The organism is Pseudomonas asturiensis, assembly GCF_900143095.1.
GTDB lineage: Bacteria > Pseudomonadota > Gammaproteobacteria > Pseudomonadales > Pseudomonadaceae > Aquipseudomonas > Aquipseudomonas asturiensis.
Map to the genome: position 1 here is coordinate 402,234 of NZ_FRDA01000002.1, position 56,460 is coordinate 458,693.

Here is a 56,460-nt window from a genome sequence, read left to right on the forward strand (position 1 = left end):
CAGAATCACCACATTGCCCTTGTAATCGGCACGGCGCGCCAGCTCCTCCATCTGCAAGGTGCCGGATTCCAGCTCGTCGGAGCCGACGAATGCCGTTTGTGCTGGCCACTTGGCGGGGTCCGGGTTGCGGTTGACGAACACCAGTGGAATCTTCGCTTCATTGGCCAGACGCATCATTTCCGGCGCACTCTTGCCGTTGACCATGGCGATGACGATGGCATCCACCTTCGAACTCACCAGATTGCGAAACTGACGCATCTGCAAGTCCACGTTGTCCTGGCCGTTCTCCATGAAGATATCGGCATCAAGCACCGCAATCTGCGTCTCCACGCCATGGCGCAGAATGGTCTGGAAGTTATCGTTGTACTTGGCCATGCCGACGCCGACCAGGGGTGTGCTGGCGTGAGCCAGACTGGCGGCCAGGAGGCTGGCACCCAGGGAAATCGCTAACCATTGCTTCATGTTCTGACTCCCGGGCATCAAACGCTGAAATGATGGAGCAGCTCGCGCTGATCCCTGGCCATTTTCGACAGGTCCTGGCTGCTGCTGGCCGACTGTTCGGCACCGTCTGCAGCCTGTTGGGCAGCGTCATTGATGTGCGTGACCATGCGGCTGGTCTCCTGCACCGTCGCGCTCTGCTGCTCGGTGGCGGCCGCGATCTGGATGTTCATGTCGCGAATGGTGCCGACCGCCTCGCCCATTTCCAGCAACAGCTCATCAGCGCCCGACGCCAGCGTCACGCAGTGATTGGACTGGATCTGGCTTTCGTTCATGACCTGCACCGCAGAATGAATCTTGCTCTGCATCTGGCCGATCATTTCCTGGATCTCGCTGGTCGATGTCTGGGTGCGACTGGCCAGCGACCTGACCTCGTCGGCAACCACCGCAAAGCCCCGGCCCTGCTCGCCCGCCCGTGCAGCCTCAATGGCGGCGTTGAGCGCCAGCAGGTTGGTCTGTTCGGCAATGGTGCGAATCGCATCGACAATGCCGTCGATGTTCTGGCCGTATTTCTGCAGCTCATCGGTCACGGCAGAAGCCTTGTTGACCTGTTCGGCCTGCTGGCGAATGTTAACGATGGTTTCCGCCACACGCTTCTGCACCTTGTCGGTCAGCTCGCTGGTGTTGTCCACGGCGCTGCGCGTGTCCTGAGCACGCCGGGCCACTTCCTCGACCGTGCTTTCCATCTCGTTCATGGCCGAGGCAGCCGAATGCAGACGGTCCTTCTGCTCGTCGACGACCCGCGTGGTCTGCTCGCTGATCTGGGCATTGTTGCTGGCGGTCTGGGCCAGGGCGTCCGCCGAGCCGATCAGCTCGCGAAAGGTCTGCTGCAGGGACTGGGTGAATTCGTTCAGGTACCCACCCAGTTCGCCGAACTCATCCTTGCGGCTGACATCGAAGCGCACGCGCATATCGCCCGTGGTCAAGGTCTTGAGCACTTCGCGGAAAGCCGCCAGCGGGCGACGCAGACTGAAGGCAACCCAGGTACCGATGACCACAGCCGCCAACACCGCCAGTAGGCAGGCAACCAGCAACAGGCTAAGGCTGGTGGCGATCGTCGAGTCCGCCCCTTCCTTGGCTTCGTTGGCAACCGCCAGTGACTGATTGCCGAACTCGCCGATCTTGTCCAGCGTGGACTGCAGACGCGTTTCAGCAGCCTGCCGCTGCTTGCTGACCTGCTCGGCCAGCGCAGCTTCCTGACGATACGCCTGATAAACGCCGTCAGCACCGGTCAGGTCATTGAGCAGGCGATTGACCATGACGGCGGCCACACGGCCAACGCGAGGATCCGCGGCGGTCAGCTCACGAGTACGGGTGCTGATCACCTCGTCCTGAAGGTTGAGCACGCGCTGCAGCATTTGCATGTCGGGGGTCGCAGCATGTGCGGCCAGGCCTTCATAGGACTTGCCGACCTCCAGCAACAGCTTCTCGGCTGCAGCGACATGGTCGGCAGCGCCCGCATTGCGCTCGCGGGCGATGTAGTCGCGAAGGTAGCTGGTCAGTTGCACGCTCTGGCTGTTGCTGTAGCCCTGAAGAATGCGGGTCTGCTGCAGTTGCAGGACGTGCTGGCGGTGGCTGGCGATCAGGGTTTGCGCCTGTTCGGCGTAGGCGGCACTGAGCTGACGTTGCTGGGTCAGGTTATCGCGCAGATCAGCGCGGTCACCGATATAGGCTGGCGTGCTGTCGAGCAGTTGATTAAATCGCGCCATGCTGTCGTTGAACGGCTGCTTGCCGTCGTCGATCTGTTTCGGGTCGTTGCTGACCAGAACACCCAGCAATGCCTGGTTGGCGCGCAAAACATGCACGTACAGTTCGCTCGCCGCACGGCTCAGGGGCGCCGACTGACCGGTAATGATGCTCAAGCGCTCGCTTATCGAGTGGGTGCTCTGATAGCTGATACTCACCATGGCGAGTAACAACACAACCAGCACGGCAAACCCACCAATCACTCGCTGAAGAATGGTCATGGCTGTCCTCTTTTGTTTTTATGGCGCGCCGTATGCCGTGCACAACGACGTCCAGAACGTCAGTGCACAAACAGGTCGGAGCTCAAAATAGGATGTCGGCTGCGCCAGAGGCGACTTGAGGCGTGGTTCGCATAATTAATGTGTTTCAGGGCGCACCTGACAAAGCATCAGGCGCTGCCCTGGTGAACATCAGCGAAAGTGGCGCGCAACGGCCTCAGGTGCATCAGGAACGTCCATGTTGATACGACGCCAGGCCGCCTGGGCAAAGCTGTACACCGAAAACGCAATCAGCCCGAGCGCTACGACCAGCAGCACCAGCCCGCCTGCGGGAAGATCCAGCAGCCCGTTCAGCGCATCCTTCATGCCCGGTGGGTGCATCGCCTGATAGCTGGAGCCGCTCACCACGAGCAATACGGCGATCTCGATGAAGGCTATGCCTCGGGCAATCAGGCCGAAGCGCGACACAGGGCGCACGTAGCGCATAACGTCTTCATCGGCCTCGAAGTACTTTTCGAACGATGCCTTGTAGCCCTTGATGATATGTACGATGCCCAGACCCAGCGGCACCAGGGCCACGACGTAGACCAGCAGGTTGGAGTGGTCCCAGGACAGAATCCACTTCAACAGGTCTTCGGTCTGGCCATCGCCCGACCCGCCCGAGCTTTTAAGCCCGCTGACCAGCAGACCCAGTGCAAAGAACGCCAGTGCGCCGTAAGTAAATCCGCCCACCAACAGGCCACCGCGAATCACCAGGCCTTTGAACTCCCGGCCGTGGTGATCGACATCACGGGTCGCCTGCAGCACACGCCAGGCGGCAAACGCCAGCAGGCCGACGACGACAATCCCGACCAGCACGCTACCGAACGGCTGGCTCAACAAGGCTTCAAGGCTGCTGTGACTGTCTGCGGGTCTTGAGGACCCCAGCGCCGCGAGTACGGCAAACAGACCGATGATCAGATAGACAACACCACGGGCGGCGTAACCGCCTCGTGCCAACATGACGAGGCTGCGTTGCGCAGACATAAGGACCTTCCCTGAATAGAGTGATACACGAACAGACCCGTGGCGACGCCAGGGGTTCGAAGCGATTGAGGCGCAGCGCGGGATTGGCCGTTCTGCACCTCGACACGGCATCAGGCGAAGGTCGCGCCTCGGGCATTCACGAACACCGAATACAGCGAATGGCTGCTGGCCATGAACAGCCGATTGCCCTCAGGCCCGCCGAAGCAAAGGTTGGCGCAGCGTTCAGGCAGCGTGATATGGCCGATCGCCTTGCCTTGCGGATTGAACACCCGCACGCCATCGAGCTTTGCCAGATCGGCCTGGGGATTGCCATTGCCACCCCAGCCGCACCACAGGTTGCCGCTTTCGTCGCATTTGATGCCGTCGATGGCGGCGTAATCCACCCCTTCTATGTGGTTGCGCCGCGCGCCCAGTGTGCCGTCATCATTAACGGCGATGGCCCAGATGATGCCGTTGGGCCTGGCGCGGCCCTCGACCACATAAAGCGTTTTCTCGTCCGGCGAGAAACACAGGCCGTTCGGCCCGGCCAGGTCGTCGATCACCCGGCTGACCTTGCCGTCGCCCGGATCGATGCGATACACCCCGAAGGGTTGTGACTGCGGCACCTTGTGGCCTTCATAGTCGCTGTTGGCCTGGAACATGGGGTCGGTGAACCAGATCGAGCCGTCACGTTTGCAAACGATGTCGTTCGGCGAGTTGAAGGGCTTGCCGTCGAAACGGTCGGCGAGCACGGTGATGCGCCCGTTGTATTCGGTGCGCGTGACCCGCCGCCCCTCGTTGGTGGTCGATGAGCCTTCGCAAACCAGCAAGCGGCCTTGACGATCACGGCACATGCCGTTGGAGAAATTCGAATGCTCGCGGTACACCGACAGGCTGCCGGTGACTTCGTCCCAGCGCATGATGCGGTTGTTGGGAATGTCGCTGACCAGCAGGTAACGACCATCGCCCATCCACACCGGCCCTTCGGCCCAGCGCATGCCGGAGGCCAGCTTTTCAACGCTGGCATTGAAGATGCGCAGGTCCATGAAGCTGTCGTCCAGCACATTGACCAGCGGATCGGGGTAGCGCTGGGTCAGCGGCTCGGCCAGAGAAAAGCGCGGCAACGCGCCAATGGCTGCGACCGTCGCGGAAACTGCCAACGACTTTTTCAGAAATCCCCTGCGGCCCTGATCGGCCGCGTTACCTGCCTGGAAGCGATCCATGGTGTGTGTCCTTGTTTTGTTTTTAGTCAGGTGATGCAGCGCCGTGTCAGCGATGCCCAGGCATTGGGACAGCGTGGACGCCATTCTGATTCACACCGATCAGGCTGGGGCTTAAAACCACAATCAGGTATTGTGCTGCGCCTTTACCCATCACACTTCTTCGAGGGACTCAGGCATGCCGTCGAGCAAACGTGAGCAGGCACAGACAGAACGACGCTTGATCGCGGCGCTGACGCAGTCCTGCGAAACGGCGAAATCCGAGATTGCAGGTTTTTGCTGGCTGACCCACGAAGTCGACTACACCGAATTTCCCCTGAGCCTTCAGGTGATCTGGGTGTTCGACACCGTAGCGGCAAAGGACCAGGCGCTGAGTCAGGGCCTGGATAAGCGCATGATCCAGTTGACTGCCGAGGCGCTGGACGAGCTAGAGATCCGGCTGACACCGTTGCCAAAGCACGTGCACGTCGACAGCGAAGAGCAATGTCAGCGCGAGAACGGCGGCGATTGGGCGCGGCGGCTTTCACGCAAGTATGCGAGACGAGGTTGAGCCATGGCCAAGGACATTGAAAACCCGTGCATTTCCGTGTGCCAGCTCAGTGGCGACCTGTGCGTCAGTTGCGGCCGGACCAAGGATGACATTCGCAAATGGAAGCGCATGAAACGTCCGGAAAAAATGGCCGCCGTGAAACGGGCCACCTTGCGCATGAAAGACTTGCAGAAAAAGGGTGGCTGACTCGGTTTATTCATGAAACATGCTGAAACTTCTTTAAAACGGCTCAGGTCTGTATTTTCCGTGGCTCGGTGGGTTTGAGTCTGACGAATTTCGAGAGTAACCGCCTTGGCCAGTCATGCAGATCGCCGCAATACCCTGTCCCTGGACAGCCTGAACTTCTTCCTCGCCGATGTGCGCGATGGACTGGGTCCCTACCTGGCTATTTATCTGCTCGCGGTCCATCACTGGGACCCGGCCAGTATCGGCGTGGTCATGACCATTGCCGGTATCGCAGGGCTGGTCACACAAACACCCGCCGGAGCGCTGATTGACCGGACCAAATCCAAGCGCGCCATCATTGCCGCCGCCGCCCTGCTGGTGACGCTGAGTTGTCTGGTGCTGCCGTTCACGTCGTCATTCACGCTGGTCGCGCTGACTCAAGCATTGAGCAGCATCGCCGCATCCGTGTTCGCACCCGCCATTGCCGCCATCTCGCTGGGCATCACCGGACCCCGTGCGTTCACCCGACGCACCGGGCGCAATGAAACCTTCAACCACGCGGGTAACGCCTGCGCCGCGCTGCTGGCCGGCGGGTTCGCTTACCTGTTCGGTCCGGTTGCCGTGTTCTACCTGATGGCGGCTATGGCGCTGGCCAGCATCCTGGCAGTCAGTTTTGTGTCCGCCGATGCCATCGACCACGATGTGGCGCGGGGTTTCGATGCCAGCCACAAGACCCATGACGGCGCTCCGTCTGGCCTGAAGGCTTTGCTGAGCAATAAGCCGCTGCTGTTGTTCGGTATCTGCTGCGCCCTCTTCCACCTGGCCAACGCCGCCATGCTGCCGCTGGTGAGCCAGAAGCTCTCGCAGATCAATATGCAGATGGCCACGCCGCTGACTTCAGCCTGCATCGTCGCCGCGCAACTGGTGATGGTGCCGGCCGCCTTGCTGGTGGGCATGAAAGCCGACGTCTGGGGCCGCAAACCCCTGTTGCTGGCGGGTTTTCTGATTCTGCCGATTCGCGGTGTGCTCTACACGCTGTCTGACGACCCGTACTGGCTGGTTGCCGTTCAGATGCTCGACGGTATCGGTGCCGGTCTGTTTGGCGCGCTGTTTCCGCTGATGGTCAAGGACCTCACACAAGGCACCGGGCGCTTCAACGTCAGCCTGGGCGCGCTGTCCACGATGTTCGGATTGGGCGCTGCGCTGAGCAACAGCCTGGCAGGCTTTGTCGTGCACGCGGCAGGCTACAGCGCCGCGTTCCTGACGCTTGCCGGAGTCGCTGCAGCGGCCTTCGTCCTGCTGTGGTTCGCGGTGCCGGAAACCCTTACTCAAGCAGGGCAAGGCTCCGATGGAAAAGGCCCGAGCGATTCTGGCCCGAGTGCGATGACCTCTCCTACTCCAGCGTGAGCGTCTGCACCTGCCAGCCTTGCGGCTGGCAGGTTGCGATCAGCAGACCGTTTCCAGCGCCCCCAAAGCCGCCCACCCAATTTCCGGTTTCATCCCACATGCCGCTACGCCCGGCCGATTCCCAACCGCCAGTTGGCCCCGCATGGTTGGCCATCAATACCGGTAACCCGTGTCGCCGCGCATGGCCTTGCAGCAGCGCGGCGTCCTTTTCATAACCGCCGGGTGATATCAGTACACTCGCGGCGTACACCCAGGCATTGCCTTGCGCCATACGTTGCACGTGCTCGGGGTGACTGAAGTCGGCGCACACGCACAGGCCTATTGTGTGTGGGTGCAGTGGCAGAAAACAGTCTGTCGATCCGGGATTGAACATCGCATCTTCGCCGGGGTGCAGGTATTGCTTGGCGTACGCGACGATGTCGCCCTGCGCGGTGAACGTCAGCGCGCCAATCTGAATGGTGTCATCCGGCCCCTTGAGCGGAACGCCGACCGTTGTCGTCAGGCGTAAATGCGTTGCCAATGCACGAATGGCCTCCAGGCATACATCATCAGGGGCCACGGCGAGTTCCCGGGCGATATCGGGCTCATAGCCGGTCAACGAAAGCTCAGGGAATAACAGGTAATCGGCACCTGACTCTGCCGCGTGGCGCATGAAGGTCAGGTGGCCTTCAACGTTTCTCGCAAGCTCGCCCCGCTCGCATTGAAATTGGGCGGCGGCGAGTATGGGAAATGACATGGCAGCGCTCCAACAGGTTAATCGTGCAGTTCAAGGGTTGACCGTGACAGGTCGGGCGATTTCCAGATTCGGGTATCGCGTCGACTGCTCCGCATGAACAGGCAGCGCCTGACACTTTGCGTCACCTCTCAAGCGTACCTGAAGCGTCGACGCCGTCGTTGAAAGCCTGCTGCGACTCATTCACACCAAGTTACATTTGAATCGACACCCATGTTGTACGACGTCTTATCTTATCTGCGACTGTCTTTCATCTCACTACAATAACAATTGGAGATTCGACACATGCCCGGCAGCCCTTCGATTGAAGAAAAGGTATCGCCCGTTGCAGAACCGCGTCTGAAAAAGCTCGCCAAACTGTTGGGGCCCGGCATCATCGCCGTGTTGTCCTGGCTGGGCGCGGGCGATCTGATCACCTCGTCCGTGGCCGGTGCAAGTTACGGTTACGCGATGATGTGGGTGCTGGCGGTTTCGTTGTTGCTCAGGTTCCTGATCGTCAACATCATTGCCCGCTTCCAGCTCTGTAACAATCAAGGCATGACGATCCTGCAGGGCTACGCGCAACTGCATCCCTTGTTCGCCTGGTTCATGCTCGTCTATGCGCTGTTGATGGGGCATTTGATCAACGCCTACATGATCAAGGGGGCCGGCGAGGCCCTGGCGATGTTGCTGCACATCAACCAGCCGCTGCTTTGCTCGGTGGCGGTCGTGATCGCCGTGTGGTTGCTGGTGGGTCGTAATATTTACGCGATGATCGAAGGCGTGATGAAAGTGTTGCTGGCGATCATGACGCTGGCCTTTCTGACCCTGGCGATCATGTCCGGCCCGGATGTCACCGGGATCATCAAAGGTACGATCGGCTTCAGCATCCCGCCCGATGAAGGCGTTCATGGCGCGCTGCTGGTGGCGGTGTCAGTGATCGGTGCAGTGGCCGGCTCCATCGCCAACTTCGTTCACCCGTATGTGATGCGCGAAAAAGGCTGGACCGGCCCCGAGCACAAACGCATCCAGCGCAACGACCTGCTGTTTGCGGTCATTGTCGGTATCGTCATCAACCTTGCGATCTGGGTCGTCGGCGTCGAGATCCTGAGGCCGAACGGCATTCAGGTGAACACCTTGGGCGATCTGGGCAAGGCGCTGGAGCTGTTCTTCGGTCCATTGGGCTGGTACGTCTTTTTCATCGGCGTGTTCGCCACCCTGTTCGCCAGCATTTCGGGCAAGACCACAGCCTTTCCGATGCTGATCACTGACGCGTTCCAGCACATTCGTCCGCAGCGACGCGAACGCTACGGCAAGGAATTTCACCGTGATCCGATGCACAAGTGGTTCATGCTGTTCATTCTGGTCACTCCGCTGATCTGGTCACTGCCTGGCATGCCGGACTTCGTGACCCTGACGCTGGGCGTCAACGCCTTGAACATCATCGGCCTGCCGATCATCTCGCTGGGCTTGCTGATCATGTCCAATCAGAAATCTCTGTTGGCCAAGGAATATCGCAACAACCTGTTCGAGAACGTTGCGCTGACCTTTGCCACAGGCCTGGCCCTGTGGGTTGCTTTCCAGCTGGGCGCTGAATTGCTGGCCTGACTCATCAATCATCGCTGACCTCCGTGAGCAGCGCGGGTAACCGCGTTGCTCATGAACCCTCGTTTCAAAGACCTCCCCCGCTCACCACGTGCCCACCGGATGAAGACATCCGGAAGGGTCGCGCCTGCCTGAGGGGCGCAAAGCATCACATTCTGTTACATTCACAAACAGAAACAATTCTCAACGGAGATGTTATATTGTAACTACAACTATCAGGAAGTCTCACATGTCGTCTCGTAGAATTGCGTCTCTGGCAGGCTTGGCCATCGGGATGCTGGGCAATAACGGTTTTGCGGAAGAACAGCCACACACCCTCGAGCTGGAAAGCGTCAACGTCACCTCCGACTATCAATACGAAACGGCAACCAGCCCGGTGCAGGGTTATCGGGCGACGCGCTCCGCCACCGCCACCAAGACCGATACCGCCATCAAGGACATCCCGCAGTCGATCAGTGTGGTGCCTGCCTCAGTGCTGAAGGACCTGGGCAGCAACAGCGTGGACCGCGCGCTGGACTTCGCCGGTGGCGTATCCAGACAGAACAACTTCGGCGGCCTGACGCTCTACGAGTACAGCATTCGCGGCTTCACCACGTCCGAGTTCTACAAGGACGGTTTCAGCGCCAACCGGGGTTACCCCGCCACGCCCGATGCGGCAAACATCGAACGCATCGAAGTGCTCAAAGGCCCCGCCGCCAGCCTGTACGGGCGTGGCGATCCAGGTGGCACCGTCAACATTGTCACCAAGAAACCACAGCGTGAAGCCTTTACCACACTGCAGACCAGCGCCGGCAGTTGGGACCGTTATCGCACCGCGCTGGACGTCAACACCCCGCTCGATGAGGAAGGCAGGCTGCTGTCGCGGGTGAATCTGGCGGTTGAGGACAACAACAGCTTTCGTGATCACGTCGAGAGCAAGCGGGTTTTCGTGGCCCCCTCCTTCAGCTGGCAGCTGAATCCCGATACCCAGTTGTTGGTAGAGACCGAATTCGTCCGTCACACATCAACCTTCGACCGTGGCGTGGTCGCGCCCAGCAACAAGTGGAGCGGTGTGTCGCGTTCAACCTTCCTCGGCGAGCCGGACGACGACATTGATAACGACAACAACATGGTCCAGTTCGCGCTGGATCATCAACTTAACGACATCTGGTCGCTGCGTCTGGCCAGCCACTACAAGCAGGGCGAGATGTCAGGCTACGCCAGCGAATCGCGTCCATTGAGTGCCGATGGCCGCACCGTCAACCGGCGCTATCGCGAGCGCGACAACAATTGGCACGACAGCATCACCCAGCTGGAGCTGCGCGGCCGTTTCGAGGGACTGGGGCTTGAGCACGAAGTGCTGATCGGAACTGAATACGAGAACTACCGCAAGAACGAACGCGTGACCAACATTGCGCCTGTTGCAGGCAGCAGCTATGCCATTGATCTTTACAACCCGGTCTACGGTCAGCCGAAACCCAATGGCGCCCGTTCCGGCACTGACTTCTTCGAACACGTGGAAAGCCGCGCGCTGAACCTTCAGGACCAGATTGTGTTCACCGACAAACTGCGCGGCATGATCGGTGCGCGTTTCGAGCATTTCGATCAGCAGATTGATGACTACACCACCAACCGGACGTCCGGCCAGCGCCACGACGCTTTCACTCAGCGTGCAGGCCTTTTGTACCAGCTCACGCCACAGATCGGCCTGTTCACTAACGTCTCGACCTCGTTCAAACCCAATAACGGGCTCGACGCTTCAGGCAACACGTTCGACCCCGAAGAAGGCGTGGGTTACGAGGCCGGTATCAAAAGCGAGCTGTTCGATGAGCGCTTGAGTACAACGCTGTCGGCGTTCCACATCGAGAAGGAAAACGTGCTGGCCCTCGACCCGTCTACCGACACCAACCGTGCCGTGGGCAAGGCACGCAGTCAGGGTTTCGACTTGCAATTCACCGGGCAAGTGACCGAAGCGGTTCGCGTGATCGGGGCGTTTGCCTACATCGACGCTGAAGTGACCAAGGGGGACCGCACGATCCCGACCGGCAGCCGCATTCTCGGCGTGGCCAGGCACAGTGGCAGTCTGTTGAGCGTCTACGAGTTCCAGGAAGGTGTGTTGCGCGGCTCCGATGTGGGCGCGGCTTACACCTATGTCGGTGACCGCTCGGGTGAGTCAGGCACGAGTTTCGAGCTGCCCGCCTACCAGACTGTCGATCTGCTGGCGCACTACAAGGCCAGCGACAACGTCACCGTTGGCTTGAACCTCAACAATATTTTCGACGAGAAATATTATGAGCGCTCCTACAGCAACTATTGGGTAGCGCCTGGCGAGCCGCGTAACGTCACGGTCAGCCTGACACTGAATCTCTGATGCTTCACCCGTTCCCCTCTCACTTCCAACTGAAAAACAACAAGGATGCACCATGCTTTCAGCAAAACCGCTCGTGGCCTTGAGCCTGCTCAGCGCACTGTTCGCCGCTCAGGTCAGTGCTCATGGTCTGTGGACCGAACAGCGTCGCGGCAACATCGAAGTGGTCTACGGCCATGGCGCCGAAGACAACGCATTCAAGCCGCAGAAAGTCAGCGGCGCCTGGGCGTATGACGTTCAAGGCCGGATGATTCCGGTGACGGTGCAACGCCTGGACGATCACGCACGCCTGGTGCCGCTCAAGCCACCGGCCATCATGTCGGTCGCGCTGGACAATGGCATGTGGACCCGCAACGCGCAGAAGAAATGGATCAACGAGGGACGCAGCAAGGTGCCCAATGGCACTGACTCGATCCACACCTTCAAGTACAGCGTGGCGATTTATGAAGAAGGCGCGAAACTGCCGACGTTCGAGAAGCTGAACTTCGTCATCGTGCCCCAGGCTGACCCACTCAAGGTCGGTGTCGGCAAGCCGTTGCCGGTAAAGGTATTGGTCGACGGCAAGCCTGCTGCGGGCATCAAACTGATCGGTGATTACCGCAGCGCGCCGGATGTGGTGAGTGCCGAAACGGATGCTCAGGGCATGGCTACTGTGGTGGTACGTAACGAAGGCTTGAACATCATCGCAGCCGAAGTGACGCTGCCAGTGAAGGACAACGCCGATATCGCCGAGCGCGGCCTGTTCACCTCGCTGAGCTTTGTCGGTGAAGCGCATCACGAGTGATGCGTTTCAGATTCAGCCGGTCTTGCAGGCTCTGCATGACCGACTGAATCACACGGCATTTGTGGGAGGCCCCGCCACGTCTTCGACGCAGGGATGTCTTCAGCAAACTGGGTGGGAGCGGACTTGTCCGCGAATGCAGTATTTCAACCACTGCACATTGGTCGGATGTACCGGCCTTTTCGCGGACAAGTCCGCTCCCACGAAATCGAGTTTGTTCAGTGTGATAAGAGGAGGCTTGCCTGCGAAGGGGCCAATACATGCGCTGCATCTCCAGCGCCTGAGCTGACGTCTTCACGGGCAAGCCGCCTCCCACATTTAGCTCCGTGTCACGGCCGCACTGACTTACAAATACTTCAACCAGGTGATATCCCGACGTCGGGCCTTCAGCGAGGCGAACCAGCGCACGGCCGGGAACAGCACCACCGCCAGCACGACCGATGTCAGCCACACGCCCCACATGTGGTCGAAGCCGAAGTAGTTGCCCTGGTTCTTGCCCCAGATCGCCAGCGCAATCAGGTACAGAACCTTCAACACGTACAGGTGCAGCAGGTAGAAGAACATCGGTGCCGAGCCCAGCACCACCAGCGGACGTAGCCAGCCCTGTTCCTGAAAGCGCTCGAAGGCGATCAGAATCAACAGGCCAATGCCCAGCGTCAGGCTGATGAACAGCAGCGATGGCGGGTACTTGGTGATGTTCAGAAAGCTCATCACGGTCTGCAGCTCGGTCTCGCCCACACTCCACGGCTTCTCACCGTAGCCGTTGATCAGGCGCAGCACCATGAAGCCCACCAGCGCGCCCAGCCCGCACATCCACAGTTTGGCGCGACGAGACGCGGCTTTGTAACCCGCCGAGAACCATGGCCCAGCGGCGTAACCCAGCGCGATGATGCCGATCCAGGGAAGTAACGGATACGAGGTACGGAAACGCAGGTTGTCCGAGACGTCGATCCAGCCACGGTCATGCAGGATGGCCCAAGGAATGTGCATCGCCGAATCGACGCCGAAGTGCAGCGAATCCAGCAGGTTGTGACCGGCAATGATCACCACGCCAATCACCACCAGCGCCCAGCGCGGCAGGTACACCATCGCCGACAACGCCACCATGCTCAGGCCAATCGCCCAGATCACTTGCAGGTAGATCACGGTCGGTGGGAACTGGAACGTCCACGCGAAGCTCACCAGAGTGAATTCAAGGGCAATCAGAAACAGGCCGCGCTTGAGCAGAAACGCAGAGACGTCGGCCCTGCCGCTGTACTTTTCGCCGTACAGGTACGCCGACAGCCCGGTCAGCAACACGAACAGGGGCGCACACAGGTGCGCCAGCAAGCGGCTGAAAAACAGATCGGGCTCGGTGTTCGCCACTTCCATGGGGTCCAGTACCTGACGGTGCAGGAAAAAGGTTTCTCGCACATGGTCCAGCAGCATGAAAAGAATGATCAGCCCGCGAAGAGCGTCGATGGAGCGCAGCCGGGAAGCCGGCGCACGGGTGGGATGAACAGCTGTCGTCATGAAAGATCAGGGTCCGTGGTTGGGTGGGCAGTGTCGATTGTTCTGGGTATTACAGGCTTCCCGGTCCAGAAACGGGAAGCCCCCTCGACACCGGTTAAAACTCGTTCTGCAACGCCTTGTAGCCGCGTATCAGATCGATATTGGTGTGCGCCACGTCTTCGGAAAACTCCGAGGCCGAAATGCTCACCGGTGGAAATTGCGACAGGTCGGTATTAGGCCCGATCCGGGTGGTGGACGGCACGTAAAAATGTTCCGGCAGGTCGCGGCCATCGACCACCGAGTTGTGGCGCACCACACTGCCGTTGCCGACCTGGCAGTTGAACAGCACGCTGTTGAAGCCGATGAATACCCGGTCGCCGACCTGACAAGGCCCATGCACGATGGAGCGATGCGCAATCGAGGTGAACTCTCCGATAGTCACTGCCGCGCCGGACTTGGAGTGGATCACCACGCCGTCCTGAATATTGGAGTTTGCGCCGATTACAATGGGCTCCATGTCGCCGGTGGCATCGACTTCATCGGCGCGGATCACCGCATAAGGCCCGACGAACACGTTGTCCTGGATAATGACCTTGCCGCAGATGATCGCGGTCTTGTCGATGTAAGCGGATTCTGCAATCACCGGCAAATGGCCGGACGGGTTTTTACGGATCACGGTGGCAAGCCTCAGGACGGGTAGGTAGACGTTTGTGCAGCGGCATCGTGGGGGTGCAGGCTTTCGAAATGGCGCACGCTGACGCGTGAGGCCGTGTACAGGCCCTCAAGTGCCTGCTGGACCTTGCGTGCCGCGTCTTCGACATACATCAGGTTCTGGCCGTTGAGCCGTGCAAAAGCCTGCTCGTCGGCGCGCTTGACGGCCGTCTGGACAGGCGTCCCCAGCGCACGCTCGGCAGTGTCGATCAGCGCCATCAGACCCAGCTCGGTGGCATGCTCCGGCACGCGCACCTGAACCGTCGCCACGCTGCGCTGGCTGTGCGGGGTGGCCAACGAGCCGTTGGTGCGCAGCCAGTTCGCGACCTGCATGGTGTCGACAAAGGTCTGTCGGTCGAAATGGGCTATGAACGCGCTTTCCAGCAACTGTCGCGACAGCGCCGCTGAACACGGGCAGGTGGACGAATACGTGATGCCCGCCGAGAAATCGAGGCACAGACGGCCCGCTTCCCAAAGGCCCTCAATGACGATTGGGTAGGACTTCCAGCCGCTGAGCCCGTCGGTAACCAGCGCGGGGCGGCGGCACAGCAGGTTGAAATTCAGCTTGATGCGGGCACGGGTCGAGTGGCAATCGGCGTGACTTTCGACCATGGCCTCAAGCAGGTCCGAAAGCGCTGCGACGTTGAGCGCACGCTCTTCGGCAAAGCGGTCAAGCAGACGGTACAGCCGCGACATGTGAATGCCCTTGATGCTGGGGTCGGCCAGGTCAACGTGCAGGTCAACGTGCGCATGCACCGACTGGCTGGCGCCCTCTTCGCTCAAGCGAATCGGCACTTCGATGGCTTGCATGCCAACCCAGTCAAGCGCGATCAGGGCCGAGGACGCGTGCGTCACGGCAACATCAGGGAGGGAGCTGTTCATGGGCGTCGGTCGTCTCGTTGGCTGGCTTCGCTGTGCAAGCGAAGCCTGATGTCATAGGGCACATCAAACCGCCCTGGTTTATTTGTTACACTATAACATCATCCGAACGAGCAACATCAACCGAACAGGTGCCAGGGCCTCACCTTATACGCAGGCACCCTTGGGAAATTTAGGTCACAGGTTTCAGGTCTTCATCAACTCCTCGATCAGAAAATCCCGGAAGGCCGCCACGGCCGCAGGCAGGTTGCGGCCCGCCATGCTTTGCAATTCGATGCGCCTCGCCTTCATGCCTTCATCGCTGATCGGCAGCGACTTGAGTTGTTTTTCCTGCACACGCTTGTCCAGGGTCATTTCGCTGGACAGGCTGATCCCGCCCTCCTCGCGCACAAAACGCAGCAGCGCACCGATGTAGTTGCTGGTCAGCACCGGATCGAACATCAAGCCCTGAACACCGCAGCAGATATCGAACAACTGGCGCAAGGTGGTATCGGTGTTGGTCAGGGCAATCGCATAGGGTTGCAGTTCGGCCAGTGCCACTTCCGTGCGTGACGCCAGCGGATGATTGGGGCTGACCACGGCGCAGATCGCGCCGCTGTGCACGTGCTCGACCTTGATTTCATTCTGCGGCGTCAGGCTGAAGGTCAGGCACAGATCCACATCACCTGAACGCACCCGTTCGGTGGCCTGCGCGGGCGCGCAGACTTCCATGGAAAAGTGAATGCCCTGATACACCCGTCGGAACCGGGCGATGCATTGCGGCAAAAAATCCAGGGCGAAGCCTTCCGAGCAGGCCAGCCGCACATGCCCCCGTTGCAGGCCTTGCAGCTCGGTGATTTCCAGCACGACCTGCTCGGCCTCCAGTTGAGACTTACGGGCGTAAGCTGCCAGGCGAGTGCCCGCTTCACTGAGCACCATGCCTCGCGCCTGACGTTCGAACAGCACCGCGTCCAGTTCGCGTTCGAGCTTGCTGATCTGCCGACTGACCGCCGATGACGCAACGTTGAGTCGAATGGATGCCTCGCTGATCGAGCCGCAACGCGCAACTTCGAGAAAGTAGCGCAGGGCAGTGGATTGAACGCCGTAGAGCTGCATTGCGCCTCCTGCATTGCCTTTTTGGCAATGAAAGGTTCGAAATATTGTGCTTGTGGCATTGATACGCTTTGCCTAGAGTCATGTCGAGGCCCTTAGCAAGACCAGAAGAAAATCATGGCCGCGCAACACATCCCCTTCTCGCATTTGCGACCCACTGCCCTTTGATACAACCACTTCGCCTTTGGGAGACGACGGCATGGGCATCAAGGGTTTCGCTCGCAGCATCGCGCTGCTGGGCCTGTTCACAAGCTTTTCCGCCTTCGCCGGCAAGGCCGACGACACACTGGTTTACGCGTCCGACAGCGAGCCGGAAAACATCAGTCCCTACCACAACGATTTGCGCGAAGGCGTGATTCTCGGTCGCCTCATCTGGGACAACCTCGTCTACCGCAACCCCGACAACGGCCAGTACGAGCCGATGCTGGCGACCAGCTGGAAACAGGTGGACGACACCACTCTGGATTTCCAGCTGCGCGAAGGCGTGAAATTTCATAACGGCGACCCGTTCACCGCCGATGATGTGGTGTTCACCCTCAATTACGTGGTGTCTCCCGAGTCCAAGGTGGTCACGGTGCAGAACGTTGACTGGATCAAGAGCGCTGAAAAGCTCGGTGACTACAGCGTCCGCCTGCACTTGAAAAAGCCCTTCCCGCCTGCACTTGAATACCTGTCCAACGCAGTCCCCATGTTTCCGAAGAAGTATTTCGAGCAGGTCGGTCTCGCAGGCTTCAGCCGCAAGCCCGTCGGCACCGGTCCGTACAAGGTCATTGCCATTGCAACCGGCGAAGGCGTGAAAATGGACAGGAACCCGGACTACTTCAAGGACAGTCCGCAGGGCCAGCCAAAAATCAGCCACATCAACTTTCGCGTGATCGCTGACGCCGAAACCCGCCTCGCGGAGCTGATGACCGGCGGTATCGACTGGACCTGGCGCGTCGCGCCGGATCAGGCCGAGAACCTCAAGGCCATGCCCAATCTGGTGGTCACCAGCGGCGCGACCATGCGCATCGGCTTTCTGATTCTCGACGCGCGGGGCACCTCGACGGCCGACTCGCCCATGAAGCACTTGAAGGTGCGTCAGGCGATCAACCATGCCATCAACCGCGAAGGCCTGGCGTCGCAACTGGTAGGCGGCGAAAGCAAACCCCTGCAAGTGGCCTGCTATCCCGGTCAGTTCGGTTGCGACACCACGGCGGCCACCGTCTACAACTACGACCCGGCCAAGGCCAAGGCACTGCTGGCCGAAGCGGGGTATCCGAACGGCTTTGAAACCGAGATTTTCGCCTACCGCGACCGCGACTACGTCGAGGCGATCATCGGCAACCTGCGCGCCGTGGGCATCAACGCCAAGCTGCGTTACCTGAAATACGCTGCCCTGCGTGACCAGCAGCGTGGCGGTAAGGTGCCCATGTCGTTCCAGGCCTGGGGGTCGTTCTCGATCCTCGACACCTCGGCCTCCGCAGGCACCTGGTTCAAGGGCAACCCCGACGACAATATCAAGGACCCGCAAGTCCAGAGCTGGCTGCAGACCGCCGACAACGCGCTGGACCCCGAGGTGCGCAAGGACAACTACCGCAAGGCGTTGCAGCGCATCAGCGAACAGGCCTACTGGGCGCCGCTGTTCAACTACTCGATGAACTACGCCTATGTCTCGGACCTGAACTTCAAGCCGTACCCGGACGAGTTGCCGAGGTTCGTGTTGTCGAGCTGGAAATAGCGGCACCCAGCGCCCATCGGTGAGGCCTTCTTGCGCAAGGCTCACCACGCCATCCCATGGATACAAGGTCACCTGCCATGTCTGGATTTCTTCTGCGCCGCCTGTGCATTGCCCTGTGCGTCGCGATTACCGTCTCGGTGATCAGCTTTTCCCTGCTGCACCTGTCCGGCGACCTGGCAACCGCCATCGGCGGCCCGGAAGCCACCAGCGAGCAGATCGAACAGATCCGCGTGCAATATGGCCTCAACAAACCACTGGTCACCCAGTACTTCGAGTGGTTGAGCGATGTGCTGCGGCTGGACCTGGGCGACTCGTTCTTCTTTCAGGAATCGGTCTACAACCTGATCGCCTCACGCCTGTCGATCACCCTCGGGCTGGGCGCCATGGCATTGAGTATCGCGCTGTTGATCGCCATTCCGCTGGGCGTGCTGGCAGCGGTCAAACGCGACACCTGGATCGACCGACTGGCGTTGAGCGTCGCCGTGCTGGGCCAGGCGATGCCGAGTTTCTGGTTCGCGCTGATGCTGATCGTGGTCTTCTCGGTAACGCTCAAGTGGCTGCCAGTGTCGGGCAATTCGACCTGGGCACATTTCGTGATGCCGGCCATCGCGCTGGGCTATTACGCCACGCCCGCGATCATGCGCCTGACCCGCGCCGGGATGCTCGACGTGCTCAATTCCGATTACATCCGCACCGCGCGCGCCAAGGGCCTGCGTCCCGGCACCGTGCTGTTCAAGCATGCGCTGCGCAATGCACTGATTCCGGTGGTGGCGCTGGCGGCCGTGGAGTTCGGCTTCATGCTCGGCGGCTCGGTGGTCATCGAAACCGTGTTCTCGCTGCAAGGCATCGGCCAACTGGCCTGGGACGCGATTGCCCGTGACGACTTCCCGGTGGTGCAGGCGGTGGTGCTGCTGATCGCCGTGATCTACATCGTCCTCACCCTGCTGGCCGATGTGCTCAACGCACTGCTCGACCCGCGCATCCGCGTCAGATAGGAAGTTCCATGAGCACAACCACCTCATCCCCGCTGGTGATCAACGATTACCAGCCCCCGGCCAGAAGCGTGTTGCGCACCTTGCGCCTGAGCTTCGGCCATCGCGGCTTTGCCATCGGCGCCGTGCTGCTGTTGGTCATCGTGCTGGGTGCGCTGTTCGCGCCGTGGCTCGCGCCTTATGACCCCTACGCCCAAGACGTGATGCTGCGCATGAAGCCCCCGGTGTGGATGGCCAACGGGTCGTGGGACTATGTACTGGGCACCGACAAGCTGGGGCGCGATTACCTGTCGCGGCTGCTGTATGGCGCACGCATTTCGCTGTTCATCGGCTTCTCGGCCGCGCTGATTTCCGGCGTCATCGGCACCATCATGGGCCTGCTCGCCGGCTATTTCGGCGGCAAGACCGACGCTGTGATCAGCTACCTGATCACCACGCGCCTGGCGATGCCGGTGGTGATGATCGCGCTGGCCTCGGCCTCGCTGATCGGTGGTTCACTGAAGGTCGTGATCATTCTGCTCGGCTGCCTGCTGTGGGACCGCTTCGCCGTGGTGGTCCGCGCCGCCGTCCAGCAGATTCGTGACGCGGAATACGTAGCCTCCGCACAGGCGCTGGGTTGCTCGACCCTGCGCATTCTGGCCAGTGAAATCCTGCCCAACCTGGTCGGCGCGCTGATCGTGGTCGCCACGCTGGAAATGGCCCACGCCATCCTGCTGGAGTCGGCGCTGTCGTTCCTCGGTGTCGGCGTGCAACCGCCCATTCCCTCCTGGGGCCTGATGATCGCTGAGGGCAAACCCTACATGTTCTTTTCCCCATGGGTCATCGCCATTCCCGGCATCGCGCTGATGGTGCTGGTATTGGGCATCAACCTGGTCGGCGACGGCCTGCGCGACCTGATCCTGCCCGACGGGCGCAACTGACAGAGGAGATTCGGACATGGCGCTGTTGCATGTTGAAAACCTGCGGGTCGATATCCCCTTGGGGCAGGACACCCTACACGCGGTACGCGGCCTGGATTTTCAGGTCGAACGCGGCGAAATGCTGTGCATCGTGGGTGAATCGGGCTGCGGCAAATCCCTGACCTCACTGGCGCTCATGGATCTGCTACCCCGCAAGGCGAAGCGCACCGCAACCCGGCTGACGCTGGACGGCATCGACATGCTGGGCCAGAGCGAACGCCAGATGTGCGACCTGCGCGGCAACCGGCTGGCGATGATCTTCCAGGAACCCATGACCTCGCTCAACCCGGCTTACAGCATTGGCGACCAGCTCAGCGAAGTGCTGATTCGTCATCGCAAGGTGTCGCGCAAGGACGCTTTGCTGCGGGCCGCGCAGATGCTGGAAAAGGTCGGCATCAGCAATGCCACCGAGCGCCTGCGCCAGTATCCACATCAGCTGTCAGGCGGTCTGCGTCAGCGCGTGATCATCGCGATGGCGTTGATGTGCGAACCGGACGTGATCATCGCCGATGAACCGACCACGGCGCTGGATGTGACCATCCAGGCGCAGATCCTGCGGCTGATCCGCGACATCCAGAAAGAACTGGGGCTGGCGGTCATCTTCATTACCCACGATCTGGGACTGGTCGCCCGCATCGCCGACCGAGTAGCGGTGATGTACGCCGGGCAGATCGTCGAAACCGCTCCGGCCGTCGAGCTGTTCGAACACCCGCAGCATCCCTACACACGCGGGCTGCTGGCCAGCATTCCGATCCCTGGACGCACTCAGCCGGGCCAGCCCTTGGGTTCGATTCCGGGTCTGGTGCCCAGCCTCGTCGGCGCGCAACAGGGATGTGCGTTCCGCAACCGTTGCTCACAAGCGATCCCCGCCTGCGCCGACGACGTGCCCGCCATTTACGGGCAAGACCACATGACCCGCTGCCTGTTTGCCACATCGGGCACGGAACCGGTGTTTCATCGCGAGGGCGCACGGTCATGAATCAGGCATTGAAAACACCCGTGAAAAAGGACATCGCCCTGGAGCTGTGTGACATCCGTCGCGAGTTCACCATCAACCGAGGCTTTTTCAAACCGACGGCCACGCTGAAAGCCGTCGATGGCGTGTCGTTGCGGCTGATGCGGGGCGAAACCCTGGGGCTGGTCGGTGAATCCGGCTGCGGAAAAAGTACGTTGGCCAAGATGCTCCTGGGTTTGCTGGCACCCAGCAGCGGCGATGTACTGGTCAACGGCAAGCACCTGGCGGGCACTGATCGCAAAGAGATGGCGCGGCGCATCCAGCCGATCTTCCAGGACCCCTACTCTTCGCTCAACCCACGCAAGACCCTGCGCGAGATCGTCACCCTGCCGCTGATCGTGCACGACATCGGCACTCCCACCGAACGCCGCAAGCGCACCGAGGAGATGATGGATGTGGTTGGCTTGCCCAAGCGGGTGATCGACAGTTATCCGAGCCAGTTGTCCGGCGGGCAGCGCCAGCGCGTGGCGATTGCACGGGCGCTGGTGATGCGTCCGGACGTGTTGATCTGTGACGAACCCACCTCGGCGCTGGACGTGTCGGTTCAGGCGCAGATTCTCAACCTGCTGCAGGACCTCAAGCAGGAATTCGGCCTGACGTATTTGCTGATCAGCCACAACCTGGCCGTGATCGAGCATCTGGCCGACCGGGTGGCCGTGATGTACCTGGGCAAGATCGTCGAAGAGCGCAGCCGCGAATCGCTGTTCGCCCGGCCCGGCCATCCCTACACCCAGGCGCTGCTGGACTCGGTGCTCACGCCCGATCCGCACCTGGGTATTCCTGAACTGGGTCTGCAGGGTGCATTTCCCAATCCCATGTCACCCCCTTCCGGCTGTGCGTTTCATCCGCGTTGCCCCAGTTGCATGACGGTCTGCAAGGACCACTACCCCGCTGCGGACACCATGGAAGGCGGAACCGTACGTTGCCATTTGCGTGAAACCCCGAAAACCCTGGAGCTGATTCCCTCATGACTAGCCGCTCGCACGCCATCGACAACGTCACCGAACAGTTCGACAACGGTGCCTTCTTCGCCCTGCTCGGCGAGAGCGTCGCGTACCCGACCCAGAGCCAGGAACCGCAAAGCCTGCCCGAGCTGTACCGCTATCTCACCGATTTCATCACGCCCCATGTCGAGCGGCTGGGCTTCACCGCCCACATCCATGACAACCCGGTTGCCGGGCGCGGGCCGCTGATGATTGCCACCCGCATCGAAGACCCTTCACTGCCCACCCTGCTCAGCTACGGGCACGGCGATGTGGTGCGCGGCTACGACGCACAATGGCAGCCGGGCCTCTCGCCGTGGCAGGTGGTCGAGCGCGGCGAGCGCTGGTATGGCCGAGGCACAGCGGACAACAAGGGCCAGCACCTGATCAACCTGACCGCACTCGAACAGACCCTCAAAGCGCGGGACGGCAAGCTGGGCTTCAACGTCAAACTGCTGCTGGAAATGGGCGAAGAAGACGGCTCGCCGGGCTTGAGTCTGTTTTGTCAGCAGCACGCCGAAGCGCTGGCCGCCGATATCTTCATCGCCTCCGACGGACCGCGCCTGGCAGCGGCGCGGCCAACGCTGTTTCTCGGCTCGCGCGGCGTCTTCAACTTCGAGCTGAGCGTGTATCTGCGCGACGGAGCACATCACTCGGGCAACTGGGGCGGACTGCTGGCCAACCCGGGCATCATTCTGGCCAACGCCATCGCCAGCCTCGTGGACGAACACGGTCGGGTCAAAGTCGCAGGCCTGATGCCCGCCGCCATTCCCGACGCGGTACGCACGGCATTGGCAGATATTGAAGTTGGCGGGGGACCGGGCGATCCGGCCATCGATCCGCACTGGGGCGAGCCGGGTTTGTCGTTGAGCGAAAAGGTCTTCGGCTGGAACACGCTGGATGTGCTTGCCTTCAAGACCGGCAATCCGGACGCGCCCGTGCATGCGATCCCCGGCAAGGCCCACGCGCTGTGTCACATACGTTTTGTGGTCGACAGCGATTACACGACCTTCGTCCCGGCGGTTCGGGCGCATCTGGATGCACACGGTTTCACTCAGGTCGACGTGCAACAGACGCGCATGGACGTGATGCACGCCACGCGCCTGTCACCCGACAGCCCCTGGGTCGGCTGGGCGCTGGAGTCGCTGAGCAGGACCACCGGCAAAAAGCCTGCGTTGTTGCCCAACCTGGGCGGTTCTCTGCCCAATGATGTGTTTGCCCAAGTGCTCGGGCTGCCCACCGTGTGGGTGCCGCATTCCTACCCGGCGTGCTCGCAGCACGCACCCGACGAACATCTGCTGGCGCCAGTGGTGAAAGAAAGCCTGCAGATCATGGCCGGGCTATTCTGGGACCTGGGCAATGACGGCGCACGTCTGGCCCGCGAACATCAGGCACAGGAAACAGGCCAATGAATCAGACGCAACTCAATGCGACCCAATGGCTGGCCGGGCAGTTCGATGCCATGGAAGCCTTGTTGCAGCAACTGGTCGACACCGACTCCAACAGCTACGACAAGGACGGTGTCGATGCGGTCGGCGACCTGCTCACAGCACAACTGCAGGCCGACGGGATCAGCGTCGAGCGTATCGCGGTCGAGGGTTTCGGCGATATGTTGCTGGCCGAACTGCCGGGCGGGCCGGGCAAACCGGTCCTGCTGCTGGGGCATCGCGATACAGTATTCCCCAAGGGCACGACCACGACCCGAGGCTACACGCGAGACGAAAAGCTCGCATACGGCCCAGGCGTTGCCGACATGAAAGGTGGTCTGGTGCTCAGCTGCTTTGCACTCAAGGCGCTCAGGCGTGCAGGTCCTCTGCCGTTTCCGGTGCAGATTCTTTACACCGGTGACGAAGAAATCGGTTCAGGCAGTGCGCGTGTCCACATTGAACGTTACGCCAAGGCAGCCCGCGCCGTGCTCAATCCAGAACCGGGCCGTGCCAGCGGCAATGTGGTCAGCGCCCGCAAAGGCGGCGCAACCCTGATCATTGAAGTCAGCGGCCGCGCTGCGCACTCGGGCGTCAACCATGCCGACGGTGCCAGTGCCATTGAGGCGCTGGCGCACAAGGTGATCAAGTTGCATGCGCTGACCGATTACCCCGCGGGCATCACCACCAACGTGGGGTTGATCTCTGGTGGCACGTCCAGCAACACCGTGGCACCTACCGCCACGGCCAGGCTCGACGTGCGCTTTATCGAGCTACGCCAATGGGACGAAATACTCGCCGCCATTCAGACCATCGTCGACACAGAAGAACTGCCCGGCACCTCGGCCAGACTGCTGGAAGCCACGACCTTCCTGCCGATGGAAGCTCGGCACAGCCACGAGCTGTTGCGGATCTACCAGAATGTTGCGGCAGAACTGGGTTTCAGCGTGGACGGCGAATTCACCGGTGGCTGCGCCGACTCAGGCTTCACCGCCAGCCTCGGCATCCCGACCCTGTGCGGCCTGGGCCCGGTGGGCGGCAAGGTGCATACGGACCGCGAATACCTGGAACTCGATACCCTCGTACCACGCGGCCAGGCGTTGGTGGCGACCATCGTGGGGCTGGCGGATTGATGATGGGGTTGCTGAGCCCGGAAGAAGCGCAAAACGGGGCGAAAACGAGCGCGCCTGATTAAATGCATAACCCACAGTCCGATGTTTGCTGCAAGGCTGCGTAAAACCCTGAGCGCAAGCGTGGGAACGATCAGTGTGATCTCGGGCCCATCATCATTACTTGAGGAAACCACATGCCTGCTTCATCCGACCTGCTGGAAAAATCCGCCACCGAATTGCGCGCCCTGATCGGCAACAAGCAGTTGTCGCCAGTCGAGTTGCTGAACGCCAGCATCCAGCGCATCGAATCGCTCAATCCGAAGATCAACGCCTTCGCCGCGACCTGCTTCGAGCGGGCGCGGGATGAAGCGGTACAGGCCGAACACGCCGTCATGCAGGGCCAGCCGCTGGGCTTATTGCACGGTCTGCCCATCGGCATCAAGGATCTGGAAGAAACCGCAGGCGTGCTCACCACCTACGGCTCGCAGCTGTTTCGCGACAATATCCCCGGCCAGGACAATCTGCTGGTGGTACGTCTGCGCCGTGCCGGGGCGATCATGGTCGGCAAGACCAACGTCCCGGAACTCGGTGCAGGCGCCAATACCCGCAATGTGGTGTGGGGCGCTACAGGCAATCCGTTCAATCCCGAGCTGAACGCAGGCGGCTCGTCCGGGGGCTCGGCCGCTGCCCTGGCAGTGGATATGGTGCCGCTGTGCAGCGGTTCGGACACCGGCGGTTCGTTGCGCATACCCGCTGCGCTGTGTGGCATCGTCGGCCTGCGCCCGTCCCCTGGCCTTGTGCCGAGCGAGCGCAAGAAACTGGGCTGGACGCCGCTCTCGGTGGTCGGACCGATGGGGCGCAACGTCGCCGATACGCTGCTGCAACTGCGTGCCAGCGCGGGTCTGGCGTCCTGTGATCCGCTGAGTTATGCGGTGGCAGACCATGACTTCACGTCGCGCACGATCGACCTCAGTCAGTTGCGTGTCGGCTACAGCGAAGACTTCGGTGCCTGCGCCGTGGATGAGCAGATTCGCACCGTGTTCAGGGAAAAGATCAGCATTCTTAAATCCTTGTTCAAGTCGTGCGAGCCCATCGACCTGAACCTGGGCAGCGCGCATCGCACCTTCGACGTGCTGCGCGCCGAAGCCTTCGTCGCCGGGTTGCAGGACGCCCATGACCAGGATCCCGATGCGCTCGGTCCCAACACGCGGGCCAATTTCGACATGGGCGCGGCCATGTCGCTGCAGGATTGCGTCAAGGCGCATGCCGAGCAAAGTCGCCTGTTCCGCAGCTTTCAGAAGCAGTTCGAGCGCTACGACCTGATCATCGCGCCAACCACGCCTGTCTCGCCGTTCCCATGGAGCGAGTTGTACCTGCGGGACGTCAACGGTGTGCGACTGGACAACTACTATCGCTGGCTGGCGCTCTGCTACACCATCACCCTGACCACCAACCCCGCCCTGTCGCTGCCATGCGGCACCGATCACAAGGGCATGCCATTCGGCCTGCAATTGATTGGCGGGTTTCGTGGTGATGCCACACTAATGGCTTGCGCCCATGCGCTGGAGCAGGCCACGTCGGCCGATTCACGGGTGTGTCGCCCCCGCCCCGATCTGCAAAACCTGTTGGCCTCGGCCGTGGACCTGACGCACATCGTCACCCATCCGCCGATCCACGAAGGCTCGCACGCATCCCGGCCGGATATCGGGGCCATGTAGACGGCTTTAGCGCATAGGTAAACGTGCAGCGCTGGTTCATACTGCGCGGCCATGTCCTCAAGGAGCCAGAGCCCGTGGCCGTTCTGCAAGCCATCCTGCCCGTTTTCCTGCTGATCGTGCTCGGCTACGTACTGGGCAAACGCAAAACCCTGACCGTCGAAAGCACCAAGGCCTTGAGCGTGTTGGCCTTCAAGTTGTTTTTGCCGATGGTGCTGTTCACCGGGATGGTCAAGGCTCCCCTGAACGACGGCCTGGACCTGCGGGTACTGGCGGCGTATTTCGTTCCGGCCTTGCTCGTGTTTGTACTGGTCAATCTGGCAATGCACCGCTCTGGCGCCACCTCGACGCCATTCGGCCTGACGGCCAGTTTCTCCAACAACATACTGATCGGCATTCCGCTGGTGGTCGGCGTGTTCGGCACTCAAGGGCTGGTGTTGCTGTTCACCGTCATCGCCGTGCACAGCCTGACGCTGTTCACGTTCCAGAGCCTGTACGACAGCCTGGCCGGTGATCAGCCTTTCAATACCCGCTCGCTGTTCGCCAGCCTGGCAAACCCGCTGATCATCGGCCTGTTACTGGGGATCGTGGTCAACCTTTCGGGCCTTGTTCTGCCTGAATGGGCCGATCACCTGACCACCTGGCTGGCTCAGGCCGCGCTGCCCTGCGCCCTGATCGTGCTGGGCTCCAACCTGTCCAGTTTCAAACTCACACCCAGTCCGCAGGCGCTCGGCATTACCGTCGGCAAGCTGTTCCTGATGCCGCTGCTGGTTCTGCTGGCGTGCATGATGCTGGGCATTGAAGGTTTGTCGCGAGGTGTGCTGGTGCTGATGGCCGCAGGGCCTGCGGGGGTCAATGTGCTGGGTTTTGCCCGCAGCGTGCCCCACGTGCAAAAAACCAGCTCGGCGATTTGCCTGACCACTGTCCTGTCGGCCGCGACGTTGCCGTTGTGGGTGTGGCTGGTGAGCCTGACGGGCTAGCTGAAGGAACAAAGCGTGAGGGGCGGTTGCTGCCCCTCACGCCTGCCATGCGTTACTTGGGTAACGCGTAGGCAATCACATAATCGCCACGATCAGGCGATTGGCGGGCTCCCCCGGCGGTGAGCAGAATGTACTGCCTGCCGGTCTTGGGTGACACGTAGGTCATCGGGCCAGACTGGCTACCCACTGGCAGACGGGCTTTCCAGATCTCGTTGCCGTTGCCGCTGTCGAACGCGCGCAGGTAGAAGTCCTGAGTGCCCGCGAAGAACAGCAGACCCGATTGCGTGGACAGCGAAGCGCCCAGGGTCGGCATGCCGATCGGGATCGCAAGCCCCATACGAATACCCATCGGGCCAGTGTCCTTGACCGTACCGACCGGTACCTGCCAGACCAGCTTTTTGGTCTTCAAGTCAATCGCCGACATCGTCCCGAACGGCGGTGCCTGACACGGAATACCCACTGCCGACAGAAAGCGCTGACGCATCGCACCGAACGGCGTACCGGTCTGCGGCACGACACCCATTTCGATGCCGCTGGCACCGGCCGCGATCTTGTCGCGCGGGATCATGTAGTTGGCCAGGCCCAGGCGCATGTCGTTGACGAACATGTAGCTGTTGGTCGGGTCAACCGAAACGCTGCCCCAGTTCATACCGCCCAGCGAGCCAGGAAATTGCAGCGCGTGGTCCATGCCTGGCGGCGTGTAGACGCCTTCATGACGCATGCCTTTGAAGGCGATGCGGCACATCAACTGATCGAATGCCGTGGCGCCCCACATATCCGACTCTTTCAGGGTCTGATTGCCAATCGACGGCATGTCCACCGAGAACGGCTGGGTCGGCGAATAGCGCTCGCCCGGCACATTGCCCTGTGGCACCGGACGCTCTTCGACACGGGAAATCGGTACGCCGGTTTCGCGGTTGAGCAGGAAAATCTCGCCCTGTTTGGTGACCTGCGCCAGCGCAGGCTGAGTACCACCCTTGCCGTCCGGGATGTCGTAAAGCAGCGGCTGTGCCGGGATGTCGAAGTCCCACAGGTCATGGTGAGTCATCTGGAAATTCCAGCGCACCTGACCGGTCTTGACGTCCACGGCGACAACGGAGGACGACCATTTGTCATCCAGTTCGGTGCGCGTGCCGCCGAAGAAATCCGGGGTCGCGTTGCCTGTGGGCAGGTAGATCAGGCCCAGTTTCGCGTCGTAGGACATCGCCGACCAGACATTCGGCGTACCGCGCGTGTAAGTCTCGCCTGCGGGTGGACGTTTGGTGGTGGTCGGGTTGCCCGGATCCCAGGCCCAGACCAACTCGCCACTGTGCACGTCGAAGGCGCGTACCACGCCCGGCGGCTCGCCCGTGGAAAAGTTGTCGGCGACACGTCCGCCGACTACAACGACGTTGCCAGCCACCAGTGGCGTCGAGGTTTGCTGGTAGTAACCTTCCTTGACCTCGCCCATGTCGGTCTTCAGGTCGACCACACCCTGGTCGCCGAAGTCCTTACAGGCCTCGCCCGTTTTGGCATCCAGCGCGATCAGGCGGGCATCGCCGGTCGGCAGGAAAATGCGGCTGCTGCAAGCGGCAGGCTGAGCGTTTGACTCGGCTGCCGGCGTTGCGAAATAGCCCAGGCCACGGCAGCGCTGCCAGTTGGGCGCACTGCCCTTGGGGTCAAACTTCCAGCGCTGCTCGCCGGTGTCGGCATCCAGCGCGAAGACCTTGCCGTACGCGGTGCAGGTGTAGACAGTGTCACCAATCTGCAACGGCGTGTTCTGGTCTTCGGCACCTGCCCCGGTGCTTTGCGGGATGTCGCCGGTGTGGAACGTCCACGCGACCTGCAGCTTGTCGATGTTGCCTTTGTTGATCTGATCCAGCGCCGCGAACCGGTTGCCAGCCGGGGTGTTGCCCCAGTGCGCCCAGTCCTTCTGCTCGCTGCCCGGAGCGACCGGCACAACATTCGGCACGCTGCTGGCACTGACCACGTGCGTCGGCACAAACATGTAGCCGATGGTCGCCGCGACGCCAATGGCCAGAATGCCTGCCAGACCGTAAGCACCGCGCCCAGCCTGAGCGCCGGAAGCGCGAACCAGTTTCGGGTAGATCAGCGCGACTACCAGTCCGATCACGGCGAAAGTCAGTACCCGCGAAACCAGCGGCCAGTAATGCAGCCCTGCATCCCAGACGGCCCAGATCGCCGTCAGAATCAGCGCCACGCCATAGATCAGCGCGCCTCCAGGCTGACGCTTCGCAATCAATACGCCGCTGACCAGCATCGCCAGGCCCATGAGCAGGAAAAACCAGCTCCCGCCCAACGCCACCAGATAACCGCCCCCGCCTGCCAGGCCAAGCCCGATCAGCGCGATAAGCACCCCCAACCCGAGCAGCAAAAACCTGCCGCCCGCCCCTGTGCCTTGCTTGCTAGTCATGTTCCAAACCTGTCAGATTTTTACAGCCGCGCAGAATGTACTAACTGGTTCATAATGACAAATTGTCGCAGGCTGTTTCAGCTCAAAATCAGATTCCGAACGCACAAAAATGCGTCCGCAGGCTTGGAACGGCAAGGCGTTGAATTTGTGGGCGATCAGCGAACGAAATGTGATCCATGTGGCCGCCGCGCGGTGTTACTGACTTGGCAGACATTGCAGTGAGCACCGATGTGAAGGACGCGGCTTGTCAGCAGTGTTTCTTTCCAGCGACCTCTCAGTGCCTGAACTGACGCTATCGCCGGCAAGCCGCCTCCCACGATAAATATCGTTTCTTCAGTGATAGAGCCGGTTTTTTCGACACCTGTAGCAGCGCAAACAACATTAAATCCAGATGGCATCCCATAGCGGATAGTTTCTGACGTTTTTCACCAGCCCTGCTCGCAGAGGGTTGGCAATGACGTAGCGAGCGACGTTAATCACGTCCTGCTCTGTGCGTACCGCCCGGTCGTGATAACCATCCTGCCAGAGCCGCCCTTTGCGTCCAGATGCTTTGTTGACCGATATTGCAGCTCTCGACTTTACGCTGCGCATGACCCCTGCCAGTGCATGGGTGCGCAACTCGAATAACCAGTGCATATGGTCTGGCATCACGACCCAGGCAAGTGATTGAACCAGGCCTGCTTCATCGGCTTGTCTCATTTCGCGCACAAGCAGACGACCCAGTACGAACTGATTGAAAACGGGATGCCTGTCCAACGTAGTAGCGGTCACCAGATAGATCTGACCCGGTTGTGAAACCCTGCCGTCGCGCAACGTTCGTGAACGTACCTGCCCAGCCATTCGCATGCTCTCTCGTTAACCGGTGAGCAGGCAAACATAGTTAAAGAAGCAGGCGGGCATCTCTCTATAGTTACGCAGAATGTTGCCATAGGTCCTCCAACTCATCTCGGGCAACATCACCTGCCCACTGAATGAACACTATCCCTGTGGGAGGCGGCTTGCCGGCGATGCGGCTTTTCAGGCGAAAAATCAGTGACTGAATTGACGCTATCGCCGGCAAGCCGCCTCCCACGACAACTATCGTTTCTTCAGTTTACGCAGGGCTTTGCCATACGCCCGGGCAACATCACCTACCCACTGAATGAACACAATCCCTGTGGGAGGCGGCTTGCCGGCGATGCGGCTTTTCAGGCGAAAAATCAGTGACTGAACTAACGCTATCGCCGGCAAGCCGCCTCCCACGGTCAGTTGTTTGCAGCAAGACTGCGCGGTGTCAGGAGATCAATTACAAGCGAGTCAAACCAGCATCCCGTCCCGAGCGATCACCACGTTGTCCGGCAATGAACGAGGCTGTTCCGACAACCAGGCGTCCAGGGTGTGGCCGACGTGGGTGAGTACGGCTTTGGCCGGGTTCAGTTGTTCGATGATGTGCAAAGCCAGGGTCAGGTCGTTGTGGTTACGCGGAGGCCGGGATTGCGGCGGCATGGAGCAGTCGAGTATCAGGGCGTCCAGCGGCTGGCGTTGCAGGTACTCGTGAGTCGCTTCGGGCAGACCCACCGTATCGGTGAGATAGGCAATCCGTCGTCCATCACCCTCAAGCAGGTAACCCAATGTCGGCCGGGAATGCTGCAGCGGCAATGCGGTGACTAGCAGCGCACCCAGCGCACGTGTTTCGAACGCTGTAAACGGCTGACTGAAATCCAGAATGCCCGGATGTTTGTACAGGTCCGCCAACCCTTCCGGGTCCACCGGACCGTGCACTGGAATCACCAGACCCTGTCCCCAGCGCAGGTGCAACAAGCCCTGGGCGTGATCGGCATGATAGTGGGTCTGTAGAATGCCGCTGAGACTGTGCGGCGGAAAACGTTCGGTGAGGTCTATCAGTCCGCTGTCGATCAGCCAACGCTGATCATCGACTTCGATCAGCGCACTGCAAGGCAGGCGACGCAGCGTGCTGTCGTGCAGTGCCGCCAGACACGCTGGACACTGGCAACCATACACCGGCACTTGCCGCGCATCGCCAGTGCCCAGCAGTGTCAGGCGCACGACGGATGTTTCTCCAGATGACGAACCAACGCCGCAACCGTCTGTTCCAGCGCGCCGGAGTTATCCAGCGCATGCACACCCGGATGACTGGCCAGCAGGCTACCGGCGAACTGCTGGTTACGCTCCAGCCGCGCTTCGATTTCCGGCAGGCTTTCGCGGCCCCTGGCCAGCAGACGCTGGCGCAGCACGTCCAGATCAACGGTGAGTAAAACCGCCAGCAAGTTGGGATACCGACGCTGCGCACGTTCCAGATGCGCTCGCGACCCATTGATCAGCACGTCATGACCTTCCAGCAGCCACTGATCGATGACAATCGGAATGCCGTAATGCAAACCGTTGGCCTGCCAGTTCAAAGCAAATGCGCCGTGCTCGCGCATGTGCTCGAACTGCTCGACGTCCACGGCCTGCGCCGCTTCACCCACCGCTTCGGCGGAACGGGTGATGACCCGCCGCACCACTCGGCAATTGCGTTCTGCCAAGGTGCCACGCGCTGCGTCCATCAGGCTGTCCTTGCCTGAACCGGACGGCCCGATGAGATAGATCAACCTGCCTGCCATCAGAATACCCTCTTGCCTTGTCGCCAGACCTTATCGATAACCGGCAGATTGCCATGGCTGCGCGCCTGAATCAGATCGGCACGCAGGCCGACGCGAATTTCACCGCGATCCGCCAGTCCCGCCGCCAGTGCCGGTGTACGGCTGACCCTGTTCATCGCCTGTGGCAACCCGTAGTCGTTGTCCTGTTCGGCCAGCATGAACGCCGATTGCAGAAGACTGGCCGGATAGTAGTCGCTGGAGAGAATATCCAGTAGCCCTTCTTTGGCCAGCGACGCGGCCGCCACGTTACCGGAGTGCGAGCCGCCGCGCACGATGTTCGGTGCGCCCATCAACACACTCATGCCCAGACGCCGACAGCCACGCGCCGCTTCCAGCGTGGTCGGGAACTCGGCGATGTTCATCCCGTAACCCGCCGATTCCTCGACATGGGCCATGGTCGCGTCATCGTGACTGGCGATGGACAACCCGCGTGCCAGACACAGTTCGACAATCGCGCGGCGATATCGATCAGCGTACTCGATGGAATTGGCCACTTGCTCGACGATGAAGCCGTCCATCTCCTGACTGCTCATGTGGTATTTGCCCATGTAGTACTCTCGGTACTTGGACTCCAGCGCGAACTGACGCTGGCCGGGCGCGTGGTCCATGACCGACACCAGTTTAACCAGCGGCTGATCCACCAGGTCACGAAACACGCTCAGGGTGTCCGGGTGGCTTACTTCACAGCGCAGATGCAGCAGGTGCTCGGCACGGGTCAGACCGGCGTCTGTGGCCGTCGCAATGGCGGCGAGCATCGAGGGCAACTGCTGCATGCGCTTGCCCTTGGGATTGATGTCGCCAATCGACAGTGCGTCGAACACCGTCGTGATGCCTGCCGCGACAATCTGCGCATCGTGGCTGATCACCGCCGACGTTGAAGGCCAGTCAACACCGGGACGCGGCGACAGGTGCTTTTCCAGATTATCGGTGTGCAGTTCGACAAGCCCCGGTAGCAGGTAGCCGCCCTGCAGGTCCTGCGCCTGACTCAACAGGCTGCGGCCCGAATCGACCTCCGCGATCACACCGTCGCGTACCACCACCGTACCGGAGAACACCGACTCGCCAGTGACCACGCGGGCGTTGGTGAAAATCTGTTCGTTCAGCATTGCAGCAACTCCTTGGCGGTGAGGTCCACCGGGGTCATGTCCAGTTGGCGATTGGCAACCGATTCACGGGCATCACGGTCGTGGAAGATACCGATCAGCGCGGCACCTTCGCGTTTGGCTTCGTCGATCAGCTCCAGCACTACCTGGCGGTTGGCGTCATCCAGCGAAGCTGTCGGCTCGTCCAGCAACATCACCGGCCACGGCACCATGAAGGCACGAGCGATGTTGATCCGTTGCTGCTCACCACCGGAAAACGTGCTCGGTGCCAGTGGCCACAAACGCGACGCGATGTTCAGACGGGTCAGCAGCAGCTCGGCCCTGGCCCTCGCCTGCTCGCGAGGCCAGCCGCGCGCCAGGGCAGGCTCCATCACCACGTCCAGGCTCGACACCCTCGGAATGACCCGCAAAAACTGGCTCACGTAACCCAGCGTTCTGCGCCGCACTTCCAGCACCTGGCGCGGCGTGGCGCCGACCAGTTCGGTCCATTCGCCGTCATGTTGCACGCGAATGCTGCCCGCGGCGGGCAGGTAATTGCCATACAACGTGCGCAGCAAGGTGCTTTTACCGGTGCCGGACGCCCCGCCCAGCACCAGGCACTCCCCGCTGCGCACCGAGAAATTCAGACCGCGCAGCACATTGAGGACCACGCCGCTGTGTTGATGCAGTGTGAAGGTTTTCGAAAGGTCACGGACCTCGATCAAGGTAGTCATCAGGCTCATCTCTCTGTGCGGATCATGGCTGCAATACCGAGGAAACCAGCAACTGTGAATATGGATGCTGCGGGTCATCAAGGATCTGGTCGGTGAGTCCCGCCTCCACCACGTGCGAACGGCGCATCACCATCAACCGGTCGGCCAGCAACCGGGCCACCGCCAGGTCGTGGGTGACGATGACCACCGCCAGATCCAGCTCGCGCACCAGACCGCGTAGCAGGTCCAGCAGCCGCGCCTGCACCGACACATCCAGCCCGCCTGTCGGTTCATCCATGAACACCAGCCGAGGGCCGGAGACCAGATTGCGGGCGATCTGCAGGCGTTGCTGCATGCCGCCCGAAAAGGTACGCGGCAGATCATCGATACGCAGTGGATCGATTTCGACCTGACCGAGCCAGTCCAGCGCGGCATTACGCAACTGCTGATAGTTACGCACGCCCTGGGCCATCAATCGCTCGCCAATGTTCGCGCCCGCCGAGACGCCCATCCGCAGGCCATCGCGCGGGTTCTGCTCGACAAAGCCCCATTCGGTGCGCAGCAAGGTGCGCCGCTGCGCCTCGCTGGCGCTGTACAGGTCGAACCAGCTGCCGTCCTGACTGCGATAGTCGATGCTGCCACTCTCCGGCGCCGAGCGCCCGCTGAGCACAGACAGCAACGTGGACTTGCCAGAGCCGGACTCGCCGACAATGCCCAGCACTTCACCGGGGTACAGGTCGAAGCTGACGCGCTGGCAACCCTTTTCCGGGCCGTACAGCCGGGTCACGCCGCGCACCTTGAGCAACGCTTCGTCCAGTTGGGGTCGTGGCGTGTTAACCGGATTGACCGACAGGGCACTGATCATCGGGCGTTCTCCTGCTGGCTGGCCCGCTGGGCGCAATAATCGGTGTCAGAACAAACAAAGCTCTGGGTGCCCGCGTCGTCGAGAATCAGTTCGTCGAGAAAGGAATCGTGGCTGCCGCAGATCGCACAGCACTGCTCCCAGCGCTGCACCTGGAACGGGTGATCCTCGAAATCCAGGCTCACGACGCGGGTGTAAGGCGGCACTGCATAAAGGCGCTTTTCACGGCCCGCGCCGAACAGCATCAGCGCCGGGCTCATGTCCAGCTTGGGGTTGTCGAATTTGGGAATCGGCGACGGGTCCATCACGTAGCGGTCATCGACCATTACCGGATAGGCGTAACTGGTGGCGATGTGGCCGAAGGTGGCGATGTCTTCGTAGAGCTTGACGTGCATCACCCCGTAATCGTCCAGCGCGTGCATGGTCCGGGTTTCGGTCTCGGACGGCTCGATGAAGCGCAACGGCTCGGGAATCGGCACCTGATAGACCAGAATCTGATCGGCATGCAGCGGGGTTTCCGGGATCCGGTGACGGGTCTGGATCACCGTGGCCTCAGGCGTGCGTTCGGTCGTCGCGATACCCGCCGTACGGGCGAAAAACCGTCGGATCGAGACCGCGTTGGTGGTGTCGTCTGCGCCCTGATCAATGACCTTGAGCACGTCATCGTCTCCCAGGATCGCGGCGGTCAGTTGCATGCCGCCGGTGCCCCAGCCATAGGGCAGCGGCATCTCGCGGCCACCGAACGGCACTTGATAGCCGGGAATCGCCACGGCCTTCAGCAGCCCGCGACGGATCATGCGCTTGGTCTGTTCATCCAGGTAGGCGAAGTTGTACGCGGTGTCCCGCGCGACGGGCGGGTTGAGGGTGCTCATTGCTCGTTCTCCCCGGTCGCTGTGGGTTTGCGCAGTGTGCGGATCAGTTCCAGTTCGGACTGAAAGTCCACGTAATGCGGCAGCTTGAGGTGCGAAACGAAACCGGCCGCCTCGACGTTGTCGCAATGGGCCAGCACGAATTCTTCCTGCTGGGCGGCCGAGCGGATCTCTTCGTTGTACTCGTTGGCACGCAACGAGCGATCCACCAGCGCCATGCCCATCGCCTTGCGCTCGGCATTGCCGAAGGCCAGACCATAGCCACGCGTGAACTGCGGCGGCTCAGTGGCCGAACCGACAAACTGGTTGATCATTTCGCACTCGGTGATCTCGATGTCACCGATGAGAATGGGAAAGCCCAGCTCCTCGGGCTCGACCCACACCTGCACCTCACCGATACGAATTTCGCCTGCGAACGGATGGTTACGGCCATAACCGCGCTGGGTCGAATACCCCAGTGCCAGCAAAAACCCTTCGTCGCCACGGGCCAGCGCCTGCAGGCGTTCGGCACGACTGGACGGGAACGCCAGCGGCTCCCGGGTGATGTCGGCGATTGGCTCGTCGTTATCGACTTCAGGTTTCATCAAGCCTTCTTTCGCCAGCAGACCGAGCACGCGTGGGCAGGGTTGCAACGTCGCGTCGGGCGTCACGCTTGGGCCCGGATGCTCGCCCTCGGCCAGCAGCGTGAAATCCAGCAAACGGTGGGTGTAGTCGAAGGTCGGCCCGAGCAATTGCCCGCCCGGCACGTCCTTGAAGGTCGCGGACAAGCGACGATTGAGTTGCATGTCCGAGGTGTCGATGGGCAGGCTGGCGCAGAAACGCGTGAGGGTCGTGCGGTAGGCACGCAGCAGGAAAATCGCTTCGACCAGATCACCTGCCGACTGCTTGATGGCCAGCGCGGCCAGTTGCTCGTCGTACAGCGAGCCTTCGGTCATGACCCGGGCGACAGCCAGTGGCAGTTGCTGGCGGATCTGCTCGACGTCAAGTTCGGCAATGCCTGTGTCGCCACGACGCCTGCGAGCCAGCAAGCGGTGAGCGTTGTCGATGGCCTGTTCACCCCCTTTGACGGCAACGTACATCAGGCACACTCCTGCACGCGGGTGCTGCGAGGCAAACCGATCATCTGGCTGCCCGACAGGAAAAACACGTCCAGCCCGCGCGGAAAGTCGTTGCGTGACGACCGTTCGGTCCAGAAATGCTTGTCCAGCGGCAAGGCCACGCGGTTTTGCTGCTCGATGCCAGGACCGCTCCAGCTCAACGGTTGCCCGCCATCGAGGGCTGGCAGCTGGATCAACAGCGTGCAGGACTGGTCAGGATAGCGATCGTTGCCCAGGTCGAAACCCGCCAGGTCCTGCGCCACTGCCGCATCGAGCAACGCAAAGCGAGCGTTTTGCCGCTCGCTCACCATCGGGCAGCCGCAGTGGAACGACAGGTTGGCGCGAATGGCGGGCGTATCGAACGCCGGAGCCAGCCAGACCGGGGTATCCAGGTCCAGCAACGCCAGACACAACGCATGGGTGGCACTGTCCAGCCCCGACAACGCGGGCGGCTGATGTGCGGCATTCAAGGTCTGGGCAATGCCGGGGCCTGCCAGCGCCTTGAGGGCCGCGCGAAAGCTGCGCTGAGCGTCGAGTACAGGATCAGTGAAAGCAGGTTGCAGAAGGACAGCGTTCATCAGTCTTCTCCTCGGACCAGCGTAAAGAATTCAACTTTGGTGGCGGCGGTTTCGGCGTCCTTGTCAGCCTTGCGCAGGGCTTGTATGCGGGCCAGAGGCTCAATCAGCTCTGCCAGCCACCAGGCTTGTTGCGCACCTTGCAGGTGGGCGTCGGCCAGTGCCGCAAGTTCGGCGTGACGCTTGTCGCGTCCGGCCAGGTAGCTGTAGCCGGTACGACCGTCGGCCAGACGCACCACGCAACGGGTCACACTCATTTCGCCCAGATTGAACGCAGCACCCGTGCCGCCCATGCGCCCACGCACCAGCGTCATGCCGATTTCCGGTGCGCGGATCATCTGATAATCGGTGTCGCGCAAGACCGGTTCGTGACGATTCAAATGGGCAACGCTTTGCTCATCTACATGTGCGCGGGCGAGCACGCCCATCCAGCGCTGCCGTGCGGTTGTTTCAGGATCGAGTTCAGAGGATTGCTGAGAGGATTGCATGGATAACCTCGGCATCAGGTGGTCACTTGATAGTGGAAGCGGTCGCTGCGGCTGGTGGAACGGGACAGTTCCACCGGCTGGCCGGACCGGTCACAGGAGACCGTCAACACGGTCAACACAGGCATATGGCGTGGCATCAGCAACTGCGAAGCTTCTTCGCGCGACGGCAGGCGTGCGCCGATCAGACTCTGCTGGCGAGTCAGCGGCAGGTCGCGCTCGGCCAGGTACTGACGCAGCGAACCGCCTGCATAATCGGCCAGCAATTGACGGTAATCAGCGCTGAAACGATGCAGAATCAGGCTCACGGGCTGGCCGTCGAGCTTGCGCAGGGTCTGCAATTCGATCATCGGCGCCTGTTCGGGCAGACCCAAGTGACGGGCATCTTCGCTATTGGCCTGGCAGTCGCGACGCAACAGCAGGATCGCCTCGACCCCGATACCCTGCGCAGACAATGACTTACTGTAGGCACTGTCGGCCTGCATCGGGTAAATGAGCGGGCGTTCCAGCACCTGAGTGCCTTTGCCCTGGCGGCGCAGTACGCTGCCTTCACGCACCAGTTCATCGACAGCGCGGCGAACGGTGTGGCGATTGACGCTGAAACGTTCAGCCAGTTGGAACTCGGCAGGCAGGTAGTCGCCGGACCTGTAAGTGCACAACTCGGCGCGCAGGGTGTCCGCCAGCTCGCGGTACAACGGCTCAGTTTGTCTAGACAACTGCATGGTTAAAAAAAGTGCCCATCGGGACACCCCTCTCCGGTCAGATGAATTGCTTGCGCAAGCGTTGCGACGCGATGTCGATCACGCTGACGACGACGATGATCACCAGCAGTACGGCACTGGTCTGGACGAAAGCAAAGGCGCGAATGTTCTCCCAGAGAATCACACCGATCCCCCCTGCCCCGACCATGCCTACGACCGTTGCCGAGCGAACATTGGATTCGAAACGGTACAGCGCGTAGGAGATCCAGAGCGGCATGACCTGCGGGATGACGCCATAAATGACCTCCTGCAGCGCACTGGCACCCGTGGCGCGCACGCCCTCTACCGGGCCGGGATCAATGGCTTCCACGGCTTCGGCGAACAGCTTGGCAAGCACCCCCGTGGTGCTGATCCACAAGGCCAGTACCCCGGCAAATGGCCCAAGACCTACGGCGACCACAAACAGCATCGCGAAGACCATTTCATTGATGGAACGAAAGGCGTCCATGCAGCGGCGCAGCGGCAGATGGATCCACCACGGCGTGATGTTTTCGGCACACAGAATGCCCAGCGGGATAGAGCAGACGATGGCCAGGACCGTGCCCCATAACGCGATCTGGATCGTGACCAGCATTTCCGTGAGATAACTGCGCCATTCGCGGAAATCCGGCGGGAAGAAGTCGGAGGCGAAGGTCGCCATGTTTCCCGAATCGCGCACCAGCGACATCGGGTTCATCTCAGCACCTTGCCAGGCCCAGGCCAGTGCGGCCAGAAACAGCCCCCAACCCAGGTATCGAGCCCAACTGCGCTTGCCGATGGGCTGCGCGTATGCAACGTGAGTGGTCATAGCAATCAATGTCCTGATGGCGGCCGATGGGGCGCGAGGGAAAGGTCCGCGCCCCACTCGTTCAGCCGGCTGTGCTGGTTGCCGTTTTCTGGTTCAGCTCGGTGATGCGCTGCTGCAGCTTGCTCAGGCCCGCGTCGATTTCCTTGAGGCGGGTTTCCTTTTCCTGGGCATTGAGCGTGGTGCTGGCCGCCACTTCGGTGCGCTGCTTGAACAGTTCGAGCTGGCGAATCGGTAGCAACTGGTCATCGCTGGACTTCAGGAACTTGCCCAGTTGCATGTTCTTGAGGACGGTTTTTTCTTCATCGGTATCGCCATAACTGGCAAAGAACTCACGGATCTTCGCCTTGTTCTCGTCCGACAGGGCCTTGCTCCAGACCATCGGGTCGGCCGGAATCAGCGGCGACTTCCAGATCACCTTGAGCTGCTCGACCTTGTCCGGCTGAGTCACCGCCAGTCGGTCCCAGCTCTCGGTGTTGAAGGTCGCCACGTCAAGCTGGCCCTTGGCAACACTGAGCGCGTTGACTTCATGACTGGAGTTGAGCGTGCGCTTGAACGCGGTGGAGGCATCGACATGGTTCTTGGCGAACACGTAGTAGCCCGGCACCAGATAGCCCGAGGTGGAGTTCGGGTCGCCATTGCCGAAGGTCAGGGTCTTGGCGTTTTTGAGCATGTCTTCGACAGAGTTGATCGGGCTGTCCTTGCGCACGATCAGCAGGCTCCAGTAACCCGCCGCGCCATTGGCCGCCGAGGTCTGGGCGAAGATTTCGCCGTTGGAGCGATCAACAGCTTCCATGGCCGCCTTGTTGCCCAGCCAGGCCACATCGACCTTGTTGAAGCGCATGCCCTGAATCAGGCCCGCGTAATCCGAGGCAAAGGTTGCGTTGACCTTCAGGCCGGTTTTCTTGCTCATGTCATCGAGAAACGGCTGCCAGATGGTTTTCAGGTTCTGCGATGACTCAGTGGACATGATGCCGAAATTGATGACCTTCTCTTCAGCCTGGGCAGTGCCCATTGCGCAAGTGGCCAGCAAAGCGGCAGACGCGAGGACGCGACCGATACGGTTGAACATGAAAGCACTCCTGAAGTGAGGTTCGTGCAACAGCGGTTGATGTCAGGGGACTGACGATAAAAATGATCAGACTTTGGCCAATACCAGGCGCGGCGGCTCGACGGGACGGCTGTGCTCGACGAGCGTCAGGCTGTCATCCTGCTCGGCGCCGTAAAGGTCGTTGAGAAAGTGCCTGCTGAGCCCCTGCGCCTGCCCGTCGAAATGGATACGTCCGCCCTTCAGCGCCACGGCGCGTGGGCAGTAGCGCATCGCGTAGTCCACCTGATGCAGGGTGACGACAACGGTCTTGCCATCGCGGCGGTTGATGTCGGCGAGAATTTCCATGACCCGGCGGGCGGATTCAGGGTCGAGGGAGGCGATGGGTTCGTCGGCAAGAATCACTTCGGCGCGCTGGGTCAGGGCCCGGGCAATCGCCACGCGCTGCTGCTGGCCGCCAGACAGGGTCGAGGCACGCTGCGCGGCAAGGTCCGCCAGCCCGACACGTTCCAGCGACGCCATTGCGCGCTGCTTTTCCTCGGTATTGAACAGCGCCAGATTGCCGCGCCAGCGCGGCATGCGCCCCAGGCAGCCAAGCAGGACGTTGTCGAGCACGCTGAGGCGATTGACCAGATTGAACTGCTGGAAGATGTAGCCAATGTCGGCACGCAGACGGCGCACATGGCGATTGAGACGACCCGAGGCCTGCACCTCGCGATCCAGCACCCGCACCTGGCCGCCTTTTTCGCGATCACAGCACGCCAGCCCCGCCAGGTGACGCAGCAAGGTGGACTTGCCGGAGCCCGATGCGCCAATCAGGGCAACCATCTCGCCGTGTTGTATAGACAACTCAAGGTCAACCAGAGCGCTTTTGCGAGAAAAGCTCTTGTTCAATCCTTCGACATGGATAGCTGGATTCATGGTGTGTCTCTGCCTGCCCTACGACCCGGTGCAGGTCGTATTCGGTTGTCAGCCAGACTGAACCGGTGGCATTGCAGAGTCGTGAATCGGGCATGACGAACCCGTAACAGTTTTTCGCAGGTTGCGTTGCAGGTGCGTCAGTCGGGCAGCTGCGCTGCCATGCTTTTTTGACGCGGTAGTGAGAACACCGACGATTGCGACAAAGGAACCCCGGCGTAGCCGGGGCCGGAACCGGAGCTTGGGGTTTGCCTGTTTTGCCCCGTCAAAGTAGGTCGCCGAGGGGCGAAAAGGTGACTTAAGCCATGCGCCCGGCTAACTGAGTCCGCAATCTGTGCCATCTGTGACGCGGAGCGTCACGGGAGGCATGCCCACGCAAAGCGATGGGCACGATCAGGGTTGACGCGATAAGCGCATGTCATACAGCGATCAGATACGGAAACTGCCCACCAGTTGCTGCAGGCGCGCGGCCTGCTCTTCCAGCGAGTTGCAGGCTTCCAGGGTTTGACGCAGGTTGTCGACGCCCAGCTGGTTAAGGGTGTTGATGTGGGTGATGTCGACGTTGATCGATTCCACCACCGAGGTCTGCTCTTCTGTCGCGGCGGCGACCGACTGGTTCATGCCGTTGATTTCATCGATGCGGCGGGTGACGCTGCCCAGACGCTCGCCAGCGCGGTTGGCGATGCCCACGCTGTCTTCGCTCTGGCGCTGGCTTTCAGTCATGTTGGTCACCGCTTCACGGGCACCGACTTGCAGCTCTTCGATCATCTTCTGGACCTGTTGAGCCGAGTCCTGGGTCCGGTGTGCCAGGTTGCGCACCTCGTCAGCCACCACCGCGAAACCGCGACCGGCTTCACCGGCACGTGCTGCTTCGATGGCCGCGTTGAGCGCCAGCAGGTTGGTCTGCTGGGAAATGCTGGTGATTACCTCAAGGATCTGCCCGATGTTGGCTGTCTTGCCGTTCAGACTCTCGATGTTCACACACGACTCACTGATCTTGCCAGACAGCTCGTTCATGGCCTTGATGGTCTGCTGCACGACGGCCTGACCGTCGCCAGCCAGTTCGCTGGCATCACTGGACTGCTGCGACGTGCGCGCTGCGTTCTGAGCAATTTCCTGCGCGGCGGCCCCCAGCTCGTTGATCGCGGCAGCCACGCTTTCAGTGCGATTGGCCTGCTGATCGGAGTTGCTCATCGAGGCATTGGACACCTTGACCACTTGTGTCGCGACCGCGCCCAGTTGAGCGGCGGTCGAGGCGACTTCACGAATGGAGGTATGGATACGCTCGACAAAGTGATTGAAGGACTGGGCCAGCGCGCCGAATTCATCCTGGGAAGTAATCGCCAGGCGTTTGGTCAGGTCGCCCTCGCCATCGGCAATGTCACGCATCGCACGCCCCATCTGGTGCAGCGGCTGCATCAGCACGCGGATCAACAGACCCAGCAGCAGAATGATCACGACCACCACGACCACCATTGCCGTGATGGCCGAGGCGCGGAACTCGCTGAGCATCGAATAGGCAGCGTCCTGTTCCAGCACCAGCGCCACATACCAGTTGGCGGTCGAGACGCCCTGCACCGGGGTGAACGAGATGATTTCAGGCGTGTTCCCTGAATCGATTTCCGTCACGCCGGTGGCAATCTTTGGCGTGTTGTTGGGGTAGGCTTCGCTGATGTTCTTCAGCACCAGCTTGCTGTCCGGGTGCACCAGAATCTTGCCTTCGGCGCTGACCAGAAACGCATACCCGTGGCCGCCGAAGTTCAGCGAGTTGATAATCTTGCTGACGCTGTCCAGCGCAATGTCAGCGCCCGCCACGCCGGCCAACTGATTCTGGATCTTGACCGGGGTCGCTACCGTCATCACCAGCTTGCCGGATGAGGCTGCAATGTAGGGTTCTGTGACGATGGTGCCTGACGCATTTTGCGCCGCCTTGTACCAGCCACGGGCGCGTGGATCGTAGTCAGCCGGTCGAGTGGCCGAAGGGTTGGAGAGCATCACGCCTTCGGTGGTGCCGAAATAGCCGAGCTGAAAGTTATCGCTGTAGACCGAGAGACCCACGGCGCGCTGCAACTGCGGCAGCGCCTTGCCGTCGATAGCGATCTGCTGCGACATCGATTGCAGCAACTGAATACGGCTTTCCAGCCAGGTCTGGATGTTTTGCGTGGTCAGCGTACCCAGTTGTTGCAGCTCGGACTGAACACTGGATTTCAGCGACTGACGTTGTCGATAGTCATTGACGACAATGAACACACTGAACGCGACAATCACTATCAGGGCAGCGGCCAACAGAATTTTCTTGCTGAAACCCAGGCTTTTCATCATAGCGAGCACTTCCACGGCATAAACAATTGGGACGATGCAGGGATCGTCAGTCGGAACTCAAACGGTGCCGCTGTTCGGGGGGTTTCGAACAAGGTCGGAATGTTTCGAACAGACCCCAAGTGGTGTATCGGCCGAGCATGAGGAGTCTTTTATTTTTATTTTTGCCGCGTGAGAAACGCTTCCCACAAACGACAGCAAAACGTGCAGGGCGCGAAAAACTGGCTATGGTCAACTCATCCCGTCGTCCAGAGGATGGTCCCGCCATGATGAGTATTGAAAAGCTGTTTGACGATTTGCACAGTCTGCCGAGCATTCCCAAAGTGGCTCAGGACTTGATGCTTCAGTTCGACAACCCCTCCTCCAACCTGGAAAGTATCGCCCGCAACATCGAGAAGGACCCGGTGATCGCCGCCAAGGTCCTGCGCCTGGCCAACTCGGCAAGATTCCGGGGTTCTCGGGAATCGTCGAGCATCGAGGATGCTGCCATGCGCCTGGGTTTCAATACCTTGCGCACGCTGGTAATGGCGTCGGCAGTGACGGGCGCGTTCAAGGCCGGTCCCAGCTTTGACCTCAAGGCGTTCTGGCTGAAGAGCTTTCAGGTCGCGGGAATCTGCCGGATGCTCGCCAAACAGACCGGCGTAGATGCGGAGATCGCCTTCACCTGTGGGGTGATGCACAACATCGGCGAGTTATTGATCCAGACCGGCGCACCGGACGTTGCCGAACGCCTGAACAGCGCAACGAAAGCCGGCACTGCGGGACGCGCGGCCAATGAGACCGTGCAACTGGGTTTCGGCTATCCGGAAGTGGGCACTGAACTGGCCCGTCGCTGGCACTTGCCCAAGCCCATTCAGGAGGCTATCGCGTACCAGGCCAAGCCCATGCAGGCGCCCGACAACGCCGCGTTGCCGAGGATCATCGCCCAGGCCATCGTGATTTCCGACGCTCTGGAAGCCCACGACGGTGCAACGCCGCAAGCGCAGAAGGCGTCCGACGGGCCGATCATGGAAGGCATCGACCTGGACACCCTGTTCGCCGGTCTGCCAGCGGTGCTGGAGGCCGACAAGGCGTTTGCGCAGCTGTTGAGTTGAGTCAAAGACTCGGGATGTTTGATTGATACCTCCCGAATGAATGTCCCATCCTCTTCGCGAGCAAGCTCGCTCCCACTTGGGTTGAATTTCAAGTGGGAGCGAGCTTGCTCGCGAAGACTGACTGGCAGCGGCGAAGTATTTCCGCGCCAGAGACATGCCTATTCAAGCGCCTCGACCAGCGCCTTGTTGAAACCAGCGGGATCTTCCATCTGCGGGGCATGGCCCATGCCCTTGAATTCCACCAGCCTGGCACCTGGAATCATCTCGGTGACTTGCTTGCCCAACACCTTGTAGTTGCCGATTTTCGCCTTCACGTCCGGCGGCGCGATGTCGCTGCCGATGGCAGTGGTGTCGGCGTCACCGATCATCAGCACCGTCGGGACCTGCAGTTTCGCGAACTCATAGAACACCGGCTGGGTGAAGATCATGTCGTAGATCAGCGCGGAGTTCCAGGCAACCGCTTTCTGGCCAGGCCCCTTGTTAAGGCCTGCGAGCATGTCGACCCACTTGTCGTACTCAGGCTTCCAGCGCCCGTCGTAATAGGTTTTCTGTTCATAAGCACGAATGCCCTCAGCAGTGGTTTTCAGCTCGCGCTCATACCACTGATCCACGGTGCGATAAGGCACCCCGAGCGCCTTCCAGTCTTCCAGTCCGATGGGGTTGACCATCACCAGCTTCTCGGTCTGCCCGGGATACATCAGCGCGTACCGCGTGGCCAGCATGCCGCCGGTGGAGTGGCCGACGACGGAAACCTTGTCGATGCCGAGCTTCTCCAGCAGCGCATGGGTGTTCATTGACAGCTGCTGAAAGCTGTATTGGTAGTAGGCCGGTTTGGTGGACGTGCAAAAGCCAACCTGATCAGGTGCAATCACGCGATAACCGGACGCGCTGAGGCCCTTGATGGTGTCTTCCCAAGTGGCGGCACAGAAATTCTTGCCATGCATCAGCACGGCGGTACGGCCATTGGCCTTGCCGGTGGGCGCGACGTCCATGTAGCCCATTTGCAGCGCTTGGCCCTGGGACTGGAAGTCGAACGTCTTGAGGGTGTGGGGGTAGGTGAAACCTTCCAGTTGCTGACCATAACTGGGTGTCTCAGCCAGCGCCACGCCGGGCAGCGTCATCGATATCAACAGACCGGCAATCGTTGCAGCCCGCATAGGGGCACCTCCTGTGGGTGTGGGACGGTGATGGCGAAACCCTTCTCGCAACAGGTTCCAGACCCGCAAGTAGACCTCAGATCCCACGACAGATTCGCTCTTTTCCTACCGACAGAAACGTAAGGAGACGTGTCTGGACAGCAAGGTAAAACGCTGGACGCCCGCTACGGGGCTTCCCTAGACTGAGCCAACCTTTTGTAGGCGCCATCCGGGTGACATGTCTGATGCCAAGGAACCACCATGAATCGCAATGAATTGCGCAAGGCCGATATCAACTTGATGGTGGTCTTCGAGACCTTGATGCAGGAGCGCAATGTGACCCGCGCGGCGGAAAAGCTGTTCCTCGGCCAGCCGACGATCAGCGCAGCGCTGAACCGCCTGCGCAGCCTGCTCAACGATCCACTGTTTATACGCGTGGGTCATCGCATGGAACCGACTGCCCGCGCCCACGAGATCCTCAAACACCTCACGCCTGCACTCGACGCGATGTCCACAGCGCTGAGCCTGACCACCGACTTCGATCCCTCGGTGAGCAAGATGACCTTTCGCATCGGTCTGTCAGATGACGTGGAGTTCGGCCTGCTGCCCGCCATGCTCAAGGCGATTCGCAAGGAAGCACCAGGCGTGGTGATCGTGGTCAAGCACGTCGATTACCTGAATATTTCCGAAGTGCTCATGTCCGGTGATATCACCGTGGGTGTCTGCCTGACGCGTGAGTTGCCCGCCAACGCCAAGCGCAAGCTGCTGCGCAACGTTCAGCCGCGCCTGGTCAGGGCCGACAAGCCTTCAGGGCCGATGTCGCTGGATGAGTATTGCTCGAGGCCGCATGTGGTGGTGTCGCACGTGGCCAGCGTGAGCAGTTTCGCCGATGAGTGGCTGACCGCACTGGGACGCAAGCGTCATGTGGTGTTATCGGTGCCGCAGTTCACCACGCTGCCTGCGCTGATGGCGGGCACCGATCTGATCTCGGGGCTTTCTGATTATGCAGCGAGTGCCATGAGTGCGCTGGGGTTGGTGTACGACGAACCGCTGCCCTTCCCCACACCGGGGCTGGACTTGTCGATGACATGGCTGAGCGTAATGGACAACGACCCTGCAGAACGCTGGTTGCGCAGCAGGATCGAGGAGTTCATGGGCGAGCGCCAGGAGGCACCCGCCCTGGCCGGCTGATCAGCCGAAACGACCGGTGATGTAGTCTTCGGTCTGGGTCTTGGAAGGCTTGGTGAAGATGGTGTCGGTGTCGCCGTGTTCGATCAGTTCACCCATGAACATGAACGCGGTGTAGTCCGAGCAGCGTGCAGCCTGCTGCATGTTGTGGGTCACGATGATCACGGTGAACTGCTCTTTGAGCTCGGTGATCAACTGCTCGATACGACCGGTGGAAATCGGATCAAGAGCGGAAGTCGGCTCATCCAGCAGCAATACCTGAGGACGCAACGCGATGGTACGCGCAATGCACAGACGCTGCTGCTGACCACCGGACAGACCGGTTGCGCTCTGCTTGAGCTTGTCCTTCACCTCATCCCACAGGGCTGCGCCACGCAGTGCCTGCTCGACGCGATCTTCCATTTCACGACGCGACAGTTTTTCGTGGTGCTTGATGGCGTAGGCGATGTTGTCATAGATGGACATCGGAAACGGCACCGGCTTCTGGAACACCATGCCCACGTGGCTGCGCAGACGGTTCATCGAATAGCCCGGCGCCAGGATGTTTTCGCCATTGAGCAGCACTTCGCCGCGCGCTTCCTGTTTCGGGTACATCGCATAAATACGGTTGAACACGCGCAGCAGGGTCGACTTCCCGCAACCCGACGGGCCGATGATCGCAGTGATGCGCTTCTCGGGGATGGTCATGTCGATGGACTTCAGCGACTTCTGGTTGTTGTAGAAAAACTCCAGACCGCGCACTTGAATCTTGGTCTTTTCGTTGGCCAGGGAAAGGTTGTTCATCAGGACGCCCTATTGCGCAGAAGAATTAAGCGAGAAAGCAGACTCAGTATCAGTACGAACAGCGTCATGACCAGCGCACCGGCCCAAGCCAGGGAGTGCCAATCGTCGAACGGGCTCATTGCGTACTGGAACACCACCACCGGAACACTGGCGATTGGCTTGAGCAGATCGCTGCTCCAGAACTGGTTGCCGAATGCGGTGAACAGCAGCGGCGCGGTTTCGCCGGTGATACGTGCCAGTGCCAGCAACACACCCGTCACGACACCCGCCTTGGCGGCGCGCAGCACGATCTGCAGAGTCAGTTTCCACTGTGGAACACCCAGCGCCAGCGCAGCTTCACGCATGGTCGAAGGTTGCAGTTGCATCATTTCGTCGGTGGTACGTACCACCACCGGAATCACCAGCAGCGCCAGCGCCAATGCACCGGCAAGGGCGGAAAAGCCCACCTGGTGACCGGTCATCGCGTTAAGCGGCAATACCACGACTGTGTAGACGAACAGGCCCAACACGATGGAAGGCGCGGACAACAGAATGTCGTTGATGAAACGCACCGCGTTGCCCAGCTTGGTGTAACGCGCAAACTCGGCCAGCCAGATACCGGCCATCAGGCCGATGGGCGTGCCGATCAACAGACCGATGCCGGACATCAGCACGCTGCCGTAGAACGCGTTGGCCAGACCGCCTTCGGTGCCTGGCGGCGGCGTCATGCCAGTAAACAGCTGCAGATTGAGGGCATCGATACCTTTGATGATCGTGGTCAGCAGGATCCAGACCAGCCACAACAGACCGAATGCCGTGGCGCCACAACTGAGCACCATGGCGATCTTGTTCTTGATATTGCGAACACGGTAAATGTGCTCGCTGCCTGTCATGTCCTTACTCATAACCCCTCCTTACGCGACAGACGCGACAGCATCAAGCGTGCAAGGGCCAGCACGATGAAGGTAACAACAAACAACAGGAAGCCCAGGGCGATCAATGCGGAACGGTGCAAGTCGGTGTAAGCCTCGTTGAACTCGTTGGCAATGACCGAGGCGATGGAGCTGCTTGGCATCATCAGCGACGCCGAGAACTGGTGAGCGTTACCCAGCACAAAGGTCACCGCCATGGTTTCACCCAGCGCACGCCCCAGCCCGAGGAACACACCACCGACCACTGCCGAACGGGTATAAGGCAGCACGATGTCCCAGACCACTTCCCAGGTCGTGCCGCCCAACGCATAAGCCGACTCTTTGAGAGCGGTAGGCACGGTGCGGAAAACTTCCTGCATCACCGAGGTGATAAACGGGGTGATCATGATCGCCAGCACGATACCGGCGGTCAGCATGCCGATACCCAATGGAGGGCCCTGGAACATCGGGCCAACGAGCGGCAGAGCGCCCAGGTTTTCAGTGATCCAGGGCGACAGGTGTTCGGCCATGAACGGCCCGAACACGAACAGCCCCCACATGCCGTAGATGATCGACGGAATGCCTGCCAACAGCTCGATGGCCGAGGCAATGGGCATCCGCAACCATGGCGGCGCTACTTCTGTCAGGAAAATCGCAATGCCGAAACTCACCGGAACGGCGATCAGCAAAGCCAGAAAAGAGGTCACCAGCGTGCCGTAGATCGGAACCAGTGCGCCGAATTTGCCGGCGTTCACGTCCCATTCGGTACTGGTCAGAAAGCCAAACCCGAATGTCTGGAATGCCAGACTGCCGCCCCAGAGGGTCGACAAGGCAATACAACCCAGCAAAGCAAGCACCAGCATGGCCGCGGCCTGCAATGAACGCTTGAACCACAGGTCATGGCGGTGATCCCGTTTGGCGCGCTTCTCGCCTTCGGTCTCGACAGCTTTGACGGCAGCGGACAGGTATTGGGTGTTTTCAGTCATGTTGAGTCCACTCGCAAGGAAAAGCCCCTGTCACCAGACCGATATCGCGGTCGGTGACAGGGGTCATACAGGCTTGAATCACTTACTTGGTGAATTCAGCTTTCCAGTAGTTTTCTACGCGATCGACCAGCGATTTCGGCAAGGCAACGTAGTCGAGCGACTCAGCTTGCTTCTGACCGTTTTCCAGGGACCACTTGAAGAAGTCGAAAGCAGCCGCGCTCTTCTCTGCGTTCTTGGCTTTCTTGTACATGATGATCCAGGTCGTGGCAGTGATCGGCCAGGCATCGTCGCCCGGAGCGTTGGTCATGATCAGGCCGAAGTCCTTGGCGTTTGCCCAGTCAGCAGTGTCGGCAGCTGCGGCGAACGACTTGGCAGTCGGTGCGATGAACTTGCCAGCAGCGTTCTTCAACTGGGTGTAGGACAGCTTGTTGGTTACAGCGTAGGAGTATTCAACGTAGCCGATCGAACCTTTGATCTGCTTCACGTACGCCGAAACACCTTCGTTACCCTTGCCGCCCACGCCTGCTGGCCACTGCACGGTCGAACCGAACTTGAGCTTCTCGTTCCACTCCGAGCTGGCTTTGCTCAGGTAGTTGGTGAAGTTGTAGGTAGTGCCCGAACCGTCCGAACGGTGAACGACAGTGATCGCGGTCGCTGGCAGCGTTACGCCAGGGTTCAGCGCGACAATCGCCGGATCGTTCCAGGTCTTGACGGTGCCCATGAAGATTTTGGCCAGGGTTTCGCCGTCGAGCTTCAGCTTGCCGCTGTCGATGCCTTCAACGTTGATGATCGGCACGATACCGCCGATGACGCTAGGGAACTGACCCAGGCCGGCTTCCTTGAGGTCTTCAGCGGACATCGGGGCATCGGAAGCGCCGAAATCAACGGTCGCCGCCTTGATCTGGGCAATACCGCCGCCCGAACCGATCGACTGATAGTTGATGCGGTTGTCTGCAGTCTTGCTGTAGTCCTGGGACCATTTGGAAATGACCGGGAAGACGAAACTCGAACCAGCGCCGGTTACATCAGTCGCGTGGGCTACACCGCTCAGGCACAGCGAAGCGATCAGAAGCGACAAGCGTTTTTTAGTCAGCAGAATCACGGTAATACCTCAGTCCAGGAGATTGTGTGGTGGTCCACTTAAGGAGGCCCGAGGCGGATTTAAACCCTCAAATGTTTCTGTTTAATGACAATCAGTCGAACCACGTCGACTCAAACGCGTTTTTATGACCAAACCGCCCTGCAGAAAAACCTCACAAAATCGACAAGAGCCCCTGTTTACGGGCCAAAACCCCACGCCAGCACTGGCTAGCCATGTGCCACTAAAAACCTCATAGCTCAACGCCACCACCGTTATAAAAGTGTAAAAATTTGTGCCGTTTTAGAAGCTCACGTTTTTGGCAGGAATTTATCTATAACCAGATCGCCTTAAAACCCGCAGCCAACGCGCTGATCAACTGCTCTTTCTCACCGTATGGGGAGTGATGACAAACGCATTGTTTATTAGGGGTGGTATTAATAGCGCCCTGATCAATGTGTTACCGTTCGTCGGGCTCGTTGGCACCTATGGCCAGTGGCCAAGGACCAATAGGGGTATCTTAAAAAACGGAGTAAGCACCATGATCAAGACCAAACTGACTGCCCTGACTCTCGCTGGCCTGATGGCTGTTGCATCGGGCGCAGCCTTTGCTGAATCGACGACCACGCCTGCCAGTCCAGTGAACAAGAGCGCGACCAAGCTGCCTGGCACCGACACGGCGCCAGCCGATCGCAACTCCTCCAATACCAAGGGCACCACCCAGGGCGCGCAAACTGACAAGCCAATGGGCAACTCGACGACCCATGACAAAGGCACTCACGGTACACACGACAAGAATGGCGTGACCGAGAAGCAAAAGGTCAACTGATCGGCCGACTCACGGTGACAGGGGCCTCCCCTGCCACCGGTCGGAAGTTCGGCACCTGCACTGCCGATGATCACTCAATGTCTGTAGCAACATCACGCAGGACATCGACAGGAGATTTTTGAAATGAATCTGAAAACGGTTGGCGCATGGACACTTGCTGCAGTATTGGGCAGCGTCAGTGCAGCTGCTCTGGCTGGCTCGACAGGGCCGACGAATCCAGACAATGGCGGTCCTAAAGTGCCAGGTACAGGTATGGAAAAGAACACCGACGGCACTACGCCAGGTGCGCCGGGCACCAGCCCTGGGACCAAAGGCATGGACCCGCAGCCAGGTAACAACAGTGGCATGAACGACAAGACCCACGATGCGGGCAAAGGCGGCATGGATAACGATGGTGATGACCAGGACGATGACGACGACAGCGCGCCATGACCTGAACCCAGCCACACGTGGCGGCCCGTTGCTGGCTCATTCAGGACCGCCTCGCCCCCCTCGCTTCACACGCTGTTGAATCACTCCTGTCAGGCCTGAGCACAAAGCGTCTGCGCCGCCGGACCTGCCTCTGCCCCCTTCAGACTCTCCTCGCACCACTGCACATAGCAGACCCATACAGGCATGCCGTGCTCTGCACAGAAATCCAGCCACCGCAATTGATTGTCCTGCAAGCGATCGCCCGGCCCTTTCACCTCGATCATCCGGTAGACGCGCTGCTCGGGGAAAAACTGGATGAGGTCCGGCATGCCGGTGCGATTGGCCTTTATGTCCTGCAATAAACGTTTGAACCAGTGTCGCATATGCTCCGCTGGCAGGCAGTCGAGTGCTTGATTCAGCAGGTCTGGTGTCAGCGCGCCCCAGAATACGAATGGCGATTGCAGCCCAGATTTGCTCAGGAAGTTCTGCAGGATGGTTGCGCGATACGCATCGGACTCCAGTTGAGCCAGGCAGGCGTCGAACTGCTGTGCGCGACGCTGGTAGAAATCGGGACTGTAGAGGTCACTCGGGGCGCTGTGGAACGGGTGGAAGAATGCGCCAGGCAGCGGTGAGAAAATCGCCGACCAGCACAACAACCCGAACAGGGAATTGATCAGCGTGTTCTCGACGTAATGCACCTCGCCACCTTCCTGCTGCAAGTGTTCACGAATCAGGTATTCGACGCTGCAACCGGGAATCGGGGTGACCTGAACATCCAGTCGCTCGACCTTGCGTGCCGTTCGCCGACGCTCTGCTGCAAGCCCCAACTTGCGTTGCAGTCGCGGCAGGACCCGCGACAGATGCTGCACCTCGGCATCGTTTTCAGGCGCCAGCCGGGCCTGTTGCAGCAACGCCATGGCCTGCGCGTATTCTTCCTTGCGCTCCAGCACTCGAATCTGTCGCGAGCGCGCACCGGGATAGTCGGATTGCCGATAGACCGACAGCGCCAATGGCCAGTCCTGCACACGCTCGGCCTGCTGACCGATGCGAAACAGCAGCTTGGCGCGGCGCATCTGCAGCCAGGGGCTGCGGCACTGGACGGCAATCGCCTGCTCGGCCAGCTCATGCAGAGCAAGACTGGATTCCAGCGCCTCGCGGCAAGCATGCAATTGCAGACAGACATCGATGTCTTCGCGCGCGTTGATTGCCCTGGAATCGGCAGAAAATTCGACTTTTTCGTAACGATAGATGCCAAGGTCGGCCAATACGAACTCTGACCACTCCTGATAGAGGTTGCCGAAATACAACAAACGCAGGCGGTCGCACAGCGGCATGACCGTCAGGCAAAACACCTTGTCCGACAACGAGCCGTGCCACTGCTCCAGGGTTTGCGGCGTTGCATGGAGCGGCATCAGGCGCTCAAACCACTGTTCCTTACGCTCGGAATTCTTGACGCCATGCGCCTTGAAGCACTGGCTCAATTCATCCTTGCGCAGTAGCTGAAACAACTCGCCCAGTCCCAGCGCAGGACGATCGTCGACCCATCCCAATTCAAGCAGCGGGCCCACCGTCTGGATCGGGTCGCCTATTTCTTCGTAACTCAACTTGCTCGCGCGAAACAGGGTCCCTTTGCGCATGACCATCCGCACCAGCAAACCCTGCGCTGTCGTCGGCAGTTGCGTAAACGCTTCAATGAACCGACGCTCCGATTCGTCGAGCAAGTCGTCGTAACGCTGCGTGATCCAGTTGAGTACCTGGCGGAAGTTTTCCAGGTAATAAAACGGATTGTCGAGAGGGGAAATAGTCAAGGCAAACGGCCACACGATGAATGAGCAGACGGGCCAAGGATACTGGCTATCCGTACAGATTCCAGCCCAAACAGTAAAGTTGGGCAGACGGGCCGATCAGTGGCGCGTTCCGTACGCCCTGCAACCCACCGTAGAATCGGCGCAACCAGTTCACGTGCGGAGCGACGACGATGCAGACACCCCTGATTTATCTCGCAGGCTTCGATGTGTTTCGTCCAGATGCCGTCGAGCATGGGCGCTACCTGAAAGCGCTGTGCGCCGCGCAGGGTCTGGAAGGGCTGTTCCCCTTCGATAATGAAGTGACACCAGGCTTGTCACCCCACGAAACTGCGCGCCAGATCTACACGATGAATGTGGCGATGATTCAGCGCTGCACAGCGGTCCTGGCAAACCTGAATGTATTTCGCGGCCTTGAGCCAGACTCGGGTACTGCGTTCGAAGTAGGCATGGCGGTGGCGCTCGACAAGCCGGTCTGGGCGTATTTCGAGCCGGTGGATTCGCTGCGTGATCTGGTACCGCACGACGGCAACGGATTCGACAGTGATGGATTTTCAGTGGAAGACTTCGCCCTGCCCCGCAACCTGATGCTGGCGTGCAGTTGGGCCGGGACAAGCTCGACCGTAGAGTCTGCAGCGAAAGCGTTGGCGCTGTATTTGAGCAAGCGGTGAAACAGTTCGGCCACACCTGACCTACCGAACACACACCTTGTGGGAGGCGGCTTGCCGGCGAGGCGATCTGTCAGTCAACCTTGCAGTGACTGCTCCAACGCCATCGCCGGCAAGCCGCCGCCCACCGGTTCGGGTTTGGCGAGGGAAGGATCGTCTGCGCAACAAGGCCTTCAATTCAAGGTTGAAGAACCGATATCACCGGTCACTAAAGGATCGAGCTTGTCGGCGTCGACAAAATCATCCAGACCGAGGATATCCAGGTCCAGGTACGCCTCCGGGTCACTGTCTTCATCGGCATCGGCGTCGTTCAAGGGCGACTGGTCGCCACCGAAGTGATGGATGTCTCGTGTCAGATAAGTGTTTACGTGTGAAGGTGCCTGCATCATCTGGATGCTCCTGCCAGTCGTCAATGAATCGGACCCGCTCCCGGGGCCCGCTGACAGAAGGCTAACCCAGCCACGTCCAAAATCCAGTGCCTGGAAGGTGAAATGTTCAGGCCCACACCAGAAAATCCCCGCCATTGTCGCGCAGCATCTGCAGCATGCCCTGCGCGGCCGGCGACAGGTAGCCGCCGCTGCGCAAGGTGACGCCGATGGTGCGCTTCATGGTCGTCTCCTCCAAAGACACTTCGCGCAGGTGTTGCATGGCCTTGCCAAATTCCAGCGACTCGCGAGCGACGAAACTCAGCAGGTTGCTCTGGGCGATCAGGTTGGGCAGCAGAGAGATTGAATTCGCTTCGATCTGCACCGTCGGCAGCGGCAAACCGTGCGCAGCAAACGTACCATCCAGCCATTTTCGCGACGACACACTGACTGGCGGCAGCACCCAGCGCCAGGCGCACAGATCCTTCATCTGCAGCGGCGCAGTCTTGAAAATCGGGTGATGCTTGCTGGCGATCACCACCGCCTCGTCCCTGAGCACTTCAAAGCTGGTAACACCTTCACTGTCAGGTGCCAGTGCGCAGATAATCATGTCCAGTTGCCCCGAGCGCAGCGACTCGCGCAGCAGGTCGTCCTGGCCAATCACCAGCTTGAAGGTGACGTCCGGCGTGCGCTGCAACAAGGCCGAGGTCAGTTTTGGCATCAGGTACTCGGCCATGGTGGCCGCGCAGCCCACGCGAATATTGCCCACCATGCCACTGGCGAAATCCCGCACCTCGCGCTGGGTCTGAGCGATGCTCTGCTGCAACTCCTTGCCCCGCGCCTGAAGCAGCTCGCCCACCGGCGTCAATTTGATCCGCCGCCCGTCACGCTGAAACAGTCTGGTTCCGAATGATTCTTCCAGGCGCTGAATGCTTTTGGTCAACGCAGGCTGGCTACGGTTGAGCTTTTCCGCGGCCCTGCCCAAGTGGCCCAGTTCGGCGATGGTCTCGAAGTACGTCAGGTCGCGCAGGTCCATATCTATCAACCAAAGTTATCAATTCATGATTATTAGAAAATAGACTTGATGGGTTGTGATGTCGATACTGAACGCATTCGATATGCGCTGCCATCCGCGCGATTGACTCGCAACATCAGGGAGAACCTCTTGCAACGTGCCTCCAGTCTGTCACTGCCCTACCTTCCTCCAATGGCCCAATGGCTGGGTCTGATCGTCCTCGCCGGCAGCGCCGGTCAACTGCTCAAACTGATCAATATGCCCGCGGCGATGTTTCTGGGACCGATGCTGGTCGCCATCGGCTTCGGGGTATCGGG

Annotated in this window: 54 protein-coding genes and 1 pseudogene (2 of these 55 running past the window's edge); 21 read left to right on the forward strand and 34 right to left on the reverse strand. The window is 60.4% G+C overall.

All coding sequences use genetic code 11. The features are described 5' to 3' along the window. From BUB69_RS04905 to BUB69_RS04920, 4 genes are all read right to left on the reverse strand, one after another. Positions 1 to 462, reverse strand: the 5' portion of a protein-coding gene (locus BUB69_RS04905) for a substrate-binding domain-containing protein (protein WP_073162943.1). Its footprint begins 459 nt before the window's first position; 462 of the gene's 921 nt are visible here — the first part of the coding sequence; it begins with the start codon at positions 460 to 462; its stop codon lies beyond the left edge, outside the window. 17 nt (positions 463 to 479) lie between these two features. Further along, positions 480 to 2,465, reverse strand: a complete 1,986-nt coding sequence (locus BUB69_RS04910) for a methyl-accepting chemotaxis protein (protein WP_073162945.1) — start codon at positions 2,463 to 2,465, stop codon at positions 480 to 482. Between the two features lie 189 nt (positions 2,466 to 2,654). Next, entirely contained in the window at positions 2,655 to 3,488 is an 834-nt protein-coding gene (locus BUB69_RS04915) for a DUF1206 domain-containing protein (RefSeq protein ID WP_073162948.1), read from the reverse strand. A 110-nt stretch (positions 3,489 to 3,598) separates the two neighbouring features. Further along, a complete protein-coding gene (locus BUB69_RS04920) occupies positions 3,599 to 4,690 on the reverse strand; it encodes an SMP-30/gluconolactonase/LRE family protein (RefSeq protein ID WP_073162950.1) in 1,092 nt (363 codons plus the stop codon). A gap of 175 nt (positions 4,691 to 4,865) precedes the next feature. On the opposite strand from BUB69_RS04920, the gene BUB69_RS04925 reads away from it, so the two are divergent. From BUB69_RS04925 to BUB69_RS04935, 3 genes are all read left to right on the forward strand, one after another. Further along, complete coding sequence (locus BUB69_RS04925) at positions 4,866 to 5,237, forward strand: hypothetical protein (RefSeq protein WP_073162952.1); 372 nt, start codon at positions 4,866 to 4,868, stop codon at positions 5,235 to 5,237. A 3-nt stretch (positions 5,238 to 5,240) separates the two neighbouring features. Further along, positions 5,241 to 5,423 (forward strand): DUF1289 domain-containing protein, encoded by a 183-nt coding sequence (locus BUB69_RS04930; protein ID WP_024688865.1) that lies wholly within the window; start codon positions 5,241 to 5,243, stop codon positions 5,421 to 5,423. 105 nt (positions 5,424 to 5,528) lie between these two features. Beyond that, positions 5,529 to 6,809 (forward strand): MFS transporter, encoded by a 1,281-nt coding sequence (locus tag BUB69_RS04935; protein ID WP_073162954.1) that lies wholly within the window; start codon positions 5,529 to 5,531, stop codon positions 6,807 to 6,809. On the opposite strand, the gene BUB69_RS04940 is transcribed toward BUB69_RS04935, so the two are convergent. Further along, positions 6,796 to 7,545, reverse strand: coding sequence for a carbon-nitrogen hydrolase family protein (locus BUB69_RS04940; protein WP_073162956.1), 750 nt, complete (start codon positions 7,543 to 7,545; stop codon positions 6,796 to 6,798). The genes BUB69_RS04935 and BUB69_RS04940 overlap by 14 nt on opposite strands. Before the next feature lie 282 nt (positions 7,546 to 7,827). On the opposite strand from BUB69_RS04940, the gene BUB69_RS04945 reads away from it, so the two are divergent. The 3 genes from BUB69_RS04945 (at position 7,828) to BUB69_RS04955 (ending at position 12,257) form a co-directional block, all read left to right on the forward strand. Then, positions 7,828 to 9,129: an Nramp family divalent metal transporter gene (locus tag BUB69_RS04945; RefSeq protein ID WP_073162958.1), complete on the forward strand. Its 1,302-nt coding sequence runs from the start codon at positions 7,828 to 7,830 to the stop codon at positions 9,127 to 9,129. Positions 9,130 to 9,355: 226 nt separating this feature from the next. Further along, a complete protein-coding gene (locus tag BUB69_RS04950) occupies positions 9,356 to 11,476 on the forward strand; it encodes a TonB-dependent siderophore receptor (RefSeq protein ID WP_073162961.1) in 2,121 nt (706 codons plus the stop codon). Positions 11,477 to 11,528: 52 nt separating this feature from the next. Continuing rightward, on the forward strand, positions 11,529 to 12,257 hold the full coding sequence (locus BUB69_RS04955) for a DUF4198 domain-containing protein (RefSeq protein WP_073162964.1): 729 nt from the start codon (positions 11,529 to 11,531) through the stop codon (positions 12,255 to 12,257). Positions 12,258 to 12,599: 342 nt separating this feature from the next. Here BUB69_RS04955 and BUB69_RS04960 read toward each other — a convergent pair whose 3' ends face one another. The 4 genes from BUB69_RS04960 to BUB69_RS04975 form a co-directional block, all read right to left on the reverse strand. Beyond that, positions 12,600 to 13,766 (reverse strand): acetyltransferase domain-containing protein, encoded by a 1,167-nt coding sequence (locus BUB69_RS04960; RefSeq protein WP_073162966.1) that lies wholly within the window; start codon positions 13,764 to 13,766, stop codon positions 12,600 to 12,602. Positions 13,767 to 13,860: 94 nt separating this feature from the next. Next, positions 13,861 to 14,421 carry a gamma carbonic anhydrase family protein gene (locus BUB69_RS04965; protein ID WP_073162968.1) on the reverse strand — a complete coding sequence of 187 codons (561 nt, stop codon included), beginning with the start codon at positions 14,419 to 14,421 and terminating at the stop codon, positions 13,861 to 13,863. 11 nt (positions 14,422 to 14,432) lie between these two features. Next, the gene (gene folE2, locus BUB69_RS04970) at positions 14,433 to 15,338 is read right to left on the reverse strand and encodes a GTP cyclohydrolase FolE2 (RefSeq protein ID WP_073162970.1); all 906 of its coding nucleotides are present in this window, start codon (positions 15,336 to 15,338) and stop codon (positions 14,433 to 14,435) included. Between the two features lie 183 nt (positions 15,339 to 15,521). Next, on the reverse strand, positions 15,522 to 16,430 hold the full coding sequence (locus BUB69_RS04975; protein ID WP_073162972.1) for a LysR substrate-binding domain-containing protein: 909 nt from the start codon (positions 16,428 to 16,430) through the stop codon (positions 15,522 to 15,524). Between the two features lie 196 nt (positions 16,431 to 16,626). Here BUB69_RS04975 and BUB69_RS04980 point away from each other — a divergent pair, with 196 nt between their 5' ends. From BUB69_RS04980 to BUB69_RS05020, 9 genes are all read left to right on the forward strand, one after another. Then, a complete protein-coding gene (locus tag BUB69_RS04980; RefSeq protein WP_073162974.1) occupies positions 16,627 to 18,147 on the forward strand; it encodes an ABC transporter substrate-binding protein in 1,521 nt (506 codons plus the stop codon). Between the two features lie 77 nt (positions 18,148 to 18,224). Next, a complete protein-coding gene (locus BUB69_RS04985) occupies positions 18,225 to 19,142 on the forward strand; it encodes an ABC transporter permease (RefSeq protein WP_073162976.1) in 918 nt (305 codons plus the stop codon). A gap of 8 nt (positions 19,143 to 19,150) precedes the next feature. Continuing rightward, positions 19,151 to 20,059: an ABC transporter permease gene (locus BUB69_RS04990; protein ID WP_073162978.1), complete on the forward strand. Its 909-nt coding sequence runs from the start codon at positions 19,151 to 19,153 to the stop codon at positions 20,057 to 20,059. Between the two features lie 16 nt (positions 20,060 to 20,075). Next, on the forward strand, positions 20,076 to 21,077 hold the full coding sequence (locus BUB69_RS04995; protein ID WP_073162981.1) for an ABC transporter ATP-binding protein: 1,002 nt from the start codon (positions 20,076 to 20,078) through the stop codon (positions 21,075 to 21,077). Next, a complete protein-coding gene (locus BUB69_RS05000) occupies positions 21,074 to 22,084 on the forward strand; it encodes an ABC transporter ATP-binding protein (protein ID WP_073162983.1) in 1,011 nt (336 codons plus the stop codon). Before BUB69_RS04995 ends, BUB69_RS05000 begins: the two co-directional genes overlap by 4 nt. After that, positions 22,081 to 23,508, forward strand: coding sequence for a M20 family metallopeptidase (locus BUB69_RS05005; protein WP_073162985.1), 1,428 nt, complete (start codon positions 22,081 to 22,083; stop codon positions 23,506 to 23,508). The genes BUB69_RS05000 and BUB69_RS05005 overlap by 4 nt, the downstream gene beginning before the upstream one ends. Continuing rightward, positions 23,505 to 24,653, forward strand: coding sequence for a M20 family metallopeptidase (locus BUB69_RS05010; RefSeq protein ID WP_073162987.1), 1,149 nt, complete (start codon positions 23,505 to 23,507; stop codon positions 24,651 to 24,653). Before BUB69_RS05005 ends, BUB69_RS05010 begins: the two co-directional genes overlap by 4 nt. Before the next feature lie 173 nt (positions 24,654 to 24,826). Further along, entirely contained in the window at positions 24,827 to 26,350 is a 1,524-nt protein-coding gene (locus BUB69_RS05015) for an amidase (protein WP_073162989.1), read from the forward strand. Positions 26,351 to 26,424: 74 nt separating this feature from the next. Then, complete coding sequence (locus BUB69_RS05020) at positions 26,425 to 27,327, forward strand: AEC family transporter (RefSeq protein WP_073162991.1); 903 nt, start codon at positions 26,425 to 26,427, stop codon at positions 27,325 to 27,327. A 52-nt stretch (positions 27,328 to 27,379) separates the two neighbouring features. On the opposite strand, the gene BUB69_RS05025 is transcribed toward BUB69_RS05020, so the two are convergent. The 17 genes and pseudogenes from BUB69_RS05025 to BUB69_RS29490 form a co-directional block, all read right to left on the reverse strand. Then, positions 27,380 to 29,740 (reverse strand): glucose/quinate/shikimate family membrane-bound PQQ-dependent dehydrogenase, encoded by a 2,361-nt coding sequence (locus BUB69_RS05025; RefSeq protein WP_073162993.1) that lies wholly within the window; start codon positions 29,738 to 29,740, stop codon positions 27,380 to 27,382. A gap of 381 nt (positions 29,741 to 30,121) precedes the next feature. Beyond that, on the reverse strand, positions 30,122 to 30,580 hold the full coding sequence (locus BUB69_RS05030) for an REP-associated tyrosine transposase (protein WP_073162996.1): 459 nt from the start codon (positions 30,578 to 30,580) through the stop codon (positions 30,122 to 30,124). Positions 30,581 to 31,036: 456 nt separating this feature from the next. Next, positions 31,037 to 31,786 carry a phosphonate metabolism protein PhnP gene (gene phnP / locus BUB69_RS05035; protein WP_073162998.1) on the reverse strand — a complete coding sequence of 250 codons (750 nt, stop codon included), beginning with the start codon at positions 31,784 to 31,786 and terminating at the stop codon, positions 31,037 to 31,039. After that, positions 31,777 to 32,343, reverse strand: a complete 567-nt coding sequence (gene phnN / locus BUB69_RS05040) for a phosphonate metabolism protein/1,5-bisphosphokinase (PRPP-forming) PhnN (protein ID WP_073163001.1) — start codon at positions 32,341 to 32,343, stop codon at positions 31,777 to 31,779. The genes phnP and phnN overlap by 10 nt, the downstream gene beginning before the upstream one ends. Further along, positions 32,343 to 33,488 carry an alpha-D-ribose 1-methylphosphonate 5-triphosphate diphosphatase gene (locus BUB69_RS05045; protein WP_073163003.1) on the reverse strand — a complete coding sequence of 382 codons (1,146 nt, stop codon included), beginning with the start codon at positions 33,486 to 33,488 and terminating at the stop codon, positions 32,343 to 32,345. The genes phnN and BUB69_RS05045 overlap by 1 nt, the downstream gene beginning before the upstream one ends. Further along, positions 33,482 to 34,198, reverse strand: coding sequence for a phosphonate C-P lyase system protein PhnL (gene phnL, locus BUB69_RS05050; RefSeq protein ID WP_073163243.1), 717 nt, complete (start codon positions 34,196 to 34,198; stop codon positions 33,482 to 33,484). Before phnL ends, BUB69_RS05045 begins: the two co-directional genes overlap by 7 nt. A 22-nt stretch (positions 34,199 to 34,220) precedes the next feature. Beyond that, complete coding sequence (gene phnK / locus BUB69_RS05055; protein ID WP_073163006.1) at positions 34,221 to 35,042, reverse strand: phosphonate C-P lyase system protein PhnK; 822 nt, start codon at positions 35,040 to 35,042, stop codon at positions 34,221 to 34,223. Further along, complete coding sequence (locus tag BUB69_RS05060; protein ID WP_073163008.1) at positions 35,039 to 35,911, reverse strand: alpha-D-ribose 1-methylphosphonate 5-phosphate C-P-lyase PhnJ; 873 nt, start codon at positions 35,909 to 35,911, stop codon at positions 35,039 to 35,041. The genes phnK and BUB69_RS05060 overlap by 4 nt, the downstream gene beginning before the upstream one ends. Next, positions 35,908 to 36,987: a carbon-phosphorus lyase complex subunit gene (locus tag BUB69_RS05065; protein WP_073163011.1), complete on the reverse strand. Its 1,080-nt coding sequence runs from the start codon at positions 36,985 to 36,987 to the stop codon at positions 35,908 to 35,910. Before BUB69_RS05065 ends, BUB69_RS05060 begins: the two co-directional genes overlap by 4 nt. Beyond that, complete coding sequence (phnH, locus tag BUB69_RS05070; RefSeq protein ID WP_073163013.1) at positions 36,987 to 37,583, reverse strand: phosphonate C-P lyase system protein PhnH; 597 nt, start codon at positions 37,581 to 37,583, stop codon at positions 36,987 to 36,989. Before phnH ends, BUB69_RS05065 begins: the two co-directional genes overlap by 1 nt. Further along, positions 37,583 to 38,068, reverse strand: coding sequence for a phosphonate C-P lyase system protein PhnG (phnG, locus tag BUB69_RS05075; protein WP_073163015.1), 486 nt, complete (start codon positions 38,066 to 38,068; stop codon positions 37,583 to 37,585). The genes phnH and phnG overlap by 1 nt, the downstream gene beginning before the upstream one ends. Positions 38,069 to 38,082: 14 nt before the next feature. Further along, positions 38,083 to 38,787, reverse strand: coding sequence for a phosphonate metabolism transcriptional regulator PhnF (phnF, locus tag BUB69_RS05080; protein ID WP_073163018.1), 705 nt, complete (start codon positions 38,785 to 38,787; stop codon positions 38,083 to 38,085). A 37-nt stretch (positions 38,788 to 38,824) separates the two neighbouring features. Then, a complete protein-coding gene (gene phnE / locus BUB69_RS05085) occupies positions 38,825 to 39,613 on the reverse strand; it encodes a phosphonate ABC transporter, permease protein PhnE (RefSeq protein WP_073163020.1) in 789 nt (262 codons plus the stop codon). A 61-nt stretch (positions 39,614 to 39,674) separates the two neighbouring features. Further along, positions 39,675 to 40,682: a phosphonate ABC transporter substrate-binding protein gene (gene phnD / locus BUB69_RS05090; protein ID WP_073163022.1), complete on the reverse strand. Its 1,008-nt coding sequence runs from the start codon at positions 40,680 to 40,682 to the stop codon at positions 39,675 to 39,677. Between the two features lie 66 nt (positions 40,683 to 40,748). Next, positions 40,749 to 41,579: a phosphonate ABC transporter ATP-binding protein gene (gene phnC, locus BUB69_RS05095; protein WP_073163024.1), complete on the reverse strand. Its 831-nt coding sequence runs from the start codon at positions 41,577 to 41,579 to the stop codon at positions 40,749 to 40,751. A gap of 426 nt (positions 41,580 to 42,005) precedes the next feature. Beyond that, positions 42,006 to 42,770 (reverse strand): methyl-accepting chemotaxis protein, encoded by a 765-nt coding sequence (locus BUB69_RS29485; protein ID WP_425439347.1) that lies wholly within the window; start codon positions 42,768 to 42,770, stop codon positions 42,006 to 42,008. A gap of 93 nt (positions 42,771 to 42,863) precedes the next feature. Next, positions 42,864 to 43,898 (reverse strand): annotated as a pseudogene (locus tag BUB69_RS29490) (HAMP domain-containing protein); the annotation flags it as partial. 263 nt (positions 43,899 to 44,161) lie between these two features. Between BUB69_RS29490 and BUB69_RS05105 the strand changes: the two are divergent. Continuing rightward, positions 44,162 to 44,989 (forward strand): HDOD domain-containing protein, encoded by an 828-nt coding sequence (locus tag BUB69_RS05105; protein WP_073163027.1) that lies wholly within the window; start codon positions 44,162 to 44,164, stop codon positions 44,987 to 44,989. A 158-nt stretch (positions 44,990 to 45,147) separates the two neighbouring features. Here BUB69_RS05105 and BUB69_RS05110 read toward each other — a convergent pair whose 3' ends face one another. Further along, positions 45,148 to 46,146, reverse strand: a complete 999-nt coding sequence (locus tag BUB69_RS05110; protein ID WP_073163030.1) for an alpha/beta fold hydrolase — start codon at positions 46,144 to 46,146, stop codon at positions 45,148 to 45,150. A gap of 240 nt (positions 46,147 to 46,386) precedes the next feature. Here BUB69_RS05110 and BUB69_RS05115 point away from each other — a divergent pair, with 240 nt between their 5' ends. Next, positions 46,387 to 47,316: a LysR family transcriptional regulator gene (locus tag BUB69_RS05115; protein WP_073163032.1), complete on the forward strand. Its 930-nt coding sequence runs from the start codon at positions 46,387 to 46,389 to the stop codon at positions 47,314 to 47,316. Here BUB69_RS05115 and pstB read toward each other — a convergent pair whose 3' ends face one another. The 4 genes from pstB to pstS all read right to left on the reverse strand — a co-directional run bounded on the left by pstB (position 47,317) and on the right by pstS (position 51,074). Continuing rightward, entirely contained in the window at positions 47,317 to 48,096 is a 780-nt protein-coding gene (gene pstB, locus BUB69_RS05120) for a phosphate ABC transporter ATP-binding protein PstB (protein WP_004883964.1), read from the reverse strand. Then, the gene (gene pstA, locus BUB69_RS05125; RefSeq protein WP_073163033.1) at positions 48,096 to 48,980 is read right to left on the reverse strand and encodes a phosphate ABC transporter permease PstA; all 885 of its coding nucleotides are present in this window, start codon (positions 48,978 to 48,980) and stop codon (positions 48,096 to 48,098) included. The genes pstB and pstA overlap by 1 nt, the downstream gene beginning before the upstream one ends. After that, positions 48,977 to 49,972, reverse strand: a complete 996-nt coding sequence (gene pstC, locus BUB69_RS05130; protein ID WP_073163034.1) for a phosphate ABC transporter permease subunit PstC — start codon at positions 49,970 to 49,972, stop codon at positions 48,977 to 48,979. The genes pstA and pstC overlap by 4 nt, the downstream gene beginning before the upstream one ends. An 82-nt stretch (positions 49,973 to 50,054) precedes the next feature. After that, positions 50,055 to 51,074, reverse strand: a complete 1,020-nt coding sequence (gene pstS, locus BUB69_RS05135) for a phosphate ABC transporter substrate-binding protein PstS (RefSeq protein ID WP_073163035.1) — start codon at positions 51,072 to 51,074, stop codon at positions 50,055 to 50,057. A 517-nt stretch (positions 51,075 to 51,591) separates the two neighbouring features. Between pstS and BUB69_RS05140 the strand changes: the two genes are divergently transcribed. Together BUB69_RS05140 and BUB69_RS05145 are read left to right on the forward strand one after the other, a co-directional pair. Then, positions 51,592 to 51,879, forward strand: coding sequence for a hypothetical protein (locus BUB69_RS05140; RefSeq protein ID WP_073163036.1), 288 nt, complete (start codon positions 51,592 to 51,594; stop codon positions 51,877 to 51,879). A gap of 123 nt (positions 51,880 to 52,002) precedes the next feature. Next, positions 52,003 to 52,311 (forward strand): hypothetical protein, encoded by a 309-nt coding sequence (locus BUB69_RS05145; RefSeq protein WP_073163037.1) that lies wholly within the window; start codon positions 52,003 to 52,005, stop codon positions 52,309 to 52,311. 89 nt (positions 52,312 to 52,400) lie between these two features. Here the strand turns inward: BUB69_RS05145 and BUB69_RS05150 are convergent, their stop codons facing one another. Further along, positions 52,401 to 54,098, reverse strand: a complete 1,698-nt coding sequence (locus BUB69_RS05150; RefSeq protein WP_141121819.1) for a VRR-NUC domain-containing protein — start codon at positions 54,096 to 54,098, stop codon at positions 52,401 to 52,403. Positions 54,099 to 54,268: 170 nt separating this feature from the next. Between BUB69_RS05150 and BUB69_RS05155 the strand changes: the two genes are divergently transcribed. After that, on the forward strand, positions 54,269 to 54,766 hold the full coding sequence (locus tag BUB69_RS05155) for a nucleoside 2-deoxyribosyltransferase (protein WP_073163039.1): 498 nt from the start codon (positions 54,269 to 54,271) through the stop codon (positions 54,764 to 54,766). A 170-nt stretch (positions 54,767 to 54,936) separates the two neighbouring features. On the opposite strand, the gene BUB69_RS05160 is transcribed toward BUB69_RS05155, so the two are convergent. Beyond that, a complete protein-coding gene (locus tag BUB69_RS05160; RefSeq protein WP_073163041.1) occupies positions 54,937 to 55,152 on the reverse strand; it encodes a hypothetical protein in 216 nt (71 codons plus the stop codon). A gap of 106 nt (positions 55,153 to 55,258) precedes the next feature. Then, the gene (locus BUB69_RS05165) at positions 55,259 to 56,164 is read right to left on the reverse strand and encodes a LysR family transcriptional regulator (protein WP_073163043.1); all 906 of its coding nucleotides are present in this window, start codon (positions 56,162 to 56,164) and stop codon (positions 55,259 to 55,261) included. A gap of 171 nt (positions 56,165 to 56,335) precedes the next feature. Here BUB69_RS05165 and BUB69_RS05170 point away from each other — a divergent pair, with 171 nt between their 5' ends. Further along, positions 56,336 to 56,460, forward strand: the 5' end (the start) of a protein-coding gene (locus tag BUB69_RS05170) for an AbrB family transcriptional regulator (protein ID WP_073163248.1). It continues 922 nt past the right edge of the window; only the first 125 of its 1,047 coding nucleotides appear in the window; the start codon lies at positions 56,336 to 56,338; its stop codon lies off the right edge, out of view.

What these genes read in the sequence shown, in the direction of transcription:
- BUB69_RS04910 (WP_073162945.1), bottom strand. Translation starts at nt 2,465, where the DNA reads ATGACCATTCTTCAGCGAGTGATTGGTGGGTTTGCCGTGCTGGTTGTG.
- BUB69_RS04915 (WP_073162948.1), bottom strand. Translation starts at nt 3,488, where the DNA reads ATGTCTGCGCAACGCAGCCTCGTCATGTTGGCACGAGGCGGTTACGCC.
- BUB69_RS04920 (WP_073162950.1), bottom strand. Translation starts at nt 4,690, where the DNA reads ATGGATCGCTTCCAGGCAGGTAACGCGGCCGATCAGGGCCGCAGGGGA.
- BUB69_RS04925 (WP_073162952.1), top strand. Translation starts at nt 4,866, where the DNA reads ATGCCGTCGAGCAAACGTGAGCAGGCACAGACAGAACGACGCTTGATC.
- BUB69_RS04930 (WP_024688865.1), top strand. Translation starts at nt 5,241, where the DNA reads ATGGCCAAGGACATTGAAAACCCGTGCATTTCCGTGTGCCAGCTCAGT.
- BUB69_RS04940 (WP_073162956.1), bottom strand. Translation starts at nt 7,545, where the DNA reads ATGTCATTTCCCATACTCGCCGCCGCCCAATTTCAATGCGAGCGGGGC.
- BUB69_RS04945 (WP_073162958.1), top strand. Translation starts at nt 7,828, where the DNA reads ATGCCCGGCAGCCCTTCGATTGAAGAAAAGGTATCGCCCGTTGCAGAA.
- BUB69_RS04950 (WP_073162961.1), top strand. Translation starts at nt 9,356, where the DNA reads ATGTCGTCTCGTAGAATTGCGTCTCTGGCAGGCTTGGCCATCGGGATG.
- BUB69_RS04955 (WP_073162964.1), top strand. Translation starts at nt 11,529, where the DNA reads ATGCTTTCAGCAAAACCGCTCGTGGCCTTGAGCCTGCTCAGCGCACTG.
- BUB69_RS04960 (WP_073162966.1), bottom strand. Translation starts at nt 13,766, where the DNA reads ATGACGACAGCTGTTCATCCCACCCGTGCGCCGGCTTCCCGGCTGCGC.
- folE2 (WP_073162970.1), bottom strand. Translation starts at nt 15,338, where the DNA reads ATGAACAGCTCCCTCCCTGATGTTGCCGTGACGCACGCGTCCTCGGCC.
- BUB69_RS04975 (WP_073162972.1), bottom strand. Translation starts at nt 16,430, where the DNA reads ATGCAGCTCTACGGCGTTCAATCCACTGCCCTGCGCTACTTTCTCGAA.
- BUB69_RS04980 (WP_073162974.1), top strand. Translation starts at nt 16,627, where the DNA reads ATGGGCATCAAGGGTTTCGCTCGCAGCATCGCGCTGCTGGGCCTGTTC.
- BUB69_RS04985 (WP_073162976.1), top strand. Translation starts at nt 18,225, where the DNA reads ATGTCTGGATTTCTTCTGCGCCGCCTGTGCATTGCCCTGTGCGTCGCG.
- BUB69_RS04990 (WP_073162978.1), top strand. Translation starts at nt 19,151, where the DNA reads ATGAGCACAACCACCTCATCCCCGCTGGTGATCAACGATTACCAGCCC.
- BUB69_RS04995 (WP_073162981.1), top strand. Translation starts at nt 20,076, where the DNA reads ATGGCGCTGTTGCATGTTGAAAACCTGCGGGTCGATATCCCCTTGGGG.
- BUB69_RS05000 (WP_073162983.1), top strand. Translation starts at nt 21,074, where the DNA reads ATGAATCAGGCATTGAAAACACCCGTGAAAAAGGACATCGCCCTGGAG.
- BUB69_RS05005 (WP_073162985.1), top strand. Translation starts at nt 22,081, where the DNA reads ATGACTAGCCGCTCGCACGCCATCGACAACGTCACCGAACAGTTCGAC.
- BUB69_RS05010 (WP_073162987.1), top strand. Translation starts at nt 23,505, where the DNA reads ATGAATCAGACGCAACTCAATGCGACCCAATGGCTGGCCGGGCAGTTC.
- BUB69_RS05015 (WP_073162989.1), top strand. Translation starts at nt 24,827, where the DNA reads ATGCCTGCTTCATCCGACCTGCTGGAAAAATCCGCCACCGAATTGCGC.
- BUB69_RS05025 (WP_073162993.1), bottom strand. Translation starts at nt 29,740, where the DNA reads ATGACTAGCAAGCAAGGCACAGGGGCGGGCGGCAGGTTTTTGCTGCTC.
- BUB69_RS05030 (WP_073162996.1), bottom strand. Translation starts at nt 30,580, where the DNA reads ATGGCTGGGCAGGTACGTTCACGAACGTTGCGCGACGGCAGGGTTTCA.
- phnN (WP_073163001.1), bottom strand. Translation starts at nt 32,343, where the DNA reads ATGGCAGGCAGGTTGATCTATCTCATCGGGCCGTCCGGTTCAGGCAAG.
- BUB69_RS05045 (WP_073163003.1), bottom strand. Translation starts at nt 33,488, where the DNA reads ATGCTGAACGAACAGATTTTCACCAACGCCCGCGTGGTCACTGGCGAG.
- phnL (WP_073163243.1), bottom strand. Translation starts at nt 34,198, where the DNA reads ATGACTACCTTGATCGAGGTCCGTGACCTTTCGAAAACCTTCACACTG.
- phnK (WP_073163006.1), bottom strand. Translation starts at nt 35,042, where the DNA reads ATGATCAGTGCCCTGTCGGTCAATCCGGTTAACACGCCACGACCCCAA.
- BUB69_RS05060 (WP_073163008.1), bottom strand. Translation starts at nt 35,911, where the DNA reads ATGAGCACCCTCAACCCGCCCGTCGCGCGGGACACCGCGTACAACTTC.
- BUB69_RS05065 (WP_073163011.1), bottom strand. Translation starts at nt 36,987, where the DNA reads ATGTACGTTGCCGTCAAAGGGGGTGAACAGGCCATCGACAACGCTCAC.
- phnH (WP_073163013.1), bottom strand. Translation starts at nt 37,583, where the DNA reads ATGAACGCTGTCCTTCTGCAACCTGCTTTCACTGATCCTGTACTCGAC.
- phnG (WP_073163015.1), bottom strand. Translation starts at nt 38,068, where the DNA reads ATGCAATCCTCTCAGCAATCCTCTGAACTCGATCCTGAAACAACCGCA.
- phnF (WP_073163018.1), bottom strand. Translation starts at nt 38,787, where the DNA reads ATGCAGTTGTCTAGACAAACTGAGCCGTTGTACCGCGAGCTGGCGGAC.
- phnE (WP_073163020.1), bottom strand. Translation starts at nt 39,613, where the DNA reads ATGACCACTCACGTTGCATACGCGCAGCCCATCGGCAAGCGCAGTTGG.
- phnD (WP_073163022.1), bottom strand. Translation starts at nt 40,682, where the DNA reads ATGTTCAACCGTATCGGTCGCGTCCTCGCGTCTGCCGCTTTGCTGGCC.
- phnC (WP_073163024.1), bottom strand. Translation starts at nt 41,579, where the DNA reads ATGAATCCAGCTATCCATGTCGAAGGATTGAACAAGAGCTTTTCTCGC.
- BUB69_RS29485 (WP_425439347.1), bottom strand. Translation starts at nt 42,770, where the DNA reads ATGAGCAACTCCGATCAGCAGGCCAATCGCACTGAAAGCGTGGCTGCC.
- BUB69_RS05105 (WP_073163027.1), top strand. Translation starts at nt 44,162, where the DNA reads ATGATGAGTATTGAAAAGCTGTTTGACGATTTGCACAGTCTGCCGAGC.
- BUB69_RS05110 (WP_073163030.1), bottom strand. Translation starts at nt 46,146, where the DNA reads ATGCGGGCTGCAACGATTGCCGGTCTGTTGATATCGATGACGCTGCCC.
- BUB69_RS05115 (WP_073163032.1), top strand. Translation starts at nt 46,387, where the DNA reads ATGAATCGCAATGAATTGCGCAAGGCCGATATCAACTTGATGGTGGTC.
- pstB (WP_004883964.1), bottom strand. Translation starts at nt 48,096, where the DNA reads ATGAACAACCTTTCCCTGGCCAACGAAAAGACCAAGATTCAAGTGCGC.
- pstA (WP_073163033.1), bottom strand. Translation starts at nt 48,980, where the DNA reads ATGAGTAAGGACATGACAGGCAGCGAGCACATTTACCGTGTTCGCAAT.
- pstC (WP_073163034.1), bottom strand. Translation starts at nt 49,972, where the DNA reads ATGACTGAAAACACCCAATACCTGTCCGCTGCCGTCAAAGCTGTCGAG.
- BUB69_RS05140 (WP_073163036.1), top strand. Translation starts at nt 51,592, where the DNA reads ATGATCAAGACCAAACTGACTGCCCTGACTCTCGCTGGCCTGATGGCT.
- BUB69_RS05145 (WP_073163037.1), top strand. Translation starts at nt 52,003, where the DNA reads ATGAATCTGAAAACGGTTGGCGCATGGACACTTGCTGCAGTATTGGGC.
- BUB69_RS05155 (WP_073163039.1), top strand. Translation starts at nt 54,269, where the DNA reads ATGCAGACACCCCTGATTTATCTCGCAGGCTTCGATGTGTTTCGTCCA.
- BUB69_RS05160 (WP_073163041.1), bottom strand. Translation starts at nt 55,152, where the DNA reads ATGATGCAGGCACCTTCACACGTAAACACTTATCTGACACGAGACATC.
- BUB69_RS05165 (WP_073163043.1), bottom strand. Translation starts at nt 56,164, where the DNA reads ATGGACCTGCGCGACCTGACGTACTTCGAGACCATCGCCGAACTGGGC.